The organism is Streptomyces hilarionis (assembly GCF_024539675.1).
Lineage (GTDB): Bacteria > Actinomycetota > Actinomycetes > Streptomycetales > Streptomycetaceae > Streptomyces > Streptomyces hilarionis.
Genome location: NZ_JAHHIT010000056.1, coordinates 1 through 57,345, shown reverse-complemented (window position 1 = coordinate 57,345; position 57,345 = coordinate 1). Strand labels below are relative to the sequence as shown.

Below are 57,345 nucleotides of genomic sequence, written 5' to 3'. Positions count from 1 at the left end.
ATGTCGTCCAGGAGGAACGCCATCTCCACCTGGGCGGTGTAGAAGAGGATGGCGCCGAAGAGGGTCAGCGCGCAGGTGCCGGCCAGCGGACGCCAGGGGAAGGGCCGCTCAGCCATCGGTTCCGCGGCGGTGGGGGAAGGCTCGTTCGCGCGGTCGGCCGGTCGGGGCTGGGGCAGGAAGGCGGCCATGGCGGGGGCGAGCAGCAAGCTCACGGCGTAGACCCAGAACGGTGCGCGCCAGCCGGCCGATCCTGCCGCGCCGCCCAGCACGAAGAAGGCCGTCGCGGAGATCGAGGCACACATCGTCTGCATCGCGAGGTAGCGGTCGCGTTGCCGGCCGGAGTAGTAGTCGCCGATCAGCGTGGTGCTGCAGGTCATGATGGCGGCTTCGACGACGCCGACGAGGGCGCGGCTGGCGACGATGGCGCCGAGGGAGTCCAGCCACAGGGGGGCGGTGCCCAGGCTCGCGTACAGCGCGGTCGAGACGACGAGCAGGCGTTTGCGTCCGAGCCGGTCGACGAGGACGCCGGCGAAGGGGGCCAGCAGCGCCAGGGAGAGGGCGGGGATCGTCAGGGCCATGGGGACGAGCACGTCGACGCCCGGCACGTGGGCGAAGTGGTCGTGCATCTTCGGCAGGACGGGGGCGATGAGGACGGCGCCCAGGATGGGCAGACAGGCGCCGGCCATCAGCAGCGTGAGGCGAAGCCGGTGGCCGGGACCGGAGACGGTCTGCTCGGGTCGGTCGTCTGCGACCGCTTCGGACGGCGGGAAAGGGAGCGGGGGCACGGATGCAGGCATGCGGGAACTCCACGTGGCGGGTCGGGAGGGGGACGGGGCGGTGCGGCCGTCGTGGTCGGGCCGCCCGGTACCCGTGGCAGGTTCGGAGCGGGGCGCCGATGACTGCCGGGCGTCGCGGCGGGCCGGTTCGCCGGGCGCCTGCGGCCCCGGCGGCGGGGATGGTGTGGCTACGGCGCCGGGTGGAGACGACTATGGGCCGGCGGACAGGTCCTGCCTAGCCCTCATCCGATCGATATCCAAGATGTGGATCATCCGGGCCTTGGATGCCGGGCACCTGGAGGAGCCCGCTATCTCGGTGCGACGGTGGCGATACGGCCGGGCTCGGAAGCGGCCAGCTCCGCTCCCACGCGGGCCGCGGTCTCGCGCAGCCAGATGTGGGCCGCGTCGTGGGTGTGCACCGGGTGCCACCACAGTGCCTCCTGGAGAGGGACCGCGCCGTAGGGCGGTTCCATGAGGCGTACGGCGGCCACGCCGCGCAGCAGCTCGGCCAGGCGCTGTTGTATCAGGGCGATCCGGCGGGTGCCTGCGACCAGGAAGGGCAGCGCCTGGAAGCTGTCGACGGAGATCTCCACGCGGGGATCGACGCCGAGCATGCTCAACTGCCGGGCGGCCGGAGCGTCGTACGCGCGCTGGTAGACGACCCAGGGCAGCCGTGCCAGGTCGTCCATGGTCAGCTGGTCGCCGACCTCGTCGTTCGTCTCGGCCACCAGGAAGGCCCAGCGGTCGGTGAACAGGTCGACGGCGGGGAAACCGCTGATGACGCCGTGCGGCATCAGCAGCCCGTCGGCTGTGCTGAGCAGTGGTGCCGTGTCCTCGGTGACGTCGGTGGGTGTCCTTTGGAAGCGCAGCCGTACCCCCGGGGCCGTGGCGTGCACGGTCCGGGCGAGTTCGGCGCCGAACACGGTGAGGGCGTAGTCGGAGGTGAGCAGGGTGAACTCGTGCTCCTCGCTGCCCGGGGCGAAGTCGGCCCTGCTGCTGAAGACCCGTTCCAGCAGGTCGCAGGCGGTGGAGGTGCGGTCGAGCAGAGCGCGGCCGAGGGCGGTCAGTTCGTACTGTTTGCCGACCCGCGCGAGCAGGTCGTCGTCGAAGTGGCGGCGCAGACGGGCCAGGGCCGCGCTCATCGCCGGCTGGCTGAGCCCGACGCGCCGCCCGGCGCGGGTGACGTTGCGTTCCTCCAGCAGGGCCCGCAGGGACAGGACGAGGTTGAGATCCAGGCCGGAGAGGGACACGACGCCTCCAGAGCGAGGCCGCTTGCGGCGGCACCATTTGCACCACAGATGATCAACATCTAAAGAATCTATTTCCCAGATTACGCGGTGGGGGTCACATTGGTCGCACCGCAATCTGGAGGACATTCCCGTGAAACCCGCAGCTACTTCCGCGCCCTTCTCCGGACCCTTCGCCCTCGGCGTCCTCTCCGCCCCCGGCCAGGCGTCTTTCCCCGGTCTCGTGATACCCGGGGGGCGCGTGCTGGATCTTCCCACGGCCCTCGGAGAGCCGGCCCTGGCGACCCGGGGGATCCTTGAGCGCTGGGACGAGATGCTCCCTCGCCTGCACGAGCTCGCGGCCGACGAGACGGCCGACTGGCGCCCGTTGGAGCACCTGCGGGTGCACGCGCCGGTCGAGCCCCGCCAGGTCTTCCAGTCCGGCGCCAACTACCGGCAGCACGTGATCGACCTGGAGGTCGCCCACCGCTCCCCCGACGACCCCCGCACCATGGAGGAGGCGCGCGCCGAGATCGCCGCGGTCATGGACCGGCGGGCGGCAGAGGACCTGCCGTACGTGTTCACCGGCCTGCCGAGCGCGATCACCGGCCCCTTCGACGACATCGTACTCCCGGACTGGGCCGAACAGCCGGACTGGGAACTGGAGTTGGCGGCCGTCATCGCCAGGCCTGCCCACCGGGTGACGGTCGAGGAGGCCCTGGACTACGTCGCGGGCTACACCATCGCCAACGACCTCACCGACCGCGCCACCGTCTTCCGCCGGGACATGAAGGCCATCGGCACCGACTGGCTGCGCTGCAAGAACGCTCCCGGTTTCACTCCGCTCGGCCCGTGGATCGTGCCCGCCGAGTCGATCGCCGACCCGGGTGACCTGCGCGTCACGCTGAAGCTCAACGCCGAGACCATGCAGGACGAGTCCACCAAGGACATGCTCTTCGGCATCGCGCGGCTGGTGTCGTACATCTCCCGGACCTCCCGGCTCCTGCCCGGCGACCTGGTGCTCACCGGCAGTCCGGCCGGCAACGGCATGCACTGGGGGCGGCTGCTGCGCGACGGCGATGTCATGGAGGGCTCCATCACGGGTCTGGGCGTGCAGCGCACCCGCTGCGTCGCCGAGAGGACCGCGTCGTGACGACCCCGCTCGACCCCGCGGATGCCGAGGGCGCGATCACCGAGGCCGCCAAGCGGGTTTCCAACTGGGGGCGTTGGGGTGAGGATGACGTGCTCGGCACGCTGAACTTCCTCGGCGAGGCCAAGCGCCGCGAGGGTGCGACGCTGGTCCGCCGGGGCGTGAGCTTCTCGCTGTCGCAGCCGTTCGACATGAACGGGCCGCAGAAGGGCTGGCGCCGCCGCACCAACCCCGTGCACACCATGCTGGACACGGGAACGGACGCGGCGCTGGGCAACCAGGGCTTTCCGCACGGCATCGGCGGCGCGGACGACGTGATCGCGATGCCGCTGCAGTGCTCCACCCAGTGGGACGGGCTCGGGCACATTTTCGACCACGGCAAGGCGTGGAACGGGCGCGACGCCGCGAAGACCGTCACCTCCGAGGGTGATCTGGTCACCGGCATCGAGCACATGGCGCCGTACGTCGCCGGGCGCGGAGTCCTCCTCGACGTCGGCCGGGTGATCGGCGACGAACGCGGAGAACTGCCCGACGGTTTCGCGATCACCGAGGAACACCTGACCGCGACGGCCGAGGCGCACGGCGTGGCCGTCGGCCGTGGTGACATCGTCGTCGTCCGGACCGGGCGGCTGGCGCGCGCCCGCCGCGAGGGCTGGGGCGACTACGCGGGCGGCGACTCTCCGGGGCTGTCCTTCACCACTGCCGGCTGGCTGCACGCGAGCGAGATCGCCGCGATCGCCACCGACACCTGGGGCTTCGAGGTACGGCCGAACGAGTTCGACGGCGCCTTCCAGCCGCTGCACCAGGTCGCCATCCCCAACATGGGCCTGCTGATCGGCGAGATGTGGGACCCCGACGCTCTCGCGGCCGACTGCGCCTTGGACGGCGTGTACGAGTTCTGGCTCACCGCCGCGCCCCTGCCCATCACCGGAGCCGTCGGCTCCCCCGTCAATCCGATTGCCGTCAAGTAATGGGCAGAACAAGGGAGTTCCCCATGAGCACACCCCGCACGGTCCTCGTCATAGGCGGCGGCGCCTCCGGCAACGCCATCACCGTCCTGCTGCGGCGGGCCGGCCTCTCCGTCGATCTGATCGAGGCCAGACCTGACTGGAACGCCACCACCGGCTCCGGCATCACCCTCCAGGGCAACGCCCTGCGCGTCCTGCGCGAGCTGGGCGTGTGGGAGCAGGTGGAAGCATCGGGGTTCGCCTACGGCTCGCTGGGGGTGACCACCCCCGACGGCACCCCGTTGTTCGTCAAGGAGGACATCAAGACCGGCGGTGACGACCTGCCCGCCACCCTCGGCATGCGACGGCCGCAACTTCAGCAGATTCTCATCGACGTCGTCCGCGCGACGGGTGCCACCGTACGGCTGGGCACCACCGCCGAGACCCTGGAGCAGGACGCCGACGGTGTCTCCGTCCGGTTCAGCGACGGCACCGAGGGCCGCTACGACCTGGTGATCGCCGCCGACGGCCTGAACTCCGCAACCCGCGCCGCGATCGGCATCACCGACCGTCCCGAGCCCGTCGGCATGGCCATCTGGCGCGCCCCCGCCCCACGCCCCGAGAGCGTCACCCGCTCGGACCTCACCTTCGGCGGCCCCGCCTACATCGCGGGATACACCCCCACCGGCGAGAACACCCTCTACGCCTACGTCGTCGAGGCCAACCGGGACCGCAACTCCATCGACCCGGCCACCTACGCGGACGAGATGCGCCGGCTGGCCGAGCAGTACGGCGGTGCCTGGCCCGAGATCACCAAGCACATCACGGACCCGGCGAAGGTCAACTACACGTGGTTCGACCGGCATCTGGTCGAGGGCTCCTGGCACCGCGGCCGGGTCGTCCTCGTCGGGGACGCCGCTCACTGCTGCCCGCCCACCTTCGCTCAGGGCGCGGCGATGTCCTTGGAGGACGCCTCGGTCCTGACGGAACTGCTCACGAGCGGGCGCGCATGGGACGACGCCCTCTTCCAGGCGTACTACGACCGACGCGTCCCGCGCGTCCGGACCGTCGTCGAGGCGTCCGTCCAGCTCTGCCAGTGGCAGCTGGACCAAGTGCACGACGCGGATGTGCCCGGACTGATCGGACGCACCATGACCGCCCTCAAGGAACTGCCGTGACGGCCCACCCTCCCCGAGCCACCACCGGAAGCCGCCCCCAGCCCGGCCCCCACCCCTCCTCGGGCAAGGACGCACACGCTTCCCCGACCGTCGACGTCCACGCGCACGTGCTGATCCCCGAGGTCGATGCCCTGGTGGCCGGCCTGCCGGGCCTGGCGGAAGCCAGGGCCCTCGACGCCCGCCGCAACGGGCCCGCGGCCCTGACCGTCAGCGGCCCCATGGTCGCCGAGCGCGTCCCGAGGCTGACGGACGTCGCCGTACGACTGGCCGCGATGGACGCGCAGGGGGTGGACGTCCAGCTGGTCAGCCCGTCGCCCTCGCACTACCAATCCTGGGCGGACGAGGAGACGGCCGAGAAGGTGTACCGGCTCGCGGGCGAGGCGACGGCTGCCCACTGCGCCCAGGCGCCCGGCCGGTTGCACGGTCTGGGCCTCGCCCCCCTGCAGCACCCGAAAATGGCGGTGCGCGCGCTCGAACTCGCCATGGGCCTGGGCCTGTTGGGGGTCGAGATCTCCTCGCACGCACCGGGCCGGGAGCTGTCGGATCCGGCGTACGAACCCTTCTGGACCCAGGCCGAGGAGACAGGCGCGATCCTCTTCCTGCACCCCTTCGGCTGCACGCTCGACGAGCGCCTCGACCGGTGGTACCTGTCCAACACCGTCGGCCAGCCCACCGAGAACGCAGTCGCGCTCTCGCACCTGATCTTCTCCGGGGTGCTGGACCGGCACCCGGAGCTGAAGGTCATCGCCGCGCACGGGGGCGGCTATCTGCCCACCCACATCGGCCGCTCCGACCACGCCTGGTCGGCCCGCTCCGACGCGGGCGCGGGCTGCGCCCACCTGCCCAGCAGCTACCTCAAGCGCCTGTACTTCGACTCCCTGGTCCACGACCCGCACGTCCTGCGGGCGCTGATCGGCGCGGCCGGAGCGGACCGTGTGCTGCTCGGCTCCGACTTCCCCTTCGACATGGGCGCCGAGGACCCCGTCGGCGCACTGCGCGCAGCACGCCTGCCCGACGACGACTTCCACGCCGTACGGGGCGGCAACGCCGCCGCCCTGCTGCGGCTCACCTGACCCCCACACAGGAGGAAACCCGCCATGAGCGCACGCTTGCTCACCCATCTGCGGCACGTCGACCTCGCCGTGCCCGACTACGACAAGCAGCTCGACTTCTACGCCGGCGTCTGGGGCCTGACCAAGGTCGCCGAGGACTCCGGGATCTCCTTCCTCGCCGCCGAAGGCAGCCCCGAGCAGTACGTGGTGCGGCTGCGCAAGGCCGAGGAGAAGCGCCTCGACCTCGTCTCGTACGGCGCCGGCTCCGCCGAGGACGTGGACGCCCTCGCCGAGCGACTTCTCGCGGGCGGCGTGCAGTTGATCTCCCAGCCGGGCAAGATCGACACACCCGGGGGTGGCTACGGCTTCCGCTTCTTCGACGTCGACGGCCGCACCATCGAAGTGTCCGCCGATGTGGACGTACGGCAGCACCGCAAGATCGAGGAGAAGGAGTCGATCCCGGTCAAGCTGTCGCACGTCGTGCTGAACTCGCCGGACCTCGACAGGACCCGCGCGTGGTACGAGACCCACCTCGGCTTCCGTCACTCGGACACGCTCAGCTCGCCGCACATGGGCGAGGTCATGCACTTCATGCGGATCTCCAACCAGCACCACTCGATGGCCATCGCGAAGGGCCCGCACACCTCCCTGCACCACGTCTCCTTCGAGATGCGCGGCCTGGACGAGTACATGCGCGGCTCGGGCCGCGTGATCCGCGCCGGCGTCCGCAAGATCTGGGGCCCCGGCCGGCACCTGGCGGGCGACAACACGTTCACGTACTTCCTGGACCCGCACGGCAACACCGTCGAGTACACGACGGAACTGGAGCTGCTGGACGAGGACACCTGGCACCCCCACGTCTACGACTTCTCCCAGCCCGAGGTCACCGACCAGTGGGGCACCGCCAACCCCATGAACGAACTGGTCGCCAAGGAGTCCTTCAACGACGTCGACAGCGGCTGCTTCGTCGCCCCACCGGTGTGACCCCCCTCGAACCCCGGGGACGCGGTGGCCCTGTCACCGCCCTGACGCCCCTTGCCGCGTCCCCGGTTTCCACCGTTGTTCGAAGACCGCCGGAGCCTGGAGCCGTGCATGCGTTTCGCCACCTATGAACATCGACACCAGCGCCGGGTCGCCGTCGTGGAGGAGGACGGCCGCCTCCACCCGGTGCCCGGGGCGCGCTCGCTCACGGAGCTGATCCGCTCCGGCGACGGACTCGACGCACTCCTGCACGCCGGCGCCGCCACGCTCGACGTGCCGCCGGGCCCTCACGTCTCCGAGGTGCGGCTGCTGCCGCCGCTCGAGCCGCCCACCGTGCGGGACTTCGTCGCCTTCGAGGAGCACGTCGAAGGCGTACGGCGGTCCGTGGACGGCGGCGGCGGGGTGCCCGAAGCCTGGTACGACGCCCCCACGTTCTACTTCACCAACCCGTACGCCGTCATCGGCGCCCACGACGACGTACCGGTGCCGCCGGGCAGCGAAGTCCTCGACTTCGAGCTGGAGGTCGCCGCCGTCATCGGCCAGGAGGGGCGGGACCTGACGCCACAGCAGGCGCGGGATCACATCATCGGCTACACGGTCTTCAACGACTGGTCGGCCCGCGACCTGCAGTCCCGCGAGATGCAGGTCCGCCTCGGCCCGTGCAAGGGCAAGGACACCGCCGCCACCCTCGGCCCGTACCTGGTCACCGCCGACGAACTGGAGCCGTACCGCGACACCGACGGCTTTCTGCGTCTGGCGCTGACCGCCTCGGTGAACGGCGAGGTCGTCGGTGAAGACCTGCTGTCCAACATGAGCTGGACCTTCGAGGAGATGGTCGCCTACGCCTCGCGGGGCACCGTCGTCCGCCCCGGCGACGTGCTCGGCTCCGGCACCTGCGGCAACGGCGGCTGTCTCGCCGAGCTGTGGGGCGTGCGGGGTGAGCAGTCCCCGCCCCCGCTGAAGCCCGGCGACACCGTCACCCTCACCGTGGAGGGCATCGGCACCGTCTCCAACACGGTGGTCCCCGGCGTCGACATGGTGCCGCTGCCGCCCGCCCGCCGCCGCACCAGGGAGCGGCCGTGAACGCCCTGCACCCCAAGAGGCTCCTCGGCAAGGTCGTCGTCGTGACCGGTGCCGCGCGCGGCCAGGGCGCCGCCGAGGCCGAGGCCCTGACCCGCGAGGGCGCCCGGGTCATCGCCACCGACGTGGCCCGGGCCCCCGGCTGCCGCCGTCTCGACGTCACCGACGAGGAGCACTGGGCGGCGCTGGCCGCCGAACTGCGGGAGTCGTACGGCCAGGTGCACGGGCTGGTCAACAACGCGGGCATCACCTGGCGTGCTCGCCTCGGCGATGTGACCCCCGACGACTTCGCCCGCGTCCACGCCGTCAACGTCACCGGCCCGCTCCTTGCCATCCAGCACCTCACGTCCCTCATGCCGCCCGGCTCGTCCATCGTCAACGTCGGCTCCACCGCCGCGCTCAGTGGCCATTACCCGGTCGCCTACACAACCAGCAAATGGGCACTGCGCGGCCTGTCGAAGACCGCCGCCATGGAGCTGGGTCCGCGCGGCATCCGTGTCAACACGATCCATCCCGGCTTCATCGAGACCGAGATGACCGCCTCCGCCGCGCCCGCCTTCCGTGAGGCGAACATCCGCGAGACACCTCTCGGCCGCACCGGCACGGTGGACGAGATCGCCCCGCTCGTGGTGTTCCTCCTGTCCGACGAGTCGTCCTTCATCACCGGCGCCGAGATCCCGGTCGACGGCGGACTCACCGCGCACGGCGGCGTCAAGTCCCTCTCGGACGCTCTGGGTTCGGTTGCCATGGGTTCGGCTGCTTCGCGTTCGCAGGGGAATTGAAACGCTGGAAGGGAAGGTGGCCCTCATGTCGGGCACGGCCCGCGGTCAGGGACGCGCGGCGGCGCAGCGGTTCGCGGCCGAGTCCGCGATCGTCGTCGGCGCCGGCCTGCGGCACGAGTCCGCGCTGGTGACCCGGCGTCTCGTCGAGCAGGTGGGCGGCACGGCCGTCGCCTCCGGCCCGCTCGACGTCACCGACGAGGACGCCGTCCGTGCGTGGGTCGAGGAGCCGCGGGTCGTCTTCGGAGCATCGACATCCTCTGCGCCACCCGGCGCCGTCTGTGGTGGCGTCCAAGGGCGCGGTGATCGCGATGCCCCGGCAGCTCGCCGCCGAAGGAGCCCCGTACGGCATCCGCGCGCACTGCGTCGGCCCCGGTGATCGACGCCGAGGTCACGCGCGGCGACCAGCAGGACGACGACTCTCCCGTGCGGACCATCACCCGAAACATCCCCCTCCGCCGCGTCGGACTTCCCCAGGAGGTCGTCAGGCGGCCGTCTTCCTCGCCTCCGACGAGGCGTCCTGCACCACCGGCGCCACCCCCGTCGACGGCGGCCGGTCGTCCGTACTGCCCGGCTGAAAAGGACCACTTCCGTGAACAAGGTGAGCGCGAGCGCCGACGAGGCGGTCGCCGACATTCCCGACGGCGCGTCACTGGCCGTCGGCGGCTTCGGTCTCAGCGGCATCCCGGAAGTGGTGATCCGGGCCCTGCACGAGCAGGGCGCCACCGGCCTGCAGGTCGTGTCGAACAACTGCGGCGTGGACGGCCGCGGGCTGGGCGTGCTGCTCGCCGCCGGCCGGATCGCCCGCGTGACAGGCAGTTACGTCGGCGAGAACAAGGAGTTCGCCCGCCAGTACCTGTCGGGCGAGCTGGAGGTGGAGCTGGTGCCGCAGGGGACTCTGGCCGAGCGGCTGCGCGCCGGCGGTGCGGGCATCCCCGCCTTCTACACCCCGGCCGGTGTGGGCACCCAGGTCGCGAAGGGCGGCCTGCCGTTGAGGTATGCGGCGGACGGTTCGGTCGCCGTGGCCTCCCCGCCCAAGGAGACTCGCGGCTTCCACGGCCGACCGCACGTCCTGGAGCACGCCATCACCACCGACTTCGCCCTCGTCCGGGCCTGGCGGGGGGACCGGCACGGCAATCTGGTCTTCCGCCGCGCCGCGGCCAACTTCAACCCGCTCGCGGCGATGGCCGGCCGGATCACGATCGCCGAGGTCGAAGAGCTCGTGGAACCGGGCGAGCTGAGCCCCGACGCCGTCCACGTCCCCGGCATCTTCGTCCAGCGGATCGTGGCGCTCACCCCCGCTCAGGCCGCTGACAAACAGATCGAGAAGAGGACGGTACGAGCATGAGCACGACGACGGACACGCCCCGGGGCTGGACCCGCGACCAGATGGCCGCCCGCGCCGCCGCCGAACTCACCGACGGCTCCTACGTCAACCTGGGCATCGGTCTGCCCACCCTCATCCCGGGGCATCTCCCGCCCGGTGTGCAGGTGGTGCTGCACTCCGAGAACGGGATCTTGGGCACCGGCCCTTACCCGACCGCCGACGACGTCGACCCGGATCTCATCAACGCGGGCAAGGAGACGGTCACCGTCCTGCCCGGCGCGTCCTTCTTCGACTCGGCCCTGTCCTTCGGCATGATCCGCGGCGGTCACATCGACACCGCGGTGCTGGGCGCCATGCAGGTGTCGGTACGCGGCGACCTGGCCAACTGGGTGATCCCCGGAAAGATGGTCAAGGGCATGGGCGGAGCGATGGACCTGGTCCACGGCGCCCGCCGGGTCATCGTCCTGATGGAGCACACCGCCAAGGACGGCAGCCCGAAGATCCTGACCGAGTGCACCCTGCCGCTGACCGGCGAACGGTGCGTCCACCGCGTCATCACCGACCTCGGCGTCCTCGACGTCACACCCGACGGCCTCGCCGTCGTCGAGACCGCACCCGGCATCACCCTCGACGAGATCACCGCGAAGACGGCCGCGCCCCTGCGGACCGACGCCGTCAGCGCTGCCTGCTGAACGCCGTCGGCCACGACCCCGCTCGCAGGTTCGGGCAGCGGCCCGACACCACTGTCCGAACACCGCCGAACCCGGTATGTCTCGCGCCCCGGGGTCCTCCCCGGGCAGTCGGGGACGCAAAGGGCGCATCGTGGCCCCCGACTTGCAGGACGCCGGTCATGGGTAGCAGGGCTCGGGTTCTGGTGGGTAAACCTTGGCCGCGGCTGAGGCGGTCCTTGGGGGCGAGGTGCTCGGGGGCGGCTCACGCTATCGAACACAAAATCGAACTCGCGACAGCGCGGCGTCGATCTTGGGCATAGAATCGTAAATGTGTTCGATGACTTGCCGCCGGATCTGGAGCGCCTGCACACGCTGCGGGTGTGGCACGTCATGTGGCTGGCCCGCATCGACGCGAAGATTGAAGCCGTGCAGCAGCGCCAAACGGAGATCGAGCAAGGCCGGCAGAGGCGGCCTCCGCGGCCGGAGTGGACTGTCGAGTTCGGCATCGGCGCCGGCCGCCCGCCCGTGCAGGTCCACGCCGGCGACTGCTACGCGGCGGGCAAACGCCGTCGGCCCGTCGCCCGTGACGAGGCCCGCCGCCTCCTGGCCGACGGCCTGCGCGCCTGCACCCACTGCCGGCCCGACACCCGCCTGGACGTCATCGACTTATCCCGCGGCCCCACGCCAGCCCCCTGCACCCGTTTCCCGCCGCAAGGACACCAGTGCGGTGACCACTCCCCCGCCCCCGGTCACCGACCCTGACCCGTCGACGTTCGTCTGCCTGGGAAACCAGGTCGGCCCCTGCTCGGCATGCCAGCGCAAAACCCGGAAGTACGGCCACGGCGGCAGCCCTCTGTGCCAGTGGTGCGCCACGCCGGTCCTTCAGCAGTGGGGGCCGCACGTACGCCACCTCAGCACCCGAAACTGACCACTCAGTCCGGCCGTGCGGCGGCCCGGTGCACTCAGCCCGCCGCGATCCTCAAACGGATCCGGCCGTCGCGTCGGACAGGGCGATGCGGGCCGTGATGCGCTTGCCGACCGGCTCCTGCTCGACCAGTAGGGCCTGGCTGACGGCTTTGACGATCTCCAAACCGTGCTGGCCTATCCGGCCGGGATCGGCGGCCCGGGCGGCAGGGACGAGGGGATCGCTGTCCCACACGACGACGTCCACGAAGCGGGCGGTGATGCCCAGTTCCACCAGGACCGGACCCGGGGCGTACTTGCAGGCGTTGGTGACCAGCTCGCTGACGACCAGCTGGGTCAGATCACGCGCGCGGGCGGACACGGACACGGGGTAGTCAACTTCGGCCTGGGCGAGGAAGGCGAGGGCGCACCGGCGGGCGTCGGCGATGCAGCCCTCGTCCCCGCCGAGGGCGTAGCCGGCCCGGATCAGGTGTCCGATGGGCGCAGCACCAGCGCTGCGCGAGGCGTCGGGTCCGCTTGATGGCGCCGTCATTCTGCGTTCACGAGTACGCCCCTACCCGCCCTTTCCTCGCACATGCCCGGAGCATCCTGTTCCGCACAGCCGTCCGAGAGCATGTGCCCCGATTGGCGGGGCACAATCAATGCCGCAGGCCCTGACCTGGGCACGCCCGCGCGAACCGAGGACACCGTGACCGACATCGACACGACAGACCAGCCGGAGCAGTTCTGCGTAGAGCAGCGCCTCGTCGACGGTGTCCGCGTGGTGAGCGTCCAGGGCGAGATCGACCACGACGTCCAGGACGTCCTGACCGAGGCCCTGCTGCCCGGAGACGACGGCGCGCCGGCACGGATCGTGGCGGACCTCAGCGGCGTGACCTTCATGGACTCCACCGGCATCAACGTCTTCGTCACCGCCCACCAGGCCGTCACTGACACGGACGGCTGGGTGCGCATCGCCGGCGCGCAGGAGTCCGTCCAGCGCGTCCTCGCAATGGTGGGCGTCGACACTCTCATCCCCTGCCACCCCACGCTCGAACACGCCCTGCACCACTGACAGGAGACCGTCCATGAGGGCGGGACCGTCGAATTCACTGAGCAGGCAGACCGTCCGCGAAGGCGGTGATGGCGTCGGCGAGGGCGTGGGGGCCGGTGAGGAAGGCGTCATGGGCTTCGCCCGGGATCTCGACGAGCCGGGCGTCGGGCAGAACCTCGTGCAGGCGGCGGGAGACATCGGTCAGCCAGCGGGGGCTGAGTTCACCGATCACGAGGAGCGTGGGGACGTCGAGGTCGGCGAAACGGGTGAGGTCGTCACCGAAGCTGTCCATCGCGCGCATCTCGCGGGCCCACGTCGGAGTCATGGACGCGCGGATGGCCCAGAACGGGGTCTGACGGAACTCCTCGATGGCTTCCTCGGGGAACTTCAGGAAGTTCCGCAGCCCGAGGGTGAGGGCCTGGTCGAGGTCGCCGGCCCGGACGGCCTCCTCGAAGGGGGCGAGGGCGTCGCCGCCGACGGGGCCGCCCACCGGGATCGGGGGCTCGTAGAGGATGAGCGCCGCCGGGGGCTGGTGCAGGGCGTGGGCGAGGGTGACCAGTCCGCCGTAGGAGTGGCCGAGCAGGAGCGCGTCGGGTCCGGCGAGGTCGAGGACGGCGGCGATGTCGTCGGCCTCCCGCTGGATGGCGTGCTCGCCGTTGTCGCCACTGGCGCCGCGGCCGCGGCGGTCGATCGCGTAGGTGGTCAAGCGCGGGGCCAGCAGGTCGGCGAGGATCTGCCAGTCCTAGGCGGCGTTGAGGGCGCCCGGAGAGACGACCAGGGGGCGGCCCTGGCCGGTGATCGTGACGGCGATCTCTGTGCCGTCGGTGGACGTGACGTGGGCGTGGCGGGAAACAGGGGCCGTCATGGTTCGTCTTCCTTGTGTCGTGCTCTCGGGAAGGGGTGCGGCGCGTGCGGCCGCCCGTCCGAGCGGCCTTGCCGGCGGTACGGCGGGGCGCCGCCTCCCCTGCACGGTAACATCGAAACGATGTGCACATCGTTTCGATGTGAGAGGGTGGGGTCATGCTCGAACTCGCGATCCTCGGTTTCCTCGCCGAAGGCCCCCTGCCCGGTCACGAGCTGCGCCGCCGCATCACGGACCTGACCGGCTACAGCCGTCCCGTCAGCGACGGCACCCTCTACCCGGCGATCAACCGGCTGACGAAGACCGGTCTGATCGAACGGCACCCCGCACCCGAAGCGGGCGGCGGCCGGTACGTGCTGAACCTGACCGCGGCAGGCCGTGAGGACATGCTGCGGCGGCTGCGGGAACCGGCCGAGTACGAGATCACCGACTTCTCCCGCTGGTTCGTGATCCTGGCGTTCCTCTCACTGCTGCCCGACAGTGCCGAGCAGCACGCCGTGCTGCGCCGCCGCCTGGACTTCCTGGAGACGCCCGCCAGCTTCTTCTACGACGGCGACACACCGCTGCACGCCGAGCAGGTCAGGGACCCCTACCGGCGCGGCATGCTGCTCACCGCCCGCGCCATCAGCCGCGCCGAGCGCGCCTGGCTCCACCAGGCCCTGGACGGCGACGGCACCCGAGAGACGGAAGAGCGGCCCCGCCCCCAGATCCACGCCCGTGACCGGAAGGACTGAACATGCTTGCGTCCTGGTACGACCAGCAGGGCCCGGCCGCCGAGGTGCTCCAACTCGGTGAGCTGCCCGACCCCACACCCGGCCCCGGTGAGGTGCGGGTCCGCGTCAGCGTCTCCGGCGCCAACCCCGGCGACACCAAGAAGCGGCGTGGCTGGACCGGCTCGGCCATGCCTTATCCGCGGGTGATCCCGCACAGCGACGCCGCCGGCGTCATCGACGCCTCCGGCGACGGCGTCGACCCGCGCCGCGTCGGGCAGCGTGTGTGGGTGTACGGCGCCCAGTCCTACCGCCCCTTCGGCACCGCCGCCCAGTACACCGTCGTCCCCGGCGAGCTCGCCGTCCCGCTGCCCGACCACCTGAGCGACGACCTCGGCGCGAGCCTGGGCATCCCCGGCATCACCGCGCACCGCACCGTCTTCGCCGACGGCCCCGTCGACGGCAGACTCGTGCTGGTCAACGGTGTCCTCGGCGGAGTGGGCTCGCTGGCCGCCCAGCTCGCCCGCTGGGGCGGGGCCACGGTCATCGGCACCGTCCGACGCGGCGCCGACCTGGACAGGATCGATCCCGCGGTCGTCTCCCACGCCGTCGCCCTCGACTCAGGCGACCCGGCCGCCGCGATCCGAGCCCACGCACCCGACGGCGTGGACCGGATCATCGAAGTCGCCCTGTCCGACAACGCTGACCTGGACGACGCCGTGGCCGCCAACGGCGCCGTCATCGCCGCGTACGCCACCCGCTCCGACCGCACCGAAATCCCGTTCTGGAGCATGCTGTTCAACAACGTCACCCTGCGGCTGCTCGGCAGCGACGACTTCCCCGCAGAGGCCAAACGCCAGGCCGCCCGCGACCTCACCGCCGCGGCCGCCGTCGGCGCCCTCACCGTCGATGTCGGCGCCCGCTTCCCGCTCACGGACATCGCCCAAGCCCACGACCGCATCGATGCCGGCTACCGCGGCCGCGTCCTGATCGACATCCCCCAGTAGCGGAGAAGTTCTGGACCAATCTCCGCGCGGTTGAGCACGAAGGTGCTGTGGACAGGGTGGAGGTCACCGAGACCTACCCCGTCGAAGAAGTCGGCTCCACCCACTCCTTGTTCAGCGAGCGGATGGAGCGGTCGTCGCGTCCCGGGGAGTCGGCCTGGACGGCGGAGATCTCCACCCGCTCCCGGGCCCGACGGTGATCGGCCGCGGACGCGGGCAGCGCCGCCACCGAGACGAGGGCGCCGGCGGCGAGCGCTGCGGCGGCCAGACAGCGGGCGGTGACAGAAGCAGAAGCGGCCAAGAAGTCCCCCAGCCGGTGCGGGCACCCTCCCCTGCGCCCTGGAACTACGCGCGCCGCGGCCGACCTGACCGACCCGGTCTGGGCGGACTGCCCGGACGCGGTGCTCGTCGCCTGGGACCAGGCCCGCCGCACCGCCCGCGGACTTCGGGTGCAACCAGAACAACTGTGCCACCGAGTCGATTTGTGCCTGCGGCAGGTACAGCACGAGCCCATGCGTCCCCGTTTCCCGCCGGGCCTCGCGCACCAGCAGCCGATATGGATCGCGGCCGGGATCGGCATCACGCCCGTACTCAGCTGGATCCGTGCCCTCTCACCCGGTGACCCGCACCCTCGCGTCTCATCCCTTGCCCGACCACGCCCCCGTCGCCGCGGTCTCCTCGGCGTAGGCGGCGAAGCGTTTCGGGGGACGGCCGGTGAGGCGGTGGACGGTGTCCGTGGGGTGGGCGTCGCCGAGGGCGGCCAGGGCGGTGAAGGCGCTGATCTCGCGCTCGACGTCCTCGGCGGGGCGGCCCTCGGCGAGTCCGGTGGCGCGGTAGGTCTCCTTGTCACCGTGGAAGTCGACGGAGAGGCCGGCGGCGCGCCCGATCAGTGTCAGCGCGTCGGTGAAGGAGAGCGCCTCGGGGCCGGTCACCTCGTAGGTGCGGCCGGAGTGGCCGTCCTCGGTGAGGGCGGCCACGACGACGGCGGCGATGTCGTCCGCGTCGACGAACGTCTGGCGGCACTCCCCGAGCGGCAGGGCGAGCGTGCCGTCGAGGACGGCCTTGCGGAAGATGCCTTCGTCGAAGTTCTGGTCGAACCAATCGGCCCGGACGATCGTCCAGTCCGCCCCGGAGTCGCGGACCAGGCGCTCGGCGGCCATCAGCCGTTCGTCACCCATCTCCTCGATGGCGCGGCTGGACAGCAGGACCAGTCGGCGTACGCCCGTCGCGAGCGCGCGGTGGACGAAGTCCGGTGCCAGCGGCAATGCGTGCGGCAGCATCAGGTAGACGCGTTCGACGCCGGTGAGCGCCGGCTCCCAGGTGGTGTCGTCGTGCCAGTCGAAGGAGACGGCGGAGCCGCGGGAGGCGGCCCGGACCGGGTGGTGGGCGTCGCGCAGGCGGGCGGCGACGCGGCGGCCGGTGGTGCCGCGGGCGCCGAGGACGAGCACGGGCGCCGGACGGACGTGGGGGGTGTGATCGTTCATGCCCGGCGCAACGAGGCGGCCCCCGACAGGACACCCGGCGACGGTCTCACCGCACCTGGTCGGACTCCATGGCCGCGGCGACCTTCTCGCAGAGTTCCGCGAACAGGGCGCTCTCGCCCTCGGTCAGGACCGAGGCGGCGAGCCGTCCGACGTCGTGGTGGCCGCGGGCGATCCGGGCGAGGAACAGATGCCCCTCCGGGGTGAGGGAGGTGCTCAGTTCGCGGCGGTCCTCTCCGGCGGCCACCTGCTCCACCAGGTTCAGGTCCTTGAGGACGCGCAGGGCCTTCGACGTGGTCTGCCGGGAGACCTCCAGCACGTCGCTCAGCTCGGAGGGCCGCATGGAGCCGCGCGCACGCAGGAGTTCGAGGACGTCGTACTGGTGCCAGTTGACGCCCTCGGGGTTGACGCGGGAGCGGCGGGCGACCAGCAGGCACTGAAGGTGGGTCAGGGCTGCCTGTAGAACGGTCGGTTCCGCATGATGGGTGGGGGTCGAGCCGTCTAGTGGAGTCATGAGTGCTTCCGGTACGGGGGTGACCGGTGGGGGGATTCCACTTTACCAAGGGTGTGCCGCCGGGGCCGCCATCGGCCGAAAAATGATTTCCCTGAGGACACCATCGGGGGGCGTGAGCCCGCGAAGCCGGGGTACGGGAGTGCGAGGGCCGGTCGCGGACGCGTACCGGTCGACCGCACCGAACGGGCGCACCGGATATGCCGGGCCGACACGGAGGCGGGGCGGAGCTTCACGCCCCATTCCATGGGCCGGTGCGTGCGCTTAACGCACGGGGATACCCGCACAACCAGCGGATCAGCACACACGTTTGACATCGACGCGAAACCGTGATTAGCATCGATTTCCAGACGGAAACCATATTTTCACCTTTAGCCGCTGACTACGCACGAGCCCGACTCAGGTTCTCCACGACATGCGCTGCGGGCGCACGGGAACCCCGGGAGCCCTTCCTCCGGACGAACCCCCGAGGAGATCAGCGATCATGGAAAAGAATTACCCGTCATTATCGACGGAAGAGTCGACGGAAAAGCTGGAAGCCGCATTACGGGCGGGAAGTCCACCGACCCAGGACCCCCCTCTCGTCCTGACGACCCTCTTCGCACGGACGGTCCGCCTGCACGGCGGGGCCGTCGCCCTCGCGGACGGCGCGGAACGCGTCACGTACGACCGGCTCAACCGGCGGGCCAACCGCATGGCCCGGCACCTCCAGGCTCGCGGCGTCGGTAGAGGCGACCGCGTCGGAGTGCACATGCACCGCTCTCCCGACCTCTACGCGGTCCTCCTCGCGGTCCTCAAGGCCGGAGGCTGCGTGGTCCCGCTCGACCCCGCCCATCCCACGCAGTACCTCGCCCGTATCCTCCGCGAGGCCCGCCCGTCGCCGGTGATCTGCGACGACCCCGACGACCTGCCCCCCGAGGCCCGCGCCGGCGCGCTCTCCCGGGACGACCTGGTCCGAGGCAGCGAGGGACTCCCCGACGGCGACACCGATCCCGGCACCGGCCCCGAGGACACCGCGTTCCTCATGTACACCTCCGGCTCCACCGGCCGGCCCAAGGGCGTACGGATCGCGCACCGCGGACTGGCCCGGCTCGGCCCCCACAGCGGCCCCCTCGACATCGGCCCCCCGGACGGCCTGACCCAGTCGGCCGCGTTCTCGTTCGCCGCCTCGACGATCGAGATCTGGCTCGCCTTCCTGCACGGCGCCACCCTGCTGCCGATGCCCCCGGGGCTCCCCTCGCTGCCGGTGCTGCGCGAGGCCGTCGAGGAGCGCGGCGCGACCGTGCTCAGCCTCCCCTGCGGCCTGTTCAACGCTCTGGTCGACCAGGAGCCGGAGTGTCTGCGCCCGGTGCGGATCGTGCTGCTCAGCGGCGACTTCCCCTCCCCCGGCCACCTGCGCCGCGCCCTCGCGCACACCGACGCGGTCGTCTACAACGGCTACGGGTGCACGGAGAACTCCTCGATCACCGCCCTGCACCCGCTGACCTCGCCCGACGACGTGGACGGGGCGGGCGTCGTCCCGATCGGCCGCCCGCTGCCGACGGTCACCCTGGAGGTCTACGACCCGTCGATGCGCCCCTGTGACGCCGACGAGGTGGGCGAACTCTGCGTGGGCGGCACCGGCGTCGCCCTCGGCTACGCCGACCAGCCGGAGCTGACCGCCGAGAAGTTCACCCGCAACCCGGACGGCGACGGACTGCTCTACCGCACAGGCGACCTCGCGCGGCGGAACGACAACGGCGACATCGTGCTGGTGGGGCGGTCCGACGGCATGGTGAAGATCCGCGGGTTCCGGGTGGAGACCAGCGCCGTGACGCTGGCCGTGCGCGCCCTCGACGGGGTCGCGGACGCCGCCGTCAAGGCCTTCGAGGACGAGGACACCCACGAGAAGCGACTCGTCGCCTTCTACACCACCGGCGACGGCTGCCCGGCCGACCCCTCGGACCTGGTCCGGCGGCTCTCCGCGGACCTGCCCTCGCACATGGTCCCCTCCGTGTTCCGGCACCTGGAGAAAATGCCGACGAACGTGAACGGGAAGATCGACCGCACCGCGCTCACCGTGGAATCCCGGAAGAACCAGAAAATCCGGAACAACAGGAACGAGAAATCCGAGAAAGGCGAGAAGACCATGCAGAACCCCCTCGAAGCTGTCGTCCTCCAGTCCTGGATCGAGATCTCCGGAATGGACGACTTCTCGACCACCGACTCCTTCCTGGGACACGGCGGCAATTCCCTCCACTTCGTGCAGCTGGCCTCCCGTCTCCAGAAGATATTCGGGATCGAGATCACCACCGAGACGGTCTTCCGGCACGGCACGGTCGAGCAGCTGGCGCGCTTCATCGAGGAGTCCCGCGACCAGGCGGCCACCACCTCGTCGTCGCACGGCTGACGGAGACCCGACAGCGCCCGGCACGCGCGCCGCGCCGGTCGCCCGACGTCTCCGGAGGGGGCGGACCGTGAACAACCCTTTGACATCGGCTGTTCTGGACCTGGCCAGGAGAACACTCCGTTCCCCCGGTCTCAGGCCCGACGAGGCCTTCTCCGACCACTGCGACGACCCCGCGCTGCTGGAGCAGCTGGGCGCGGTGCTGCGGGCCGTCTTCGCCGTCGACCCGCCGGCCGGGGAACAGCTGGGCGCGCAGAGCGCGGCTGCCGTGGCCGAGCGGCTCGCGCGGGGCCGCGCCGGCTCCGGCGGACAGGAGCTGACGGCCGGGTCCGCGCCGCGCGACGGCGCCACGACGCAGGCCTCGTTCGGCCAGAGCGGCATCTGGCTCATCGACCAGTACCTGCCGACCCCGCAGGCCTACAACGGCCCGTTCCTGACGCGGCTGCCGTTCCGGCTCGACGGGGAACGGCTGCGGCGGGCCGTCGCCGGGGTGCTGCGGCGCCAGGAAGTCCTGCGCACCACCTACGCCTTGCGTGACGCCCGGCTCCTCCAGGTCGTCTCCGACGACGACACGGCCTTCCACTACGGCGTCGAGCAGTACGGCGACGACAAGGAACTCGACGCGCTCGCCCGGCGGGTGGCCAACACCCGCCTCGACCTGGAGCACGGGCCCGTGGTCTCGGTGACTTGTGCGCTCGGTCCGGGTGCGGAGAGCGCGATCGTCTGCAACATCCACCACATCGCGTCCGATGCCGCCTCGGCCGGGATCTTCCTGCGCGAACTCCTCGACGCCTACGACCGCACCGGGCGGGGCCTGCCGGTGGAGGCCGTGCCGGGACGCCCGCAGTACGCCGACTTCGCGGAGTGGCACCGCAGGCACCTCACGCCCGAGCGGACCACCCGGCTGCTCGACGAGTGGGCCGACCGGCTCGCCGGGGACCTGCCCGTGCTGGCCCTGCCCTCCGACCGGCCCCGGCCCGCCGCGCAGGAACACCGGGGCGCCACCCTCCCGTTACGCGTCCCGGCCGGGGTGACCGAGAAGCTGGAACGGCTGGCGAAGCAGGAGGGTGTCACGCTGTTCATGGCGCTCCTCGCGGTGTACGGCACGTTCCTCGCCAAGCTGAGCCGCCAGGAGCGGGTGCTGATCGGCTCGCCCGTCTCCCTGCGGGACGACCCGCAGACCAAGGACCTCGTCGGCTACTTCGTCAACATGGTCGTGCTGCGCCAGGACGTGACGGGCGCGATGACCGTGCGCGAGGTGCTGGGTCGGGCGCGCGAGGAGGTGGCCGGCGCACTGCGGCTGAAGTGGGCCCCCTTCGACAAGGTCGTGGAGCGGCTGCGGCCCGACCGCACCGGCGCTCACACGCCGGTCGTGCAGACGATGCTCGTCCTGACCGATCCCGGCTCCGCCCAAGTCACCTACGAAGCAACGCCCTTGACCATCCGGCGTGACATGGCGCACGGCGCGAAGTACGACCTGTCGGTGGTGTTCGCCCGGGAGGCGGACGGGCTGCTCGGCAGCCTGGAGTACGACGCGCACCTCTTCGACGAGGCGACGGCGCGGAGCATGGGCGAACGGCTGGGCCGGCTGCTGACCCGGTTCGCCGAGGCGGCTCCGGACACCCCGGTCCGCGATCTCGGACTGCTTGCCGCCGACGAGGAGCGGGAGGTGCTGGCCCACGACGACCGTGTGGACCGCTCGGCGCCTGCGGTGCCGGTGGCCGCACTGTTCGAGCGGCAGGCGGCGGCGACCCCGGACGCCGTGGCCGTGACGGACGGCGCCCACGGGTGGACGTACCGCGAACTGGACGAGCGGGCCGGACGGCTCGCGCGGGTCCTGCGCGAGGAGGGCGCGGCGGCGGGCCGCCGGGTCGCGATCGCCCTGCCCCGTTCGGTCGAGATGGTCGCGGGACTGCTCGCCGTCGTGAAGTCAGGGGCGTCCTACGTGCCGCTGGACCCGTCGCACCCGCCGGAGCGGGTGGCGTACGTCCTGGACGACACCGAGGCCCTCCTCGTCCTCACCGACAGCGCCACGGCCGACCGACTTCCGCCTGGCACACAGCTGTTGGAGATCGACCGGGAGGCGGACCGGATCGCCGCCGCCGACCCCGCGCCACTCGGCCCGACCCGGACGCCCGACGACGAGATCTACGTCATCCACACCTCCGGGTCGACCGGCGCCCCCAAGGGCGTCGTCATCCGGGACCGCACCGTCGGCAACCTGGTCGCCGCCCAGCACCGGATCAGTCCCTGCGGGGCGACGGGCACCACCCTCCAGTACATGACGCTCTCCTTCGACGTCTCCGTCATGGAGATCCTGGGGACGCTCTGCGTCGGCGGAACACTCGCCCTGATCCCCGGTGAACTCCACAAGGACCTGCACCGGCTGGCCGCGTTCGTCGCCGAGCACGACGTCACCCGCCTGTACCTGCCGTACATCGCGCTCCAGCGGTTCGCGGCGCTCGCCGTCGCGGAGGACCTGCGCTGCGACGCGCTGCGCGAGGTGACCTCGGTCGGCGAGGCGCTGGTCGTCTCCCCGCAGATCCGGGAGTTCTTCGCCCGGCACCCCCGCGCCCGGCTGCTCAACATGTACGGCCCGTCCGAGACCCACCTCGCCACCTGGCACGAGCTGTCGGGCGACCCCGCCGACTGGCCCGAGGCCCCGCCGATCGGGCGGGCGGTCGACGGGATGCGGCTGCGCGTCCTCGGCCCGGACCGCGAACTCCTCCCGCCGGGCGTCACGGGCGAGCTGTACATCGGCGGCCCGTACCTGTCGCCCGGCTACCGGGGCCGGCCCGAGGAGACGGCACGGCGCTTCCTGCCCGACCCGTACGGCGGCGAGGGCGAGGTGATCTACCGTACGGGCGACCTCGTCCGGTGGAACGCCCGCGGCGACCTGGAGTACCTGGGCCGCGCCGACGACCAGATCAAGATTCGCGGCTACCGCGTGGAACCCAGCGAGGTCGAGGCCGCCCTCGACGCCCTCGACGGAGTGCGGGACTCGGCGGTGGTCGCGGTCGAGTTCGGGCCGGGCGACCGGCGGCTGGTGGCCGCCGTCACGGGCGAGGGCGCCGACGACACCGCACGGCTGCGGGCCGCGCTCGCCGAGCGGCTGCCGGAGTACCTGGTGCCCGCGCACCTGGTCCGGCTGGACCGGCTGCCGACCACGCCCAGCGGGAAGATCGACCGGGGCGGGCTGGCCGGACGGCTGGCCGCAGAGGTGCGCGACCGGGGCGCCGACCAGGACGCCAGGGCGGCACAACCGCCGCGGACCGGGACCGAGCGCGCGATCGCCGAGGCCTGGGCGGACATCCTGGGCGGCGGTGTCCCCGGACGCGACGGCGACTTCTTCACCCTCGGCGGCAACAGCATCATCGCCACCGAACTCGTCTACCGGCTGCGGACGTCGTTCGAGGTCGACATCCCGCTGCGGACCCTGTTCGACAACCCGACGGTCGCCGGGATGGCCGCGCGGATCGACGAGCGGCGGGCGGGCGACACCACCGCCTTCACGGAGCCCACGGCCGACCTGCGCGCCGACGTGACCCTGCCGGACACCGTCCACCCCGGCGACCGGACACCGGTCGCGCCGGACGCCGCGACCCGGTTCCTGCTGACCGGCGCGACCGGCTTCCTCGGCTGCTGGCTGCTGCGGGAGCTGGCGAGCTTCCCCGGGCACACCGTGACCTGTCTGGTGCGCGCCGAGGACGCGGACGCCGCCCTGGCCCGGCTGCACGCCACGGCCGACCGGTACGGCATCACCGATGGCATCGACTGGGAACGGGTGCGCGCCGTCCCCGGCGACCTGGCCCGGCCCCGGATGGGCCTGTCCGACGCGGACCACGACGAGCTGGCCGGATCGGTCGAGGCGGTCCACCACGCGGCGGCGCACATCAACTTCGTGCTGCCGTACGCCTCGGTGAAGCCGGCCAACGTCGACGGCCTGCGCTCCGTACTGGAGTTCGCCGCCACGGGACGGCTCAAGCACGTGCACCACATGTCGACCGTCGCCGTGTTCGCCCCCGGCCGCGAGGGCGGGACGATCACCGAGGAAGCGGTGCCCGACAGGTGTGAGGGCCTCGGCATCGGCTACACGCAGAGCAAGTGGGTCGCCGAGGGCATCGCCCGCCTGGCGCGGGAGCGCGGGATGCCGGTGACCGTCTATCGCATCGGCCGGATCTCCGGCGACAGCGTCACCGGCGCCTGCCAGGCCGACGACTTCCTGTGGCGGCAGATCAAGAGCTTCATCGAACTCGGCTCGGCCCCGCCCGCCGAGGAACTCACCACCGACCTGCTGCCGGTGGACTTCGTCGGCCGGGCCGTCGCCGCCCTCTCCCGCGAGCCGTCCGCCGACGGCGCCACGTACCACCTGTTCCACCCGCGCGGCTCCGACTTCACCCCCGTGCACGCCGCCGTCCGCGACTGCGGGCACCCGCTGGACACGGTGCCCGCCGAGGAGTGGCTGACGCGCCTGGAGGAGTCGGCCCGCCGGCCCGGGGGCAACGCCCTCGCCGCGGCCGTCCCGCTGTTCCGGGAGGGCGCGCTCGAACTGGGCGAGAACACCTACGGCAACGAGCGGACGACCCGGCTCCTCGACCGCCTCGGGCTGCACTGGCCCGACATCGACCGCCGGTCCCTCGCCCGCATGATCCGCTGGTTCGAAGCGGCCGGTGAGCTGGACGACCGTGCCCTTGCGCGGCAGGGCGCGTAGACCGGGCCGCCCAGCGGCTCCCCCCACCCAGACATCCGCAGGCGGTCACTCCCCTGGCCGCTCAGAACGAAGGCCGACAGCATGTCTCGATACCCCTTTCCGGGCGCCGGACACGACCCGTTGATCGCCTCGATGGTGGCCGCTCTCCCCGCCCGCCAGCAGCCTCAATGGCCCGATCCCTCCCGCCTGGCCCCCGTGCACGACCGGCTGGCCCGCGAGTCGCCGCTGGTGTCGTACGCGAGCGTCCGCGAGCTGCGCGGGCTCCTCGCGCGGGCCGCCGAGGGCGAGTTCTGCCTCATCCAGGCCGGCGACTGCGTGGAGTTGACCACCGAGTGCGCACCCTGCGACGTCGAACGCAAGGTGGAGATGCTCGACGTCCTCGGCGACGTCATGCGCACCGGCTCCGGTCTGCCCGTCGTGCGCGTCGGGCGGATGGCCGGGCAGTTCGCCAAGCCCCGCTCCGACGACTGGGAGACCGTCCCCGGCGGACGGCTCCCGGTGTTCCGGGGCCCGGTCGTCAACGCGCCGGAGGCCTGCGAGGAGGCCCGCACACCCGACCCGTCCCGCGTCATCACCGGACTGGAGGCCGCCCGCTGCGCCGTCACCGCGCTCGACCGGCTGGGCCGCGGCGAGGGCGCCGCTCCCGAGGACCGGGTGTGGACCAGCCACGAGGCGCTCCTGCTCGACTACGAACTCCCCCAAGTACGGCGGCACACGGACGGCGGCAGCTATCTGGCGTCCACGCACTGGCCCTGGATCGGCGAGCGCACCCGTCAGGCCGACTTCGCACACGTGCGTCTGATGACCGAACTGGACAACCCGGTGGCGTGCAAAGTCGGGCCCGAGGCGACCGTCGACGAGGTGCTGGACCTGTGCGCGGCGCTCGACCCGCACCGGACCCCGGGCCGGCTCACCCTCATCGCCCGGTTCGGCGCGGACCGGGTCGCCGGACTGGCCCCGCTGGTACGGGCGGTGCGGCAGGCCGGGCACCCGGTGCTGTGGATGTGCGACCCGATGCACGGCAACACCGTGAAGACGCCCGACGGGCTCAAGACGCGACGCCTCGACACGATCATGTCCGAGATCCGGCAGTGCGTGGACGTCCTGGCGGAGAACGGGGAGCGGTGCGCGGGGCTGCACCTGGAGGCCTCGCCCGATGACATCTGCGAGTGCGAGGGCGCGGGTCGCGTCCCCGTCCGCGGGCCGGGCTACCGCAGCCTGTGCGACCCCCGGCTCAGCCTCGTCCAGGCCGTCGCCGCCGTCGCACACTGCCGGCTGCCCGTGGGGGCGGCCGTATGACCGCGCCCCCCGCCACCACCGCCGCTCCGGCGCAGGCCCACGACGCGCTGCTGCCGCCGCCGGGCCACCCCTTCGCGGTGCTGCACCGCTCCGGCGCCGGCCGCACGGCGCCGGTGGAGATCCTCAGCGGCCCGGTACGGCGCGAGGACGACCTGGACGCCCTCGGCCTGGACCGGCCCGGCGGGGCGACGCGGTCCACGGACGGCGGCGCGGACGCCCCGGACACCCTCGTCCTCGCCCCCTACCGGCAGATCCGCGAGCGCGGCTTCGCGCACCCCGACGACGGCGAGCCGCTGCTCGCCATGGAGGTGCGCGAGCACCGGAGGGTCCCCCTCGACCGGCTGCTGGCCTGCCTGCCGGACCGGGCGCCGCGGGTGGAGGACACCCGCTTCGACATCGACGACGACGGCTACGCGGCGGCCGTGGACGCCATCGTCCACCGCGAGATCCACCGCGGCGAGGGCTCCAACTTCGTGCTGGCCCGCAGCCTGCACGGCCGCATCCGCGCCTTCGACCGCACGGCCGCCCTCGCCGTGCTGCGGGGGCTGATCACGGCCGAGACCGGCGCCTACTGGACGTTCCTGATCTTCACCGGCGACCGGTACCTGATCGGCTCGACCCCGGAGCAGCAGGTGCGGGTGCGGGGCGACCTGGTCGAGATGAACCCGATCAGCGGGACCTACCGCTACCCGCGGACCGGCGCCGACCTGCCGGGGCTGCTGCGCTTCCTGCGCGACCCCAAGGAGACCGACGAGCTGTACATGGTCGTCGACGAGGAACTGAAGATGATGGCGGCCCTGTGCGGCGACGAGGTCCGGGTCAGCGGGCCGTCCCTGAAGTGGATGTCCCGGCTCGCGCACACCGAGTACTACCTCTCCGGCCGTTCGGACCGCCCGCTCACCGAGATCCTCCGCACCACGATGCCCGCGCCGACCGTGACGGGCAGCCCGGTGGAGAACGCCTGCCGGGTGATCGAGCGGTACGAGCCGCGCGGCCGGGGCTACTACAGCGGGGTCATCGCCCTGCTGGGCCGCGAGGGCGGGCAGCGGCGGCTGGACGCGGCGCTGATGCTGCGCATGGCGGACCTCGGGGCGGACGGCACCGTACGGCTGACGGCGGGCGCCACCGTCGTACGGGAGTCGGTGCCGGCGCACGAGACGGCGGAGACCACCGCCAAGCTGTCGGGTCTGCTGGACGCGCTGTCCGGTCGGCGGTCGGCGAAGGCGCCGGTGCCGGCGTCCGCCGCGGGGCTGGCCGAGGCCGGTCCGGTGCGCGGCGCGCTGGCCGCCCGCAACGACGGGCTGGCGGCGTTCTGGCTGCGCGGGACCGGCGACGTCAGAGCCGCCCGGGCCGTGGCGGGCGCCGAGGTCACGATCGTCGACGCCGAGGACGGGTTCACGTCGATGCTCGCCTACCAACTGCGGTCGCTGGGCTGCTCGGTGCGGGTGGTGCCCTGGCACCGGACGGCGGGCGGGGTCGCCGGGTCGCCGGGCGTGGTCCTGCTCGGACCGGGGCCCGGCGATCCGCGGGACACGGCCGATCCCCGGGTGCGGGTGCTGCGGGCCACGGCCCGCGAACGGCTCACGGCCGGGCTGCCGTTGGCGGCGATCTGCCTGGGACACCAGGTGGTGTGCACGCTGCTGGGGCTGCGGGTGGCCCGGCTGCCCGACCCGGCGCAGGGCAGACGGCTGCGGGTCCCGCTGTGGGGCAGGCCGCGCCGGGCCGGCTTCTACAACAGCTACGCCGCGCGGGCCGACGGCGACCGGCTGCACCCGCCGCTGGGCGGCGGGCCGGTGCAGGTGCAGCGCGCCGGCGACGAGGTCATCGCGCTGCGCGGCCCGGCCCTGTCCACCATCCAGTTCCACGCGGAGTCGTTCCTGACCGAGGACGGCCCCGGCATCCTGGCCGACCTGCTGACCGACGCTCTGGCGCCGGCCGCGGCACCCCGGCCGGGCGTCCACGACAGCGACGGGGCCGGTGTCCACGTCACCCGGCTCCGGGAGTCCAGGGGGACCCATGAGCATGCCTGAGCGAGGGGGCGTGGACACCGCGCCCCGGCCGATCGACCCGCGCGCCCTGCGCAGTTGCATGGGCCAGTTCGCGACGGGGGTCACGGTGATCACCTGCCGCCGCGGCGACCTCGTGCACGGCACCACGGTCAACGCGTTCACCTCAGTGTCGCTGGACCCGCCGCTGGCCCTGGTGGCGCTGGACCGGCGCAGCCGGGCGGGCGCGCTGCTGCGGCAGGACGGCGACTACGTCGTCAACATCCTCGACGCCTCGCAGCGCGATCTGGCGATGCACTTCGCCGGTCGGCCCATGGCGGAGCCCGTGCCGTGGGTGGACGAGGACGGGCCGCACCCGCGGCTGGCGGGCACGGTGGCCCATCTGGTCTGCCGGCCCTGGCAGATCCACGACGGCGGCGACCACACGCTGCACATCGGGAGCGTCGAGGAGTTCGAGAGCCGTCCGGGACGGCCGCTGCTGTTCCACGGCGGCGCCTTCCCGGCGCTGGCGCCGGACGACTCCGCCGTCGCCTGGTCGCTGTGCCTGGACGGCATGGACCCGGTGACGCACCTCCCGGTACCCGAAGAGCCCGACAGGACAGACAGGACAGGGGACTGACGTACATGACGGACACGAGGCACAGCACGGGCGCGGCGGAAACCCCCGCCACCGGGGCCACCGGCGCCGCGGGCGCCACCGGTGACGCGGCGCCGCGCCGCACGACCCGCCCGATGACCGGCGACGAGTACCTGGAGAGCATCCGCGACGGCCGGGAGATCTGGGCGTACGGGGAGCGGGTCGACGACGTCACCAAGCACCCGGCGTTCCGCAACACGGCGCGGATGACGGCGCGGCTGTACGACGCGCTGCACGACCCGGAGCACCACGACACGCTGACCACGCCGACGGACACCGGCAGCGACGGCTACACGCACAAGTTCTACCGGGTGCCGCGCAGTGTGGAGGACCTGGTCGGCGACCGGGACGCGATCGCCCGCTGGGCCCGGATGACGTACGGCTGGATGGGCCGCAGCCCCGACTACAAGGCGAGCTTCCTCGTCACGCTGGGAGCGGACCCGGACTACTACGGGGAGTTCGCGGACAACGCCCGTCGCTGGTACGCGGAGGCGCAGGAGCGGGTGCTGTTCTGGAACCACGCGGTGATCAACCCGCCCGTGGACCGCAACCGGGCGCCGGACGAGGTCGGCGACGTGTTCGTGCACGTCGAGAAGGAGTGCGACGACGGCCTGGTGGTCAGCGGCGCGAAGGTGGTGGCGACGGGGTCGGCGCTGACCCACTTCAACTTCGTCGCGCACTACGGACTGCCGGTCAAGAAGAAGGAGTTCGCGCTCGTCGCGACGCTGCCGATGGACGCGCCGGGGGTGAAGCTGATCTGCCGCCAGTCGTACGAGCTGGCCGCGAACCGGATGGGCAGCCCCTTCGACTACCCGCTGTCGAGCCGCCTCGACGAGAACGACACCGTCTTCATCCTGGACAAGGTGAAGATCCCCTGGGAGAACGTCTTCATCTACGGCGACACCGCGAAGGCCGGGACCTTCCTGAACACGTCCGGGTTCACGCACCGGCTCACCTTCCACGGCGTGACCCGGCTCGCGGTGAAGCTGGACTTCCTCGCCGGCCTGCTCCTCAAGGGGCTGGACGTGACCGGCACGAAGGATTTCCGGGGCATTCAGACCAGGGTGGGCGAGGTGCTCGCCTGGCGGAACATGTTCTGGGGTCTCAGCGACGCGATGGCGCACAATCCGAACGCATGGCACGACGGCGGACTGCTGCCGAACCTGGATTACGGCATGGCATACCGCTGGTTCATGACGATCGGCTATCCGCGGGTCCGCGAGATCATCCTTCAGGACCTCAGCAGCGGCCTCATCTACCTGAATTCCCACGCCAAGGATTTCCAGAACCCCGAACTGCGGCCGCATCTCGACCGCTACATGCGCGGGTCGAACGGATACGACTCGGTGGAGCGGGTCAAGCTGATGAAGCTGATCTGGGACTCGGTGGGCACGGAGTTCGGCGGCCGGCACGAACTGTACGAGCGCAACTACTCGGGCAACCACGAGAACGTCCGTATCGAACTGCTGATGGCGCAGACCGCGTCCGGCCTGGTCGACGGCTACCGGGGCTTCGCCGAGGAGTGCATGTCCGAGTACGACCTGGACGGCTGGACGGCGCCGGACCTCATCGGGCCCGACCAGGCATGAGCGGCGGGCCGGCACGACGACGGGGGCGGCGGACGGCCGGTGTCCGGTCCGCCGCCGCCCCCGGGGGGCCGCCCTCCCGCCGGGCGTCAGCGCGGGGCGGGCGCCTCGGGCCGGCCGTCCGGGTCGGGCAGGATCACGGCCAGGGTGAAGCCGTCGTAGCCCTTGGCGCCCACCGTCTGGATCGTGGTGGCGCTGACCCTGGGCTCCGCGGCGACCTTCTCGTGGAAGCGCCGCATCCCGCGCACGCCGCCGTCGGGGTCGTCCGCGTCGGCGACGGCGCCGCCGAGCACCACGTTGTCGACGACGATGACGCCGCCGGGCCGGGACAGTTCGAGCGCCCAGTCGAAGTACTCCGGGGTGTCGGGCTTGTTGGCGTCGATGAAGACCAGGTCGAACGGCTGCTCCCCGGTCTTCGCGAGGTCGGGCAGGATGTCGAGCGCCCGGCCCACCCGCTGGTCGACGCGGTCGGCGACACCGGCCCGCGCCAGATGGCCGGCGGCGGTCTCGGCGAACGAGCGCTCCCACTCGATGGTGACCAGCCGTCCGCCGGGCGGCAGGGCGCGGGCGAGCCAGATGGAGCTGTACCCGCCGAAGGTGCCTATCTCCAGAATGCGCTCGGCGCGCTGGACGAGGGCCAGCAGGTGCAGCAGCTTTCCCTGGGAGCGGGAGACCCCGATATCGGGGAGGTCGAATCCGATGTGTGCCTGGGCGGCGGCGGCCAGGGCGGGGTCCTCGTCACCGAGAACCGTGTCGAAGTAGCCGTCCACCGCGCTCCACTGATGCTGTGTCATGACTCCAGTGTTCCCCGTGAGGAGGAAATTCGGCACCCCGAAGGAAGGAATTCCAGAAAAACGGCGGATTCATGTCGTCCACTTATCCCCGTCGGTTAGTGGAGCGGATTCCCGGGAATTCGCCTGCCTGAACGAGAAAAAGAACGCCTCTCGTTTCCCCCCACCGACCCACCCCTCGATCTCTCCTGGCACGACTTCAATGAGAGGAGCGCAGTATCTTGCAGCGAACCGGGAACACGACAGAGCGACCGCCGAACCCCCGCCTCGGCCCTGATCCCACCCCCGATCTCCATCTCGTACCGGAGCTGCACCACGTGGGCGTGCAGACGGACGACCTCGACAACTGCGCCGCCTGGTACGAGGAGTTCTTCGGCTGCCGGACCAACTGGACGCTGGACGCCTTCTCCGACCTGACGCTGAGCCGCCTGCCCGGCATCACCCGGCTGACCGAGGTGATGGTGGCCGGACTGCGCTTCCACCTCTTCGAGCGCACCGGGCACGACGGCGCCGTCCCCGGTGCCAACACCCGCCAGTTCCAGCACGTCTGCCTCGCCACCGGCTCCCCCGAGGAGCTGCGGGCCTGGCGCGAGCGCTGGTTCCGGCTGTACGAGTCCGGCCGGTTCACGTTCGCCGGTGACGAGGAGCCCACCGACATCGTCATCGACGACGACGGCGTCCAGAGCTGCTATGTCCTGGACGTCAACGGCCTGGAGTTCGAGTTCACCTACGTACCGCCAGGAGGAGACCGATGAGCATGCGCGCCCCCCGCACCGTGACCGAACTGCCGGTGCCCGACGGCTGGGACTTCGGGGACTTCCCCTACGGCCTGGAACCGCTGACGCTGCCCGAGCCGCCGACGCCGGGAACGGAGACCGCGATCTCGGACGTGCTGCCCGCCGACACCTCCCGCGTGCGGAGCGCCGCACCGTGCCCGCGCACGGGGCCGGCGCTCGCCGCCGAGGAGATCTCCCACCAGCTGTTCTGGTTCCGCTGGATCACGGGACACCAAGCCACTTTCGCCATATGGCAGTTGACCGCGCACGCCCTGCACCAGGCCCGCTCCCGTTCCGACCCCGCGCCGTCCCTTCGGGCGATGACGGACCTCACCGACGCCTACACCGCGATGCTGCTGTACACCAGTTCCTGCCCCACCGACGTCTACGGCACGGTGATCCGGCCGAGCATGTACCTCCAGCACCGCAGCTTCAGCGGCACCTGGGCCCCGGACTTCGTGCCCGTGCGCTCGCTGCTGCGGGGCAAGAAGACCGAGTGGGAGGGGACGCCGGAGGCCGAGCGGCTGAAGAAGGCGGTGCAGATGTACCACAGGGTGCACGCGGGGGTGGCGGCCAAGCTGGTGCCGGGCGGCCGTTCGCTGCTCCAGGAGTCGGCCGCGGAGGTCGCACCGACCCGCCCCGAGACCCAGGCGCTCATCTACGACCACTACTTCCTGACCCTGCGGGCCCCGGTCGACGCGACGGAGCTGGTCGGCCAGTTGCGAAGCCGGCTTCGGGCCATCACGCAGGACGTGGCGACCAACGGCCTCTATCCCGGCCTCAGTCCGCAGGAGGACGCCGCCTTCCCCGAGGAACTGCGCGGCGACGAGGTACGCCAGGGCTACGAGGAGGGCTTCGCGTCGGTCCTGGGCCGGATCGACGCCGCCGCCGGGCAGCTCAGGCCGCGGGTGCTGCACCACAGCGCCCCCTGACGCGACACCGTCCGGCACGACGAGGCCGGACGACGTCCGGCACGACGGAGCACGACGGAGCACGCCGGCATCCGGTACGACGAAGGAGGAGTACGCGTGCGGCACGGAGTGGTGATCCTCCCCGAGCGGCGCTGGTCGCGGGCGCGCGAGCAGTGGGTCCTGGCCGAGCGCCTGGGCTTCGACCACGCCTGGACCTACGACCAACTGATGTGGCGGTGGCTGCGGGACGAGCCCTGGTTCGCCTGTGTCCCCACCCTCGCCGCCGCCGCGGCCGTCACCTCGCGGATCACGCTGGGCACGATGGTCGCCACGCCCACCTACCGCCACCCGGTGACGCTGGCCAAGGAGGTGATGTCGCTGGAGGACGTCGCCGGAGGCCGCTTCGTCTGCGGACTGGGCGCGGGGGCGGGCGGCCTGGACGACCGGGTGGTGGACCCCACCGAGCGGACCCCGCGCGAGCGCGCCGACCGGTTCGCCGAGTTCGTCGAGGCGCTGGACCTCCTGCTCACCGAGCGGAGCGCCTCGTACGCGGGCGAGCACTACGCCTTCGACGACGTGCCGGTGAACCCCGGCTGCCTGACACGGCCCCGCGTGCCGTTCGCCGTCGCCGCGACCGGGCCGCGCGGGATGCGGCTCGCGGCGCGGCGGGCGGACACCTGGGTGACGGCCGGTCCGCCCGGCCGCTTCGACGCCCTGCCCTACGAGAAGGCGCTGCCCGACATCGCCCGGCAACTGGACGAGCTCGACGCCGCGTGCGAGGCGACCGGCCGCGACCCGGCCACGCTGGACCGGCTGCTGCTGACCGGCGCCCTGGTCGGCGGGGTGCTCGAATCCGTCGAGTCGTACCGGGACGCGGTGGGCCGCTTCGGCGAGCTGGGCGTCACCGACCTGGTCGTGCACTGGCCGCGCGCGTCGTTCCCGTACGAGGGCGACCCGCGTGTGCTGGAGGCCGTCGCGCAGGAGGTGCTGCTCCCCGGACGGGAGGCGGCTGCGCGGACCGGGCCCGTGTCACCCCGGCCGGGCGGCGCCCCCAGTGGCGAAGGAGAGCGACGTTGATCGCGTACGAGATCGTCGACATGTTCACGGACACCCCGTACGGCGGCTGCGCCCTCGGCGTCGTCCCCGACGCGGCGGCGCTCTCCACGGCGGACATGCTGGCCGTCGCGCGCGAGACCGCCCTGACGGAGACGGCGTTCGTGGTGCCGCCGGCCCTGCCGGGGTCGACGTACGGAGTGCGGGTGATGACCCCGGACGGGGAGTCGCCGTACGGCGGGCACAGCGCGGTGGGCACCGCGAGCGCGCTCGTGCGCGCCGGGCGGCTCGCGGCCGGGAAGGCGGTGCAGGAGTGCGGCGGCAGGCAGCTCGCCGTGACCGCCGGGGCCGACGGCTCCACCCTGTCCGTCGCGGGCGAGCCGCTGCTGCGGCCCGAGTGGGACCCCGGCCCGCTGCTCACGGCGTGCGGCCTGACGGACACCGATCTGACGGGCACTCCGCGTCTGACCGGCTTCGGACCGGCGTTCCACGTCCTGCCGGTGGGCGCGAAGGCCCTCGCGCGCGCCGCGGCCGACCTGGCCGACCCGGTCTGGGCGGACTGCCCGGACGCGGTGCTCGTCGCCTGGGACCCGGCCGGCCGCACCGCCCGCGTCCGTGTGTTCGCGCCCGGTTACGGCATGCCCGAGGACCCGGCCTGCGCCTCCGCCGCGCTGGGGCTCGGCGCCTGGCTCGCCGAGGAGAAGGCGCTCCCCGGCGTCGACGGCCGCCACACCTACCAGGTCCGTCAGGGCGAGGGCCTCGGCCGTCCGGCCACCCTCTCCTGCACCGTCGACCTCACCGGGGGCCGGGCCACCGCCGCCACGGTCCACGGCCGGGTCACCGTCACCGCCTCCGGCCGGATGACACCCCCCGGACGCCCCTGACCCCCCGCTCCGCCCCGCGGTCCGACCGTACGACCAGAAAGGATCCTCCCAGGTGCTCTTCCGACCGGAACTGCACGGCACCCGCGGTGCCGTCGCCTCCACCCACTGGCTGGCCTCCCAGACGGGCATGTCCATGCTGGACCGCGGCGGCAACGCCTTCGACGCCGCGACCGCCGCCGCCTTCGTCATCCAGGTGGTGGAACCGCATCTCAACGGGCCGGGCGGTGACGTCCCGATCCTCGCCCACCGCTCGGGGACCGGCTCGGTCGACGTCGTCTGCGGGCAGGGCCCGATGCCGGCCGCGGCGACGCCGGAGGCCTTCACCGAGCGGGGCCTGGCCGTCGTCCCCGGTTCCGGACTGCTGCCCGCCGTCGTCCCCGGCGCCTTCGGCGCCTGGCTCCGCCTGCTCAAGGAGTACGGCACGCTGCCCCTGGAGGACGTGCTGGAACCGGCCATCGGCTACGCCGAGCACGGCTACCCGGTGCTGCCCAAGTGCGCCGCCATGATCGGCGCGCTCACGGAGCTGTTCCGCGACACCTGGACGGAGTCGGGCCGCACCTACCTGCGCAACGGGGTCGCCCCGCGCGCCGGGGAGCGGGTCACCAACCCGGCGCTGGCGCGCACCTACCGGCGGCTGGTCGCCGAGGCGAGGGCGTCCGGCCGGGACCGCGAGGGACAGATCGACGCGGCGACGGAGGCGTTCTACACCGGCTTCGTCGCGGAGGCCGTCGACACCTATCTCGCCAAGGCCGAGGAGATGGACTCCACCGGCCGCCGCAACAGCGGCCTGCTCACCGGCGCGGACCTGGCGGCGTGGCGACCGCGTGTGGAGCGTCCTCTGAGCCTCGACCACCGGGACCTCACCGTGCACAAGGCGGGCCCCTGGTCGCAGGGTCCCGTCTTCCTCCAGCAGCTCGCCCTGCTGGCCGACGCCGACCTCGCCGCGACCGGCCCGGAGAGCTCGGAGTACGTCCACACGGTGGTCGAGGCCGCCAAGCTCGCCTTCGCCGACCGGGAGGCCTGGTACGGCGACCCGGACCACGCGGACGTCCCCGTCGCCGCCCTGCTGGACCCGGCCTACACCGCCACGCGGCGGGCGCTGCTCGGCGCGGAAGCCTCCTACGAGCTGCGGCCCGGGCGGCCCGGCGGGCGCGAGCCGCTGCTGCCGCCGCTGCACGACGAGAGCGTCGCGCCCGCCGACCCGGCCTGGCTGGGCGAGCTGGAGCAGGGCATCCCGGCGATCATGAAGCTGACCGCGGCGACCGGCGACACCTGCTGCGTCAGCGTCACCGACGCGGCGGGCAACATGGTGGTGGCGACGCCCAGCGGCGGCTGGCTGAAGAGTTCCCCGGTGGTGCCGGGGCTGGGCTTCCCGCTGGGTACCCGGGGACAGATGGCGACCCTCACCCCCGGCCACCCCAACACGGTGGCGCCCGGCAAGCGTCCGCGGACCACGCTGAGCCCGACCTTGGTCCTGCGGGACGGCCGGCCGTACCTGGCGTTCGGGACGCCGGGCGGCGACCAGCAGGACCAGTGGACGCTCAGCTTCTTCCTGCACCACACCGAGCACGGGAAGGGCCCGCAGGCGGCGATCGAGGCGCGCACCTTCCACACCGACCACGTGCCCACCTCCTTCGCCCCGCGCCGGTTCCGGCCGGGCACCGTCGTCCTGGAGGGCGGCTGGCCCGCGGCGGAGGTCGAGGCGCTCCGGCGGCGCGGGCACCAGGTGGACCTGGCGCCCGACTACTCGCTCAGCAAGGTGTGCGCCACCGGGCTGACCGCCGACGGGCTGGTTCTCGGCGCGGCGAGTCCACGCGGCGAGCAGGCGTACGCGGTCGCGGGGTAGGAGAGGAGGACAGGATATGGTTTCCTCCAGGAAACCACCCTCCTAGCGCGGAAGGTGCTGACATGGCCGCTCACCGGAAGAACCACCGTGGGGACTTCATCGTGCTGGGCGAGGCCCGGCAGAACAATCTCAAGGGCGTCGACCTGCGCATCCCCAAGGGGAAGCTGACCGTCTTCACCGGGGTCTCCGGGTCGGGGAAGTCCTCGGTGGTCTTCGACACGCTGGCGATCGAGTCGCAGCGCCAGCTCAACGAGACCCTGCCGGCCTTCGTCCGCCACCGGATGCCCAAGTACGAACGGCCCGACGCGGGGGTGATGGAGAACCTCTCCACGGCGATCGTCGTCGACCAGCGGCAGGTCGGCGGCAACGCCCGCTCCACGGTCGGCACGATGACCGAGATCCTGCCCATGCTGCGGGTGCTGTTCTCCCGTGCGGGCACGCCCAGCGCGGGCCCCTCCCACATGTACTCGCCGAACGACCCGCGCGGCATGTGCGAGGAGTGCCAGGGCCTCGGCACGACGGTCCGCCTGGAGCTCGACAAGCTGCTCGACGAGGACAAGAGCCTCAACGAGGGGGCCATCCGCTTCCCGTCCTTCGCGGTCGGCACCTTCCAGTGGCAGCTGTACGGCGAGTCCGGGCTCTTCGACCCCGACCAGCGGTTACGCGACTTCTCCGCCGAGGACCGCGAACTGCTGCTGCACGGAAAGGGGTTCACCGTCGACCGGGCGGGCCGCAACGGCGTGTACAAGAACGAGTACGAGGGTGTCGTCGAACGCTTCACCCGCCGGTACATCACCCCCGGCCTCGACAACGCCAAGACCAAGGAGCGCGCGGAGATCGAGCGGGTGGTGACCCAGGGCCCCTGCCCCGTCTGCCACGGCGGGCGGCTCAACGAGGCCGCCCTCGCCTCCCGCATCGACGGCGACAACATCGCGGACTTCTCGGCCATGGAGATCACCGACCTCATCGAGCGGCTGGCCCGGATCGACGCGCCCGCCGTCAAGCCGGTGGTGGCGGGCGCGCGGGCCGCGCTGGAGCGCATCCAGGCGGTCGGACTCGGCTATCTGAGCCTCGGACGGCAGACCAGGACCCTGTCCGGTGGCGAGGCCCAGCGGCTCAAGATGGTGCGCCACCTGGGCAGCAGCCTGACCGGGCTGACGTACATCTTCGACGAGCCCAGCGTCGGCCTGCACCCGCGGGACGTGCGACGGATGAACGACATCCTGCTCGCCCTGCGCGACAAGGGGAACACCGTGCTGGTCGTCGAGCACGACCGGGACGTCATCGCGATCGCCGACCACGTGGTCGACATGGGCCCGGGGGCCGGCCGCGACGGCGGCGAGGTGACCTTCGAGGGCACCCCGGCGGCGCTGCGCCGCTCCGCCACGGTCACCGGCAAGCAGCTGCGGAGCGTGACCGGGCTCAAGGAGGAGGTCCGCTCCCCCACCGGCGAACTGACCGTGCGGGCGGCGAAGCTGCACAACCTGCAAGACGTCACGGTCGGCTTCCCCACCGGGGTGCTCACCGCGGTGACCGGCGTCGCCGGCTCCGGCAAGAGCACCCTCGTGTCGAAGGTGTTCACCGCCCAGCATCCCGACGCCGTCGTCATCGACCAGTCCTCGGTGGGGATCTCCGCGCGGTCCAACCCGGCGACGTACACCGACATCATGGACAGTCTGCGGCAGCGGTTCGCGCGCGCCTCGGGCGAGAAACCGGGACTGTTCAGCTTCAACTCGGAGGGCGCCTGCCCGCAGTGCGGCGGCAAGGGCGTCATCGAGACCGACCTGGCCTTCATGGACCCGGTCACCACGGTGTGCGAGGCGTGCGACGGCCGCCGGTTCAACGACGAGGCGCTGCGGCACACCGTGGGCGGCCGGACGGTCGTCGACGTCCTGGCCATGACCGCCGAGGAGGCGTCGGACTTCTTCGACGACGCGCCCGTACGCCGCAAGCTGGCCCTGCTCACCGAGGTCGGGCTGGGCTACCTCACCCTGGGCCAGCCCCTGTCCACGCTCTCCGGAGGCGAGCGGCAGCGACTCAAGCTGGCGCACCGTCTGAAGGAGACCGGCACCGTCTACGTCTTCGACGAGCCGACCACCGGTCTGCACATGAGCGACACGCGCCGGCTGCTGGACCTGTTCGACCGCCTCGTGGACGGCGGCAACACGGTGCTGGTGATCGAGCACGACCTCGACGTCGTCAAGCACGCCGACTGGGTCGTGGACCTCGGCCCGGAGGCGGGCAGCCAGGGCGGCCGGGTGGTGTTCGAGGGCACCCCCGCCGAGCTGGCCCGGGCGAAGGACTCGCACACCGGCCGCAGCCTCGCGGCGGACCTGCGCACCGCCCATGAGCACAACTCGTCCTGAGACACGGTCCCAGGACGCAGCCCACGAGACAGCCCGAGGGCGCGACCCCGGGACACGGCCCCGGCACACCGTCGGGACCGTGTCCCGGGGCGCTGTCCCGGTCAGAACCCAAGGAGTCGGAGATGCCCCTCATCCGCGTCACCTTGCTGGAGGGCCGCTCGCCGCAGGAGGTGGCCGCCCTCGGAGCGGCGCTCACCGCGGCGGCGCACGAGACCCTCGGCACCCCGGTGGAGTCCGTCCGGGTGATCGTGGAGGAGACGCCGCCGGAGCGCTGGTTCGTCGGCGGCCGGTCGGTGGCCGAGCGGCGTGCCTCCCCCTCGTGACCCGCCCCGTCACCGCCGCGGGCCGCCCCGGAGCCACCGGGGCGGCCCGCACGGCCGGGAGCGCCGGTTCAGCGCACGGCGGCCCCGCGCGGGCCGCGGTCGGCGCGCGCGAAGCGCTCCCGGACCCGCTCGACGCGGTCCGGGGACCAGGACGCGAGGTCGTCGCGGGTGAGGCGGCCGCTGCGGGTGATCAGATGGGCGTTGAACGCCTCCGGTTCGAGGTCGGCGTACTGGTCCAGTTCCTCGAACCACTCCTGGCTGGTGCGCGCGGTGCGCTGCATGGCCGCGACCTCCGGCAGGCGTTCGGCCTCGTAGGCGGCGAGCGCCTCCGGCACCGACCCATGGTCGTCCAGGGCCAGGGCGAGCGCGAGGGCGTCTTCCATGGCGAGCCGGGTGCCCGAGCCGACGGAGAAGTGGGTGGTGTGCGCGCTGTCGCCGAGGAGGGCGACGCGGCCGTGGCTCCAGCGCCGGTTGCGGACGGAGACGAAGCGGCCCCAGCGCGACCGGTTGGTGCGCAGGCCGTGGCCGTCCAGGACGTCGGCGAAGAGGTCCGCGAGCCGGTCCGTGTCGCTCCTGCCGGAGGCGTCCGGCTCACCGGCGTCGCCCTCGCTGAAGCCGGCCGCCTCCCACACGCGGTCGTCGACCTCGGCGATGAAGGTACTGAGGCCGGGAGCGTAGGGGTAGGCGTGCGCGTGCAGGGTGCCGTGGTCGGTCTCGGCGACGGCGAAGGTCAGGGCGGTGAAGGCCCGCTCGGTGCCGAGCCACAGATAGCGCGAGCCGCGCCGGGTCGTCTCGGTGCCGAACTCCTCCCGACGGGCTTCGCGGGATGCGGAGTTGACGCCGTCGGCGGCCACCACCAGGTCGTACGTGCGGGCCAACTCGTCCGCGCCGGGGGCGCGGGTGCCGTGGCGGACGGTGACGCCGAGGTCGGCGCACCGGGCGCGCAGCAGGGCGAGCAGGGCGCGGCGGCCGATCGCCGAGAAGCGGTAACCGCCGTTGCGCGAGGTGCGGCCCCGGTGGTGGACGTCGATCCTCGACCAGTGGGCGCACTCGGCGCCGAGCGCGGCGAACAGCGGGGGGTCGGCCGCCTCGATGCCGCCGAGCGCCCCCTCGGAGAAGACCACGCCGAACCCGAAGGTCACGTCGGGGGCGTTCACCTCCCAGACGTCGATCTCGCTTCCGGGGCGCAGCCGTTTGACGAGCGCGGCCGTGTAGAGGCCGCCGGGCCCGGCTCCGATGATCGCGATTCGCATGACACCTCACGGGGACTCGGTCGAGTGACGGGGTGGCGCGCGCGGGGGACGGCAAGTGGCCCCTCCAACGGACTACGTATTGCCCGTGAGAGCGAAAGTATTGTCCGCAGGGAAACCAATCGCCTCGGGCGGTCCGCCGCCGCGCGGCCGATCGGGAGGGGGCGCGGCCGATGAGGCCGACGACGGACGCCAAGGTGCTGGAGCGGCTGTACGGGGCGGACGTGCCGCCCTTCGCGCTGCTGCGCAGACAACGGCCCGGCGCGCCCGGACCAGCACCGGTGGAGCTGCTGTTCGGGGATGTGGACACCGGGAAGTCGTCAGGGCCTTGGGGGTCTTCGGGGTCCGTGGATGGCGCGGAGACCGTCGGGTCGCTGGACTGGGCCGGTCCGCCCGGTGCCGCGCCGGGGCCGGGCCTCCTGGCCCTGCTGCCCTTCCGGCACCTGGCCGCACACGGCCTGCCCTGCCATGACGACGGCACGCCGGTGCGGGTCCTGCGGGTGCGCGAGCACCACGTCCTGCCGGCGGACGCGTTCACCGACCCTCGCCTTCCCGGCGCGGGGCCGCTGGAGTGGCGGGACGCGGGGTTCACGACGACCGACACCCAGTACGAGGACCTGGTGCGAGGGTTCGTCGCCTCAGACGCGGCCCGCGGCGGGCTGAACGTCCTGCTGCGCCGCGACTGGACCGCGCGGCTGCCGGACTTCCGGCCCGCGGTGGCGGTGGACCTGTTCCGGCGGTTGCTGACCGCCGAGTCGGGCGCGTACTGGACCTTCGTCGTGCACACCGGGGGCGCGCGGCCGCTCACCCTGGTGGGGGCCACGCCGCAGGGGCACGTGGGCGTCGAGGGCGGCCGGGTGGTGATGAACCCGCTGTGCGGCACATACCGGCTCCCGCCGCAGGGACCGGACGCCGGAGATTTGCTCGCCTTCCTCGCCGACCGCAAGGAGTCGGAGGAACTGGCGACCACGGTGGACGCCGAACTGGCGTTGCTGTGCGGGCTGTCGGGGCCGGGCGTGCGGGTGGAGGGGCCGTTCCTGCGCCGGATGGCGCATCTGCTGCACACGCAGTGCCGCATCAGCGGACCCGCGGCAGCCGGGGCCCGGGAGACCCTCGCACGCGCCCTGTTCGCGTCGACGGTCGTGGGCAGCCCGTACGCCGACGCCTGCCGGGCGATCCACCGCCACGAGACGACGGGGCGCGGCTACTACGGCGGCGCCCTCGCGCTGATCGGCCGCGACGCCGCGGGGGCGGAGGAACTGGACTCGGCGGCGGTGATCCGGACCCTGGTCGTGGACCACCGGGGTGAAGCGCGGCTGTCGGTGGGGGCGACCGTGGGCGGCCGGTCCTCGCCGGAGGCGGAGTCGGCCGAGACCCGCACCAAGGCGCGGACCGTGCTGACCGCCCTCACCGCGCAGCCGCCCGCCGCCGCGCCACCGCCCGCCGCCGCGCAGGAGCCCGCGTCCGCGCCCCGCGCCTGTGGCGTGCCGGTCTTCGACGCGGCCGTACGGGACGCGCTGGACCGGCGCCACGCGGCGCTGTCGTCGTTCTGGACGGAGGGCACCGCCGCCCCGCCAGTGGGCGCAGCCCCGGTGCTGGTGCTGGACCCGGGCGGCGACCCGGTCGCCGAACTGGCGGCCCTGTTGCACCTGGTCACCGCCGTGCAGGGTCCCGCCGTGGTGGTCCGGTACGACGCCCCCGGCGCCGCCGACACCCTGGTCCGACACGCGGGGCCCGTGCTGCTGGCGTCCGGGCCGGGCCGCCCGGACGACCCCCGGTGCGTACGGATGGCGTCGCTGCGCCGGACGGCCGCGTCCCTGGTACGGGAACGGCCGCCCGGCGGGCCCCCGGTGGCCGGGGTGGGCCTCGGCTTCCAGTTGCTGGCGCTGGCCGCCCTGCCGGAGGCCCGGGTCGTGCCCAGGAGCGGCGGCACAGGACTGGCGCGGGAGGTCGAGGTCTTCGGCAGGCCGGTCACCGCCGCGTTCCGCAACGCCCACGCGATCGTGTCCGGTCCGGACGGGCACGAGGTGGTCGCGCTCGGCGAACAGGCCGTGCGGGGCGTGCAGTTCCGCCCGGAGTCGGTGCTGACGACCGACGGGGCCGGGGTACTGCGCCGACTCCTCGGCTGACTCCCCCGGCCCGTCGTCGTCCGGTGCCGTCGTCCCCCGGCCCCCGTCGGCGGGGTTCAGGACGCGTCGGCCGCCGCGCCGAGCTCCACGAGGGTGCGGGCCGCGGACTCCAGGGCGAAGGTCATCGAGCCTCCGTTGGGCTCGAACCCGGCGTGGTCACCGGCGAAGTGGATCCGCCCCTCGGGCCTGCGGATCACCGGCATCAGGGCGCTGTGCCCGCGCTCGGGAAGGATGTACGCCCCTTCCGCGTACGGGCGTTGGTCCCAGCAGACGGACGTGCTGGTCTCGTAGTGCTCGCGGGCGCCCGGGAGCATCCGTTCGACCTCGTCGAGCACGAAGTCCAGGCGCTCCTCCTCGGTCATGACCGACACCGCCCGCGCCCGCCACCCCGTCATCAGACACTCCAGGATCTTGCGCGGGCCCGGGAGTCGGGGAGTGGCGTCGCGTATCCACCGGATGGGCAGGTCGGTGGAGAAGCTGGCGTTGCGCTGCGGCCAGAACTGCCGGCGCATCTGGAGGTAGACGCGGACGACGGACGAGTACTTCACCCGGCGCATCACATCGTGCTTGGCGTCGGTCAGGCCCGCCTCGGTGAAGTCGATGTGCCGGATCGCGCTGAACGGGACGGTGACGACGACGCGTTCCGCCTCCAGGGTCTGCATGCGACCGTGGGCGAGGACGGTGACCCGGGCCCGCTCCGCGTCCTGTTCGACGCGGACCACCGGACGGCGGTAGTGGATACGGCTCTTGAGACGCTCGGCGAACGCCTGCGGGAAGCGGTCGGTGCCGTGCTTGACCTTCGCCCAGCGGGGATCGGCGTTGCCGAGCGAGTGCGGGCTCGCCTCGTGGCGCAGCCAGGACAGCGCGGACGCCGTCTTCAGGTCGCCGCCGCGCATCTCCAGGAACAGGGGTTCCATGAGGTCGATGGCCGCCTGGGAGGCGCCCCGTTCGGTGAGGACCTCGTGCACGGACAGGTGGTCGTAGGGGGCGAGGCGCTGGGTGAGCGCCCAGTCGGGGGCGTTCAGGTCGGGCTGGAGGCTGTCGGCGACCGCCGAGACGTACCGCTCGATCATCCCGCCGACACCGAGATCCTTCTCGTGCGGGTGCAGGTCGAGCCCGGCCTCGGCGACCGACTCCGGGTCGGGGGTGAAGAAACGGCCGCGCGCGAAGTAGGAGAACGTGGTGTCGAAGAGGTCGGCCGTCTCCGTCTCGACGCCGAGTTCACGCAGGTAGTGCATGGCGTAGTGGCAGTGCGGGGTGAGCGTCATCGCGCCGGCCTCGGCGTGCAGGCCGTCGGCGAACGGCTCCCTTAAGGTGTACGCGCGCCCGCCGGGCCGGTCGGACGCCTCCAGGACGGTCACCTCGCAGTCCCTGGCGGCGAGTTCGTGGGCGACGGCCAGTCCGGCGAGTCCGGCTCCGACGACGATGACGGATCGCGGGGGCCGCAGCCCCGGCAGTCCGCTGTCGAAGGCACGTCGTACCTCGGTCTGAGTGGCTTCCCGCATGGAGTACTCCGTTTCCGTGGTTCGGTGGCTCGACGGCTTGCGTGGTGCGGTGGTTCAGCGGCCCGGTGGCCGCACACCCGCGTCTGCGCCGCTCTCTGCTCGTCTACCACCTGCCACCGCGGCCATGTTCCGGCCGGCCCGCCTTCGCGGGAGTCCGGCCGGGCGGCGCCGCCCGGCCGGCGTCATCGTCGCGCGCGCCGTCCTCGACGGCGGCCTCGGCGCCGGACTCCGCCCATGCCTTGCAGTCGTTGCGGTTCCCGGCGAGCGGAGCGGAAGGCTCCACGGCCGGCCCCTACGGATTCCGTCCGCATCTGCGCGACGCAGCACCGTCACCAGCTTCCCGAAAGCACGCGGGCTCAGCCCGGAGAACGGGGCTGTCCAGCAAGGCTCCGACGCTGTGACCACAGCAGTCACCGCGTGATCATTCCTCTACTTCAGGTTCCCCCTGCTCGAACGCGATGCGGCAGCGTTCCACCTGGTCGGCCACCTGCTCCATGAACCAGCGCATGACCTCGTAGGGGACAACACGCTCGTCCGGGCTGTAGACGCGAACTGTCGGTTGCAGACCCGGGTCCTCGTCCGGAACAAGCGCTACCAGGAAGGCAGCGCCGGGCAAGTGGGTCACCGCGGCGTCGGAGTTCTCGGTACCCGTGACCGGCGCAGGCACAGCCTCGCTCAGCTCCACGGCCCAGGCATCGTCAGGCAATGCGTAGTGGAACAGGACGGCGTAGTGACGACCTGCATGTTCTCGCAGCTCCCATGGCATGTCAGCAGGCTGCCACACCGGCCTTGCCGGAGGCTCGCGGGTATCCGCGCGCTCACCTGGGCATAACCCAGCCAGCGTTTACGGGACAGCCCTTGGCGCGGCTGTCCTCACCGGGATGTCAGAGTGGCGGATCGGCAAGCTTGCGGGGTGGCGCGTCGAACCTGGGGCCGGACGGCTCCGCAGAACTGGACGGGTCGATCTTGTCGCGGCTTCTTCTCGGTAGATGCACGAATACGCGCGGGCTGGGTCCGGTCGGCTTGCATGTCATGTACCACGATCTGGACTCGTGACGGCCCAACGTGCCTTTATGGGAGCTCACTGCTCACGTTGTCCTCGAACAGTTCTCGGGCACGACGCACCAGTGCCTCCCGCACATCGTCCGGCGCCAGGACCCGGAGTGGTGTGCCCAGTGTGAGGAGGTACTTGGCGAGCCCGTCCGCGTGGGGACCGCCGATGTCGACGATCGTGGCGTCGGGGCCGTCTTGGCGGTGGCTGCCGACCGTCGCCGGGATCAGCCTCAGGGCCTGGTTCATGGGCAGCGGGAGGCGGATCGTCACGTAGAGCGGGTAAGAGCCGCTCGCGATGGAGCGGGAGACCAGTAGCGCCGGGTCGGGCGAGTCGACGAGTTCCACCGCCTGCCCGGTCGGCCGTATGTGCCCGACCCTGTCGGCCCGGAACGTCCGCCACTCGCCCCGCTTCACGTCCCGGGCGACGAAGTACCAGCGGCGTCCCGTGTGCACCAGGCGGTATGGATCGACGTCCCGGACCGTGGCCCTGCCTTCCCGGTCGCGGTAGGACAGACGGGCGCGCTCGCCCCGGCGGCAGGCGGTCGCCAGGTCCAGCAGCGTGCCGGGGGCGATCTGCGGTTCGTCGGGGCGGGGTGTGTGCACGAATGCTGCATCCATGTCGCCCAGTCGGTCCGCGATCGGCGGCGGCAGGACTTGGCGCAATTTCAGCAGGGCCGACAGCGCGGCCTGGTCGCTGCCCATGACGCCGCTGAGCGCTGCCTCCCGCAGCCCGACAGCCACGGCGAGGGCCTCTTCGTCGTCGAGGACGAGTGGAGGTATCCGGGTGCCGCCGCCGAGGCGGTAGCCGCCCCACGGCCCGGGGTCGGATTCGATTCCATAGCCGAGTTCCCGGAGTCTGACGATGTCCCGCCGCACCGTGCGCGCGGTGACCTCCATCCGCTCGGCGAGCTCGCCGCAGGTCCACGACGGGCGTGCGGACAGCAGCGAGACCAGTCGCAGCAGGCGGGCGGATGTGCTGATCACATCGTGAAGTGTCTCGCATGACCAGGACCGAATCTGTCCTGGTCCCGTCATAGCGTCTTTCCCATGAGCACTGGAAGCACTTCCACTCCCGCGATCCGCTATGCGGCCGTCACGTTCGACTGCCCGGAACCCGCCGTACTGGCCCGTTTCTATGGCACTGCCCTCGGCCTGCCCGTCGTCTACTCCACGGACGACTTCGTCCTGCTCGGCCAGGAGGGCTCGGCCGGACTGGGGTTCAACCGGTTGGCCGACTACCGGCGTCCCACCTGGCCGGACCCCTCCCAGGAGAAGCGGGCCCATATCGAATTGGGCGTCGACGACTTGGACTCCGCGCAGGCTCATCTGCTGGCCCTGGGCGCTGTCGAGCCCCCGACCCAGCCCCAGCCCGATCGGTGGAGGGTCCTGCTGGACCCCGCCGGCCACCCGTTCTGCATCACCACCCTGGTCTGAACATGATCGGCAGACTGATGACCATGACCGCGCACCCAGGCAGGGGTGGCGAACTCGCCGCCGTCCTGCTGAGAGTCGCGGACAGGCTTGGCGGCTTCCCGGGTTGCGAGATCTACTTGATCAGCCAGGACAGGGCAGACCCGGACACGGTGCACGTCACCGAGGTCTGGCAGGACGACGCCAGCGCGCAAGCCGCGCTCACTGCTCCGCCACTCGCCGAGGGTCCGGCTCCCGCCGACGTCCTCGCCCTGCTGTCGGCCCCACCGCACCGCACGGACCTCACCGTTCTGGGAGGAGTGGGCCTCCCTGCCGGCGGCCGGCTCTGACAAACGGGCCTGCGCAGGAATCCCGGCCGCAGGTCCTCGCCGACCGGTATCGCCCTGTCACTCGCCGGGGCGGTACTGGTCGCCATCAGCATCCGCGCCATGCGAATGACACCGGGTCGGCCCGCGTCTCCACGCGGCCGGCCCCAGGTCGTTCAGCGGTCGCCCCACGCCGAGCGGCGCTTCCTCGCGGGCGCGCCTTCTTCGCCGTAGTCGTCAAGTCGCCCCCTTCTGCGTTTGGCAGCGTTCGACGCGGCGGCGCCCTTCGACGGACGACGGTGCGTTGCGGTGAGTCGCGCGGCTCACCGCACTTGCGGGGAGGCCGCCAGGCCCGTGGTGGCCTCTTTCGCCCGTGATACGTGGGCGATGAGGAGGACCAGCACGCCACAGGTGGCGACCAGGACCCAGCCCGGGCGGGACGCATGGGCGAGCCCCGTCGGGCTGGTGGCCGTGACCAGGCCGCCGGCGAGAGCGATGCCGAGGGCGGAGCCGAGTTGCCGTGCGGTGGAGGTGATCGCCCCGGCCACACCGGCACGGGCGGGTGGCAGTCCATTGACCGCGGTGTTGGTGATCGGGGCGTTGGCGAAGCCGAACCCGACGCCGATGAGCGAGTACGCGGCCAGCAGCAGCGGCACGCTCGTGTGTGGAGTGAGCCGGACCAGGCAGAGCCCGCCGGCTGTGATGAATCCACCGGCGAGGAGCAGAGGCAGCCGCGGTCCCGTGCGGCTGACCATGCGGCCGGACCAGGGCGCGCAGACAGTCGCTCCGACGGCCAGGGGCAAGGTCGCCACTCCGGCGGCCAGCGGCGTCCATCCCCGGGTGTGTTGCAGGTAGAGGGTGTTCAGCAGCAGTGTCATGGTCAGAGCGACGAAGACCGCCACCGCGCCCAGGACGGCACCGCTGAAGACCGGGCTCCTGAAGATCCGCGGATCTATCAGCGGCTCACGTCGGCGGGACTCGACCCACACGAACCCGGCTGTCGCCCCAACAGCCCCTGCGTATCCCGCCAGCGCCGAAGGCGATGTCCAGCCGATGCGAGGCCCTTCGATCAGGACGCCGACCACGACCGCGAGAACCACGGTCAGCAGGACCTGTCCGGGCAGGTCGAGGCGCCGGGCCCGCGGTGCCCGGGACTCCGGCACGAACCTCGCACTGAGCAGCAGAGCGGCCGCGATGACCGGTGCGTTGATCCAGAACAGCGCCCGCCAGCCGAGCCCCGCGAGCAGCGCACCGCCCGTGATGGGACCAGCGGCCATACTCAGCCCGAACACTGACGCCCAGATACCGATCGCCTGCGCCCGTTCCTTCGGGTCAGGCATCGCGTTCACCACGATCGCCAGCGCCACGGGGCTGAGCATCGAGGCACCGATGCCCTGCAGAGCGCGGGCCGCGATGAGTACGCCCGCCGACGGGGCGAGCGCACAGACCAAAGAGGCCGCGCCGAACGCGGCGAGCCCGCACTGGAACACCCGGCGCCGTCCGAAGCGATCCGCCAGTGCGCCGGAGGAGATCAGGAGACTGGCCAGGACGAGGGTGTAGGCGTCCACGATCCATTCGAGACCGCGCGTGTCGACATCCAGACCGCGCCCGATGACCGGCAGGCCCACGTTGACGATGGTGGTGTCCAGGCCCACCAGGAACATGCTCAGGCAGCAGACGGCCAGTACCGTCCAGCGTCTGCGCGCACTCAGCATGGATTGAACAGGGGGTGTGGTCGCGGTCACGGTCTACCTCTGATGTCCGGGAACAGTGCCCGGCAAGGCTCAGCCCGAACGGCAGCCGCAGCCCAGGAATTTTGCGAACACTGCAAAAATCGCCTCATGAATACAGGAGCCAGGGATGCGGAGCTGGAACAGATCCTCGATGGCATCGGGCCCCGGCTGCGCATCCTGCGCCAGGAACGGGGACTCACGCTCGAGGCACTCGCGGCCACGACCGGGATCTCGGTCAGCACCCTGTCCCGGGTGGAATCGGGCAAACGGCGCCCGACTCTGGACCTGCTCATCCCGCTGGCACGGGCCCACCACGTCGCACTGGACCAACTGGTGGCGGCGCCCGCCAGCGGTGACCCTCGGGTGCACCTCCGGCCCGTGCACAAGGAGCGCGGCAGCGTACTCGTACCCCTGACGCAGTACCCGGGCCGCGTGCAGGTCTTCAAGCAGGTACTGACCCCACGCCAGCCGGAACTGGTCACCCACGAGGGCTACGAATGGCTTTATGTCCTCGCCGGTCGGCTACGCCTCATCCTCGGAGCGCAGGACTTCACGCTGCGGCCCGGCGAAGTGGCCGAGTTCGACACCACCGAACCCCACTGGTTCGGCCCCGCGGACACGAGCACCGTGGAGATCCTGCACCTGTTCGGTCCACGGGGAGACCAAGCCGTCGTCCGCACCAGGCCGTCCCCAACCGATCTCGTCCCGCCGACCGCCCCAAACCCACCGTCAACAACGTCATGACCCGCAACGGCCAACCGACAAATCCGCTGTGTCGGTCACGTACTGGGTACCGAGGCCGGCGCACTCGAGAGGCGCTGCCTTGTCGGGGACGGGCGGACTTCTTTCGCACCCACCAGCTCTTGGGGGTTCAGTGAGCAACGAGCAGCACGGCCAGCAGCAGCCGGTCCAGGCGCAGAGCGCGCGGGCGGACATACGCCGGGAGTTCGCGAAGAAGAGCGCCCTGGCCGCGATCGGGGGCTGCGCGACGCGGCTTCGGGCTTCGCCCGGGTGGCGACGCAGACGATCGTCGACTTGGCCTCGGCGGCGATGCGTGACCTGTGAAGCGTCATCCAGGCTGGACCCGGCGCGACCCGCCCGCTGAGGGTCCAGACCGGCCGGGCCGATCTAGTTGAACCGGTGGATCACATCTCGGGCGGTGTCGTCGTCGGCCCTGTACCAGCTGGGCGGTCACCGGCACCCGGTTACCGTCGGCCGTGACTGCCTTCTTCAGCGTGCCACGTACCGCGGTCGCCACCCCGGTGACCTTCGCCTCGGTCAGCCGCTCCCGCTCAACGTCTCGGGCTTTGCCCGTCCGGCTGGTGGTGCACGAGCTCGCGCAGCGTCGCGAGTGCGGCCTGCACGAGCGCGACCGACTCGGGTGACTGCGCGCGACAGCATCGGCGTTTCGGCCAACCTCCGTGCTTCAGAGACCCGTTACGGCAGAAGGGTCCGTTCACTCACCACACGTCGACGCGCCCTGCGTTTCGGGAATCCGGAGCGACCGAAATACACCAGTTCGATATCCCGGTGTGGTCGTTAAGCCTCACGACCACACCGGACAGCCGTCAGGGGGACCACGTTGACCACGGCCGCCACGAACGCACAACAGCCCACCGAGCCCCCTCCCCCGCCGCCCGCGGAGATCAGGTACAGCGGGCAGTACTCCGTCAATCCGCTCGCCGAGGTCTCCTTCCGGCGGATGTGCGCGCAGATCCCGGCCGTCCTGTACCGGATCGCGCGGCTGTCGTGGCGGACCGACCGGCGAGCCGTGCAGCTCCTGCTCGGCTGCCAGGTGGTCACGGGCGTCTCTGCCGCGGTACTGCTGGCCGCCACGGCCCGGGCCATGGGACCGGTCCTCGGGGACGGAGCCGCCGGCGAACGGCTGCGCGGCGCCTTGCCGGCGCTGCTGGTGGTGGCACTCGCTGCCGCGCTGGGGCGCGCGGCGGGCGCGGTCGCAGCGTACGCCGAGCGGCGGATCACTCCACGGCTGACCACGGAGACGGACACCGCGCTGGTCGAGGCGGTGTGCCGGGTGGAGGCCTCGGCCTACGCGGAGGACGGCTTCTCGGACCGGCATGAGGCAGCAGAGATGGGAGTGATCCGCACCCACGTCATGGTGACCGACGCGCAGCGGTTCCTGTCCGCGCTGATCCGCATGGTCACCGCCGGTGGCGTGCTGTCGGTGCTGAACCTGTGGATGCTGCCACCGCTCCTGCTCGCAGTGCTGCCGGCCGGTGTCGGCGCCGTGCTGACCGCGCGGGTCGACTACGAGATTCACTACGCCAACATCGCCGACCGCAACGTGCGCGGCATGATGCGCTGGTGGGCGACCGAGTCGAAGTACGGCGACGAGGTCCGCGCCAACTCGATGAGCGACTACCTCGTCTACTGGTACCGGGCCCTTTCCGACCGGTGCGACCGGCGCACCCTGGCCGCCGCGCCGCGGACCCTGCGGATCGCCCTGCTCTCGGCGCTGGCCGGCGGTGTCTTCCTCGTCGCGACCTGGGGCGCGCTGGCGTGGCTGGCGCTCTCCGGCCGGGTCGAGCTGGCGGTCGCGGCGACGGCGGTCATCGCCGTGCAGACCACGCTCGCTGCGCTGTCCCAGGTGGTCGTCAACGGCGCCGCAGTCTTCCATACCAGCCTGTATCTGAGCGATATGCAGGCCTTCCTCGATGATGCCGCCGCCCGCGCCCCAAAGCGCGGCCCCCGCGCGCACGTTGCGCCGACCGAGGAGATCCGGCTCCAGGAGGTCGTCTACCAGTACCCGGGGAAGGACAAGCCCGCCGTGGACGGTGTCTCGCTCGTTCTGCGGCGCGGGCAGATCCTCGCGATCGTCGGGGCGAACGGGTCGGGGAAGTCCACGCTCACCCGGCTGCTGACCGGGATCTACCTGCCCGACAAGGGCGAGGTCACGTGGAACGGCGCCGACCTCGCCGAGGTGGACCCCGCCACGGTGTGGGCGACCACCGGCCTGGTGCCGCAGATCTTCGCCCAGTGGCCGCTGCGGGTCCGCGAGAACGTCACCCTCGGTCAGCCCCGCACCCACGACGACGCCCCCGTGTGGGAGGCCGTCGACGCGGTCGGCCTGCGCGAAGCCGTCGAGGACCTGCCCGCCGGTCTCGACACCCTCCTGGCCCGCGACGTCTTCGGCGGATCGGAACTCTCCGGCGGGCAGTGGCAGCGCATCGCCTGTTCAAGGGCCCTCTACAGGCGACCGGGGCTGCTGATCCTCGACGAGCCCACCTCCCAGATGGACCCCCGCGGCGAGCACCAGATCTTCGAGCAGATCAAGGCCATCGCCGCCGACCGCATCACGATCATGGTGACCCACCGCCTGGAGAACACCAGGATCGCTGACCACATCATCGTGATGGAGCAGGGCCGGATCACCGAACAGGGCCGCTACGACGATCTCGTCCACGCCGGCGGAACCTTCGCCGAACTCCTGGAACTCTCCCAGGACCGCTGAGCCATGACGCCCCGTCACGCCCGTCCCCTATCGCTGACGCTCAAGCGGCCTCTGACCCCGTGCCCGGCTCAACAAGAGCCCGAGCCGGTTCCGCGTGACACACCCGGGTGCCGTCGGCGCGGAGATCATCGCCGTCACCGTCACCGGCTCCCACCCGACCGCCTGATGTCAGGCACCGGCGGGGCCGACGGTGCGTGGCTTCCGTCGACGGTTCCGCTCCCGTCAGCCGCACCTCGCTCCAGTCCGACCTCGCCAACGCGCAGGCTCGCAGCACCCGGCTCGTGGGCCGCATCCAACAGCTGGAGAAGCGCCTGTCCGTCGCGCTCGGGGAACAAGGCTGGCGAGAGTGCGGCCCGGGTGCCCCCGCCGATGCCGAGGAACACCAGCGGATGATCACCCGTCTGGAACAGCAGACAGTGGTGAATGTTGAGCCCCCTGGTCATCCTGCGCAGCTCGACTACGGCGCGCAGCCGCGCAGGACGGACGTGATCAGATCGTCCAAGCCGTGCCCATCCGCTTCCGGCGGCAGGACGCCGCTCACCGTCAGGCTGGCGTAGCCGTGCAGCGCCGCGAAGACCGGCAGGGCAATCCGTTCGAGTGGCCCCTCGCGCACTTCACCCCGGCGCTGTCCGTCGCCGATCAGTTCCAGGAGTTGATCGGACCATCGGTGGGCGGTCGCCCCGAGTGCCTCCGACGCCTGCGGACTGTGCTTGACCGAGAACATCAGGTCGAGTAGTGCGGCGTTGGCCACGGCGAACCCCACGTAGGCGCGGGCCGCGGAATCCAGCCGGTCGGCGAACGCCTCACCCACGCCTTCCTGTGAGGCTGCGATGGCCTCGGCGAGCCGCTCGAACCCGGTCAGCGCCAGGGCGTCCAGCAGTGCCTGTTTGGACTTGAAGTGGCGACTCGGCGCGGCGGGGCTCACCCCGATCTCGCGGGCGAGTTCGCGCAGGGACAGCGCGGACGCCCCCCTCTCGCGCAGTGTCTTCTCGGCTCGCGCGAGCAGCGCGGCGGGGAGGTCTCCGTGGTGGTAGGGGCGGTTCGTCATGCCCTCAGCCTAGCCGGGTGTAGGCGACGCACACTTTGTTAATCTTGCCTACATTGTGATCGGTGCTTACATTGGGGTCATGGCAAAGAACACGCACACCCAGCCCTGGAACACCACCGACATCCCCGACCAGAGCGGCCGCACCGTCGTCGTCACCGGCGCCAACAGCGGCCTCGGCCTCACCACCGCCACGGCTCTGGCCGCCGCAGGCGCCCACGTCGTCCTCGCCGTACGGGACACCGAGCGCGGCGAAGCCGCGGCCGCGACGGTGAACGGCAGCGTGGAGGTTCGCCGCCTCGACCTGGCCGACCTCGCCTCCGTGCGCGGGTTCGCCGCCGACTGGCACGGCGACCTGGACCTGCTCATCAACAACGCCGGCATCATGAACGTCCCCGAGGGCCGCACCAAGGACGGATTCGAGACCCAGTTCGGCACCAACCACCTGGGCCACTTCGCGCTGACCAACCTGCTGCTGCCGCACATCACCGACCGCGTGGTGACGCTGACGTCCCTCGCCCACAAGTTCCCAGGGACCCCGCGCATCCGATTCGACAACCTCGACATGACCGGCGAGTACGGCGCGGTCCCCGCCTACAGCCAGTCCAAGCTCGCCAACCTGCTCTTCACCCTGGAACTCCAGCGTCGGCTCACCGAGGCGGGCTCGCCCGTACGTGCCCTCGCCGCCCACCCCGGCTGGGCCGCCACCAACCTTCAGGGGCACGACGCCAGCCTGTTGCGGCGCGTCTTCATGCGCCTGGGCAACCGGCTGATCGCCCAGGACAGCCGGGCGGGCGCACTTCCCACCCTGTACGCCGCCGTCCAAGACCTCCCCGGCGCGAGCCTCGCCGGCCCGGGCGGCATGTTCGAGACCCGCGGCGCCCCGACCCTGGTCGGCCGCTCCCCGGCGGCGGCGGACCCGGAAGCCGCCCGACGCCTGTGGACCGCCTCCGAAGAGCTGACCGGCGTCACCTTCCCGGAGCCGACCGCGGCAGTTCAATCCTGAACCCGTGGCCGGCCCCTCCGGTCGGCACGCTGTGACGGGATATGTCGGTTTCAGAGCCGGCATGACCAGTCAAAGGTGGGCTCAGGTGAAACACGCGATGGTGACGTAGGCGGCGGCAGGCGAGGCGCGGAAGGCGTAGGAGGCGGCGACCTCCTCGACGCCGGCCCGGCGGCCGAGTGGCCCCACAACCGTCTTCCGCGCGCTGGATGCGCTGACGGCCGCGGGCCTGACCCACGCGGTCCACGGTCCCGGCCCGGCGCGCCTACGGCATCACGGGAGAACCGCGCCACCACGCCGTGTGCCGCTTGTGCGGCAGCGTCGCGATCCTCGCGCGCCGGCATCTGAGCGAGCCGGCGGGCGAGATCGAGGAGCTGACGGGCCTGCGGCCCGACTGTTCCCGTCCTACTCGGCAGCCCCGTCTGTCGTCGTGGACTGGGCCAAACCTGCGGTCCACTTCTCTTCGATCCGGCCGAACTTCCACACCAGTAGGGCGATGGCCCAGGTGGCGAAGAACAGGCCGACGATGACGTAGCCGATGATGTTCAGGTCGAGTCCGGCCACCCAGCCCCAGAAGGGGCCGTGCAGGTCGGCCTTCTCGGCGATCAGACCGAGGAGCTCGACCGTGCCGATGATCAGGGCCACAGCGACGGACAGGCCCGTGATGGTGAGGTTGTAGTAGACCTTGCGGACCGGCTTGGAGAACGCCCACCCGTAGGCGAAGTTCATGAACGAGCCGTCGATCGTCTCCAACAGGGACATGCCGGCCGCGAACAGAACGGGGAGGCAGAGGATCGCATACCAAGGCAGGCCGGAGGCCGCGCCCGAGCCGGCCAGGACGAGCAGCGCGATCTCTGTGGCGGTGTCGAAGCCGAGGCCGAAGAGCAGGCCCAGGGGGTACATCTGCCACGGCTTGGTGATCGACTTCATCAGACGGCCCAGCAGGCGGTTCATGAGGCCGCGGTTGTTCAGCTGCTCCTCCAGCGCCGCCTCGTCGAAGTGACCGGAGCGCATCTGCCTGAAGACCTTCCAGATCCCCACCATGATCAGCAGATTGATGATCGCGATGACGTAGAGGAAGGTCCCGGAGACCGTTGTACCGATCCAGCCGGTGACGCTGTGCAGCTCGGAGTCGTCGTTCTCGACCGGCCCGGCCAGTTCCTTCACGCCCAGGGAAAGCAGGAAGGCCAGGGCGAAGACGATCGAGGAGTGGCCGAGGGAGAACCAGAAGCCGGCCGAGAGCGGGCGCTGGCCCTCGTTCATCAGCTTGCGGGTGGTGTTGTCGATCGCGGCGATGTGGTCGGCGTCGAATGCGTGGCGCATGCCCAGGGTGTAGGCGGTGACGCCGATGCCGATGCCGAAGGTCTTGGCGCCCAGGCTGTAGTGCTCGGGCGCGACGACCGCGACCAGGGTGAACCAGCCGATGACGTGCAGCGCCAGGATGAAGGCGGCCATGCCGCCGACACGGGCCCATTCCTCGCGGGTCATCGACGTGCGGATGCGGTGCCAGGAGAAACCGCGGCCGGCGCCTGCCGTAGCGGGGCGGCGGGAGGCGGAATCAGGAGCGGTGGTCATGAAGACGCGGGCCTTACTGCTCGGCGATCGGCCGTTTTCAGCCGCGCCTTCCAGGTTTCCTGCCCATGAGTTGCAACTACAAGACAAAGGCGGTAAAGCCCCGGTCGGCGTTCGGCCAGAGCACCCGCGGCGGTGTCCTGGTCACCGCCTCCCCCGGCACCGCTCTGCACCGCTGGCTCCGCCGGGGCCGCACCGTAGCGGCGCTGGTCCGCCCCGATGGCACCGTCCAGCGCACCGCACGCGACCCGAAGGCCCTGCGCAGGCTCCTGCCCGCACCGACCCCCCACAGGCGTACCTGAATGTGGTCTTGCGGCAGCGCAAAACGAGTCGACGGACGCCGCACGGGAGCGGATTGGACCCTGTTGCCGCAGAGAGGCGACGTGGCCGGCATCCCGGCCTGGCTCTCCTACAGCATCCGTGGGACGACCACCAGCGCGGGCCAGCCACTGACGGAGGCCTTCTCCTGGCCCGGAGCAGCGCCGCCGTCGTCGCCACGGGGGTGAACTGCGCCCCAGCCGCCGACACGGCCGCCGCCCTGGCCCTGAACACCGGGCTCCCCGGCGTCGTCTATCCGAACGGCGGCGGCACCTGGGCCCCGAGTCCCGCCGCCGGCTGGGCGCCCAGGACGAGATCACGGACCTCGTGCCCTCCTGGCTCCAGGCCGGCGCGGCGCTCATCGGCGGCTGCTGCCGGGTCGGCCCGGCCGAGATCAAGGCTCTGGCCGACAGCGTCGGCGCCGCGCCGGCAGACCGCTGAGCGGCATCCCAAGGACGACCCCGCACCCGTACACCCATGCCACCCGTACGAACCATGTGGCCATGCGCCCGTGCAGCGCCATGTGCGCCCCAGGCCCGGCCCAGCGCGCCGGACGCCACCGACCTCCGTACGTACCTCCCCCGAACACACACCGCCCGCAAGGAACGCCACCATGTCCCAGCCCGCCTCTCTCCCGATGACCGACCTCTCCGCCCCCGACCGTGAAGCGCTCCACCGGGCCGCCCGCGACGTCGGCTTCTTCCACCTGGTCGGACACGGCATCACCCCCGCCGAACAGACGCGGCTGCTCGGTACCGCCCGCGAATTCTTCACCCTGCCCGAGGCTGACCGGCACGCCCTCGACAACCTCAACTCGCCCCACTTCCACGGCTACACGCGGATCGGCAACGAGCACACCCAGGGCCGCCGCGACCGGCGCGACCAACTCGGCATCAGCAACGAGCTGCCCGATCACGTGCCGGCCCCGGGCGAGCCGCCCTGCCGGTACTGCGAGAGGTCTCGCTGGAGTGGATGGCCCGGCTCAGCGCGATCGCCCACCGGCTGTTGCACGAGTTGTCCGCGTGCACAAGGACTACGGCTTCCTGACCCTGCTCCTGACCGACGAGGTACCCGGACTCCAGGTGGAGTCCCCGGACGGGCAGGGCTTCATCGACGTGCCGTATCTGCCGGGAGCGTTCGTGAACCTGGGCTGGCTGCTGGAGGTCGCGACGAACGGCTACCTCAAGGCGACGAACCACCGCGTGGTATCTCCTCCCGGATCACGGGAGCGCTTCTCCGCACCGTTCTTCTACACCCCCCCC

At 71.8% G+C, this 57,345-nt stretch carries 51 protein-coding genes and 3 pseudogenes (1 of these 54 only partly in view); 37 read left to right on the top strand and 17 right to left on the bottom strand.

The genetic code is table 11. The features are described 5' to 3' along the window. A protein-coding gene (locus tag KMS84_RS14640; RefSeq protein WP_256916651.1) for an MFS transporter crosses the window boundary here: on the bottom strand, positions 1–797 show its 5' portion. It extends 490 nt beyond the left edge of the window; the window shows 797 of its 1,287 coding nt (coding positions 1–797); it begins with the start codon at positions 795–797; its stop codon lies beyond the left edge, outside the window. 287 nt (positions 798–1,084) lie between these two features. Continuing rightward, on the bottom strand, positions 1,085–2,026 hold the full coding sequence (locus KMS84_RS14635; RefSeq protein WP_256916650.1) for a LysR family transcriptional regulator: 942 nt from the start codon (positions 2,024–2,026) through the stop codon (positions 1,085–1,087). Between the two features lie 130 nt (positions 2,027–2,156). Between KMS84_RS14635 and KMS84_RS14630 the strand changes: the two genes are divergently transcribed. The 12 genes from KMS84_RS14630 to KMS84_RS14580 all read left to right on the top strand — a co-directional run bounded on the left by KMS84_RS14630 (position 2,157) and on the right by KMS84_RS14580 (position 11,929). Then, entirely contained in the window at positions 2,157–3,155 is a 999-nt protein-coding gene (locus KMS84_RS14630; RefSeq protein WP_256916649.1) for a fumarylacetoacetate hydrolase family protein, read from the top strand. After that, positions 3,152–4,123: a cyclase family protein gene (locus KMS84_RS14625; protein WP_256916648.1), complete on the top strand. Its 972-nt coding sequence runs from the start codon at positions 3,152–3,154 to the stop codon at positions 4,121–4,123. Before KMS84_RS14630 ends, KMS84_RS14625 begins: the two co-directional genes overlap by 4 nt. A 23-nt stretch (positions 4,124–4,146) precedes the next feature. Then, positions 4,147–5,277 carry an FAD-dependent oxidoreductase gene (locus KMS84_RS14620; protein ID WP_256916647.1) on the top strand — a complete coding sequence of 377 codons (1,131 nt, stop codon included), beginning with the start codon at positions 4,147–4,149 and terminating at the stop codon, positions 5,275–5,277. Continuing rightward, positions 5,274–6,350, top strand: coding sequence for an amidohydrolase family protein (locus tag KMS84_RS14615; RefSeq protein WP_256916646.1), 1,077 nt, complete (start codon positions 5,274–5,276; stop codon positions 6,348–6,350). The genes KMS84_RS14620 and KMS84_RS14615 overlap by 4 nt, the downstream gene beginning before the upstream one ends. Before the next feature lie 24 nt (positions 6,351–6,374). Further along, a complete protein-coding gene (locus KMS84_RS14610; protein WP_256916645.1) occupies positions 6,375–7,313 on the top strand; it encodes a VOC family protein in 939 nt (312 codons plus the stop codon). Between the two features lie 108 nt (positions 7,314–7,421). Further along, a complete protein-coding gene (locus KMS84_RS14605) occupies positions 7,422–8,393 on the top strand; it encodes a fumarylacetoacetate hydrolase family protein (RefSeq protein WP_256916644.1) in 972 nt (323 codons plus the stop codon). Then, the gene (locus KMS84_RS14600; RefSeq protein ID WP_256916643.1) at positions 8,390–9,172 is read left to right on the top strand and encodes an SDR family NAD(P)-dependent oxidoreductase; all 783 of its coding nucleotides are present in this window, start codon (positions 8,390–8,392) and stop codon (positions 9,170–9,172) included. Before KMS84_RS14605 ends, KMS84_RS14600 begins: the two co-directional genes overlap by 4 nt. A 25-nt stretch (positions 9,173–9,197) precedes the next feature. After that, a complete protein-coding gene (locus KMS84_RS14595) occupies positions 9,198–9,548 on the top strand; it encodes an SDR family oxidoreductase (RefSeq protein ID WP_256916642.1) in 351 nt (116 codons plus the stop codon). Continuing rightward, entirely contained in the window at positions 9,481–9,747 is a 267-nt protein-coding gene (locus KMS84_RS41885; RefSeq protein WP_368860708.1) for an SDR family oxidoreductase, read from the top strand. The genes KMS84_RS14595 and KMS84_RS41885 overlap by 68 nt, the downstream gene beginning before the upstream one ends. A 14-nt stretch (positions 9,748–9,761) precedes the next feature. Continuing rightward, on the top strand, positions 9,762–10,517 hold the full coding sequence (locus KMS84_RS14590; RefSeq protein ID WP_256916641.1) for a CoA transferase subunit A: 756 nt from the start codon (positions 9,762–9,764) through the stop codon (positions 10,515–10,517). Continuing rightward, the gene (locus KMS84_RS14585) at positions 10,514–11,188 is read left to right on the top strand and encodes a CoA transferase subunit B (RefSeq protein WP_256916640.1); all 675 of its coding nucleotides are present in this window, start codon (positions 10,514–10,516) and stop codon (positions 11,186–11,188) included. The genes KMS84_RS14590 and KMS84_RS14585 overlap by 4 nt, the downstream gene beginning before the upstream one ends. 309 nt (positions 11,189–11,497) lie before the next feature. Then, the gene (locus KMS84_RS14580) at positions 11,498–11,929 is read left to right on the top strand and encodes a DUF6233 domain-containing protein (protein ID WP_256916639.1); all 432 of its coding nucleotides are present in this window, start codon (positions 11,498–11,500) and stop codon (positions 11,927–11,929) included. 217 nt (positions 11,930–12,146) lie between these two features. On the opposite strand, the gene KMS84_RS14575 is transcribed toward KMS84_RS14580, so the two are convergent. Further along, a complete protein-coding gene (locus KMS84_RS14575) occupies positions 12,147–12,623 on the bottom strand; it encodes an ATP-binding protein (protein ID WP_256916638.1) in 477 nt (158 codons plus the stop codon). A 156-nt stretch (positions 12,624–12,779) separates the two neighbouring features. Between KMS84_RS14575 and KMS84_RS14570 the strand changes: the two genes are divergently transcribed. Next, entirely contained in the window at positions 12,780–13,145 is a 366-nt protein-coding gene (locus KMS84_RS14570) for an STAS domain-containing protein (RefSeq protein ID WP_256916637.1), read from the top strand. Between the two features lie 34 nt (positions 13,146–13,179). Here the strand turns inward: KMS84_RS14570 and KMS84_RS14565 are convergent, their stop codons facing one another. Both KMS84_RS14565 and KMS84_RS14560 read right to left on the bottom strand, forming a co-directional pair. Beyond that, positions 13,180–13,857, bottom strand: coding sequence for an alpha/beta fold hydrolase (locus tag KMS84_RS14565; RefSeq protein ID WP_368860707.1), 678 nt, complete (start codon positions 13,855–13,857; stop codon positions 13,180–13,182). 9 nt (positions 13,858–13,866) lie between these two features. After that, entirely contained in the window at positions 13,867–13,989 is a 123-nt protein-coding gene (locus tag KMS84_RS14560) for a hypothetical protein (RefSeq protein WP_256916635.1), read from the bottom strand. A 155-nt stretch (positions 13,990–14,144) separates the two neighbouring features. On the opposite strand from KMS84_RS14560, the gene KMS84_RS14555 reads away from it, so the two are divergent. Continuing rightward, entirely contained in the window at positions 14,145–14,720 is a 576-nt protein-coding gene (locus tag KMS84_RS14555; RefSeq protein ID WP_256916634.1) for a PadR family transcriptional regulator, read from the top strand. 2 nt (positions 14,721–14,722) lie between these two features. Then, positions 14,723–15,703, top strand: a complete 981-nt coding sequence (locus KMS84_RS14550; RefSeq protein ID WP_256916633.1) for an NADPH:quinone reductase — start codon at positions 14,723–14,725, stop codon at positions 15,701–15,703. Positions 15,704–15,785: 82 nt separating this feature from the next. On the opposite strand, the pseudogene KMS84_RS14545 reads toward KMS84_RS14550, so the two are convergent. The 3 genes and pseudogenes from KMS84_RS14545 to KMS84_RS14535 all read right to left on the bottom strand — a co-directional run. After that, positions 15,786–16,001: pseudogene (locus KMS84_RS14545) on the bottom strand (lamin tail domain-containing protein); the annotation flags it as partial. 337 nt (positions 16,002–16,338) lie between these two features. After that, positions 16,339–17,184 carry an SDR family oxidoreductase gene (locus KMS84_RS14540; RefSeq protein ID WP_256916632.1) on the bottom strand — a complete coding sequence of 282 codons (846 nt, stop codon included), beginning with the start codon at positions 17,182–17,184 and terminating at the stop codon, positions 16,339–16,341. A 46-nt stretch (positions 17,185–17,230) separates the two neighbouring features. Next, positions 17,231–17,695: a MarR family winged helix-turn-helix transcriptional regulator gene (locus tag KMS84_RS14535; protein WP_256916631.1), complete on the bottom strand. Its 465-nt coding sequence runs from the start codon at positions 17,693–17,695 to the stop codon at positions 17,231–17,233. 481 nt (positions 17,696–18,176) lie between these two features. Between KMS84_RS14535 and KMS84_RS14530 the strand changes: the two genes are divergently transcribed. The 6 genes from KMS84_RS14530 to KMS84_RS14505 all read left to right on the top strand — a co-directional run bounded on the left by KMS84_RS14530 (position 18,177) and on the right by KMS84_RS14505 (position 30,320). Further along, on the top strand, positions 18,177–20,081 hold the full coding sequence (locus tag KMS84_RS14530) for a non-ribosomal peptide synthetase (protein WP_256916630.1): 1,905 nt from the start codon (positions 18,177–18,179) through the stop codon (positions 20,079–20,081). A gap of 79 nt (positions 20,082–20,160) precedes the next feature. Continuing rightward, entirely contained in the window at positions 20,161–24,789 is a 4,629-nt protein-coding gene (locus KMS84_RS14525; RefSeq protein ID WP_256916629.1) for a non-ribosomal peptide synthetase, read from the top strand. Between the two features lie 81 nt (positions 24,790–24,870). Then, entirely contained in the window at positions 24,871–26,088 is a 1,218-nt protein-coding gene (locus KMS84_RS14520) for a 3-deoxy-7-phosphoheptulonate synthase (RefSeq protein ID WP_256916628.1), read from the top strand. After that, positions 26,085–28,118 carry an anthranilate synthase family protein gene (locus KMS84_RS14515; protein WP_256916627.1) on the top strand — a complete coding sequence of 678 codons (2,034 nt, stop codon included), beginning with the start codon at positions 26,085–26,087 and terminating at the stop codon, positions 28,116–28,118. The genes KMS84_RS14520 and KMS84_RS14515 overlap by 4 nt, the downstream gene beginning before the upstream one ends. Further along, entirely contained in the window at positions 28,105–28,713 is a 609-nt protein-coding gene (locus tag KMS84_RS14510; RefSeq protein ID WP_256916626.1) for a flavin reductase family protein, read from the top strand. The genes KMS84_RS14515 and KMS84_RS14510 overlap by 14 nt, the downstream gene beginning before the upstream one ends. A 113-nt stretch (positions 28,714–28,826) precedes the next feature. Beyond that, positions 28,827–30,320 carry a 4-hydroxyphenylacetate 3-hydroxylase family protein gene (locus tag KMS84_RS14505; RefSeq protein WP_256916666.1) on the top strand — a complete coding sequence of 498 codons (1,494 nt, stop codon included), beginning with the start codon at positions 28,827–28,829 and terminating at the stop codon, positions 30,318–30,320. 86 nt (positions 30,321–30,406) lie between these two features. Here KMS84_RS14505 and KMS84_RS14500 read toward each other — a convergent pair whose 3' ends face one another. Continuing rightward, positions 30,407–31,111: an O-methyltransferase gene (locus tag KMS84_RS14500; RefSeq protein WP_256916625.1), complete on the bottom strand. Its 705-nt coding sequence runs from the start codon at positions 31,109–31,111 to the stop codon at positions 30,407–30,409. A gap of 218 nt (positions 31,112–31,329) precedes the next feature. Between KMS84_RS14500 and KMS84_RS14495 the strand changes: the two genes are divergently transcribed. From KMS84_RS14495 to KMS84_RS14465, 7 genes are all read left to right on the top strand, one after another. After that, positions 31,330–31,863 carry a VOC family protein gene (locus KMS84_RS14495; protein ID WP_256916624.1) on the top strand — a complete coding sequence of 178 codons (534 nt, stop codon included), beginning with the start codon at positions 31,330–31,332 and terminating at the stop codon, positions 31,861–31,863. Then, complete coding sequence (locus tag KMS84_RS14490) at positions 31,860–32,816, top strand: 3-methyl-L-tyrosine peroxygenase-related protein (RefSeq protein ID WP_256916623.1); 957 nt, start codon at positions 31,860–31,862, stop codon at positions 32,814–32,816. Before KMS84_RS14495 ends, KMS84_RS14490 begins: the two co-directional genes overlap by 4 nt. A 96-nt stretch (positions 32,817–32,912) precedes the next feature. Continuing rightward, the gene (locus KMS84_RS14485) at positions 32,913–33,872 is read left to right on the top strand and encodes an LLM class flavin-dependent oxidoreductase (protein WP_256916622.1); all 960 of its coding nucleotides are present in this window, start codon (positions 32,913–32,915) and stop codon (positions 33,870–33,872) included. Continuing rightward, positions 33,869–34,732, top strand: coding sequence for a PhzF family phenazine biosynthesis protein (locus KMS84_RS14480; protein WP_256916621.1), 864 nt, complete (start codon positions 33,869–33,871; stop codon positions 34,730–34,732). Before KMS84_RS14485 ends, KMS84_RS14480 begins: the two co-directional genes overlap by 4 nt. Positions 34,733–34,784: 52 nt before the next feature. Beyond that, entirely contained in the window at positions 34,785–36,578 is a 1,794-nt protein-coding gene (locus KMS84_RS14475; RefSeq protein ID WP_256916620.1) for a gamma-glutamyltransferase family protein, read from the top strand. Between the two features lie 62 nt (positions 36,579–36,640). Next, positions 36,641–38,944 carry an ATP-binding cassette domain-containing protein gene (locus KMS84_RS14470; RefSeq protein ID WP_256916619.1) on the top strand — a complete coding sequence of 768 codons (2,304 nt, stop codon included), beginning with the start codon at positions 36,641–36,643 and terminating at the stop codon, positions 38,942–38,944. Between the two features lie 122 nt (positions 38,945–39,066). Further along, complete coding sequence (locus tag KMS84_RS14465; protein WP_256916618.1) at positions 39,067–39,267, top strand: tautomerase family protein; 201 nt, start codon at positions 39,067–39,069, stop codon at positions 39,265–39,267. A 68-nt stretch (positions 39,268–39,335) separates the two neighbouring features. On the opposite strand, the gene KMS84_RS14460 is transcribed toward KMS84_RS14465, so the two are convergent. Beyond that, complete coding sequence (locus KMS84_RS14460) at positions 39,336–40,520, bottom strand: FAD-dependent monooxygenase (RefSeq protein WP_256916617.1); 1,185 nt, start codon at positions 40,518–40,520, stop codon at positions 39,336–39,338. Between the two features lie 170 nt (positions 40,521–40,690). Between KMS84_RS14460 and KMS84_RS14455 the strand changes: the two genes are divergently transcribed. After that, complete coding sequence (locus tag KMS84_RS14455; protein ID WP_256916616.1) at positions 40,691–42,646, top strand: chorismate-binding protein; 1,956 nt, start codon at positions 40,691–40,693, stop codon at positions 42,644–42,646. A 56-nt stretch (positions 42,647–42,702) separates the two neighbouring features. Here KMS84_RS14455 and KMS84_RS14450 read toward each other — a convergent pair whose 3' ends face one another. From KMS84_RS14450 to KMS84_RS14435, 4 genes and pseudogenes are all read right to left on the bottom strand, one after another. After that, entirely contained in the window at positions 42,703–44,151 is a 1,449-nt protein-coding gene (locus KMS84_RS14450) for a flavin monoamine oxidase family protein (protein ID WP_256916615.1), read from the bottom strand. A 267-nt stretch (positions 44,152–44,418) separates the two neighbouring features. After that, a pseudogene (locus tag KMS84_RS14445) lies at positions 44,419–44,565 on the bottom strand (IS5/IS1182 family transposase); the annotation flags it as partial. A gap of 7 nt (positions 44,566–44,572) precedes the next feature. Then, positions 44,573–44,917: a hypothetical protein gene (locus KMS84_RS14440; RefSeq protein WP_256916614.1), complete on the bottom strand. Its 345-nt coding sequence runs from the start codon at positions 44,915–44,917 to the stop codon at positions 44,573–44,575. 305 nt (positions 44,918–45,222) lie between these two features. After that, positions 45,223–46,188, bottom strand: coding sequence for a helix-turn-helix transcriptional regulator (locus KMS84_RS14435; RefSeq protein WP_256916613.1), 966 nt, complete (start codon positions 46,186–46,188; stop codon positions 45,223–45,225). 63 nt (positions 46,189–46,251) lie between these two features. Between KMS84_RS14435 and KMS84_RS14430 the strand changes: the two genes are divergently transcribed. Together KMS84_RS14430 and KMS84_RS14425 are read left to right on the top strand one after the other, a co-directional pair. Further along, on the top strand, positions 46,252–46,638 hold the full coding sequence (locus KMS84_RS14430; RefSeq protein ID WP_256916612.1) for a VOC family protein: 387 nt from the start codon (positions 46,252–46,254) through the stop codon (positions 46,636–46,638). Between the two features lie 2 nt (positions 46,639–46,640). After that, positions 46,641–46,964: a putative quinol monooxygenase gene (locus tag KMS84_RS14425; protein ID WP_256916611.1), complete on the top strand. Its 324-nt coding sequence runs from the start codon at positions 46,641–46,643 to the stop codon at positions 46,962–46,964. Positions 46,965–47,263: 299 nt separating this feature from the next. On the opposite strand, the gene KMS84_RS14420 is transcribed toward KMS84_RS14425, so the two are convergent. After that, positions 47,264–48,685 (bottom strand): MFS transporter, encoded by a 1,422-nt coding sequence (locus KMS84_RS14420; RefSeq protein ID WP_256916610.1) that lies wholly within the window; start codon positions 48,683–48,685, stop codon positions 47,264–47,266. 96 nt (positions 48,686–48,781) lie between these two features. Here KMS84_RS14420 and KMS84_RS14415 point away from each other — a divergent pair, with 96 nt between their 5' ends. Then, entirely contained in the window at positions 48,782–49,417 is a 636-nt protein-coding gene (locus KMS84_RS14415; RefSeq protein WP_256916609.1) for a helix-turn-helix domain-containing protein, read from the top strand. Positions 49,418–50,255: 838 nt separating this feature from the next. Next, positions 50,256–52,145 (top strand): ATP-binding cassette domain-containing protein, encoded by a 1,890-nt coding sequence (locus tag KMS84_RS14410; protein ID WP_256916608.1) that lies wholly within the window; start codon positions 50,256–50,258, stop codon positions 52,143–52,145. Positions 52,146–52,602: 457 nt separating this feature from the next. Here KMS84_RS14410 and KMS84_RS14405 read toward each other — a convergent pair whose 3' ends face one another. Then, a complete protein-coding gene (locus KMS84_RS14405) occupies positions 52,603–53,193 on the bottom strand; it encodes a TetR/AcrR family transcriptional regulator (RefSeq protein ID WP_256916607.1) in 591 nt (196 codons plus the stop codon). Positions 53,194–53,272: 79 nt separating this feature from the next. On the opposite strand from KMS84_RS14405, the gene KMS84_RS14400 reads away from it, so the two are divergent. Then, positions 53,273–54,196, top strand: coding sequence for an oxidoreductase (locus KMS84_RS14400; protein ID WP_256916606.1), 924 nt, complete (start codon positions 53,273–53,275; stop codon positions 54,194–54,196). A gap of 402 nt (positions 54,197–54,598) precedes the next feature. Here the strand turns inward: KMS84_RS14400 and nicT are convergent, their stop codons facing one another. Further along, complete coding sequence (nicT, locus tag KMS84_RS14395; protein ID WP_438818935.1) at positions 54,599–55,768, bottom strand: Nickel transporter NicT; 1,170 nt, start codon at positions 55,766–55,768, stop codon at positions 54,599–54,601. A 65-nt stretch (positions 55,769–55,833) separates the two neighbouring features. Here nicT and KMS84_RS14390 point away from each other — a divergent pair, with 65 nt between their 5' ends. The 3 genes and pseudogenes from KMS84_RS14390 to KMS84_RS14380 form a co-directional block, all read left to right on the top strand. Then, entirely contained in the window at positions 55,834–56,067 is a 234-nt protein-coding gene (locus tag KMS84_RS14390) for a hypothetical protein (protein WP_256916604.1), read from the top strand. Between the two features lie 205 nt (positions 56,068–56,272). Continuing rightward, entirely contained in the window at positions 56,273–56,524 is a 252-nt protein-coding gene (locus tag KMS84_RS41105; RefSeq protein WP_306425460.1) for a homocysteine S-methyltransferase family protein, read from the top strand. 172 nt (positions 56,525–56,696) lie between these two features. Beyond that, positions 56,697–57,345 (top strand): annotated as a pseudogene (locus KMS84_RS14380) (2-oxoglutarate and iron-dependent oxygenase domain-containing protein); the annotation flags it as partial.

Coding starts and splice junctions, on each gene's coding strand:
- KMS84_RS14560 (WP_256916635.1), bottom strand. CDS start 13,989: ATGACGGCCCCTGTTTCCCGCCACGCCCACGTCACGTCCACCGACGGC.
- KMS84_RS14555 (WP_256916634.1), top strand. CDS start 14,145: ATGCTCGAACTCGCGATCCTCGGTTTCCTCGCCGAAGGCCCCCTGCCC.
- KMS84_RS14450 (WP_256916615.1), bottom strand. CDS start 44,151: ATGCGGGAAGCCACTCAGACCGAGGTACGACGTGCCTTCGACAGCGGA.
- KMS84_RS14405 (WP_256916607.1), bottom strand. CDS start 53,193: ATGACGAACCGCCCCTACCACCACGGAGACCTCCCCGCCGCGCTGCTC.
- KMS84_RS14530 (WP_256916630.1), top strand. CDS start 18,177: ATGGAAAAGAATTACCCGTCATTATCGACGGAAGAGTCGACGGAAAAG.
- KMS84_RS14415 (WP_256916609.1), top strand. CDS start 48,782: ATGAATACAGGAGCCAGGGATGCGGAGCTGGAACAGATCCTCGATGGC.
- KMS84_RS14520 (WP_256916628.1), top strand. CDS start 24,871: ATGTCTCGATACCCCTTTCCGGGCGCCGGACACGACCCGTTGATCGCC.
- KMS84_RS14425 (WP_256916611.1), top strand. CDS start 46,641: ATGATCGGCAGACTGATGACCATGACCGCGCACCCAGGCAGGGGTGGC.
- KMS84_RS14550 (WP_256916633.1), top strand. CDS start 14,723: ATGCTTGCGTCCTGGTACGACCAGCAGGGCCCGGCCGCCGAGGTGCTC.
- KMS84_RS14460 (WP_256916617.1), bottom strand. CDS start 40,520: ATGCGAATCGCGATCATCGGAGCCGGGCCCGGCGGCCTCTACACGGCC.
- KMS84_RS14455 (WP_256916616.1), top strand. CDS start 40,691: ATGAGGCCGACGACGGACGCCAAGGTGCTGGAGCGGCTGTACGGGGCG.
- KMS84_RS14500 (WP_256916625.1), bottom strand. CDS start 31,111: ATGACACAGCATCAGTGGAGCGCGGTGGACGGCTACTTCGACACGGTT.
- KMS84_RS14465 (WP_256916618.1), top strand. CDS start 39,067: ATGCCCCTCATCCGCGTCACCTTGCTGGAGGGCCGCTCGCCGCAGGAG.
- KMS84_RS14620 (WP_256916647.1), top strand. CDS start 4,147: ATGAGCACACCCCGCACGGTCCTCGTCATAGGCGGCGGCGCCTCCGGC.
- nicT (WP_438818935.1), bottom strand. CDS start 55,768: ATGACCACCGCTCCTGATTCCGCCTCCCGCCGCCCCGCTACGGCAGGC.
- KMS84_RS14585 (WP_256916640.1), top strand. CDS start 10,514: ATGAGCACGACGACGGACACGCCCCGGGGCTGGACCCGCGACCAGATG.
- KMS84_RS14595 (WP_256916642.1), top strand. CDS start 9,198: ATGTCGGGCACGGCCCGCGGTCAGGGACGCGCGGCGGCGCAGCGGTTC.
- KMS84_RS14430 (WP_256916612.1), top strand. CDS start 46,252: ATGAGCACTGGAAGCACTTCCACTCCCGCGATCCGCTATGCGGCCGTC.
- KMS84_RS14505 (WP_256916666.1), top strand. CDS start 28,827: ATGACCGGCGACGAGTACCTGGAGAGCATCCGCGACGGCCGGGAGATC.
- KMS84_RS14535 (WP_256916631.1), bottom strand. CDS start 17,695: ATGACTCCACTAGACGGCTCGACCCCCACCCATCATGCGGAACCGACC.
- KMS84_RS14540 (WP_256916632.1), bottom strand. CDS start 17,184: ATGAACGATCACACCCCCCACGTCCGTCCGGCGCCCGTGCTCGTCCTC.
- KMS84_RS14390 (WP_256916604.1), top strand. CDS start 55,834: ATGAGTTGCAACTACAAGACAAAGGCGGTAAAGCCCCGGTCGGCGTTC.
- KMS84_RS14490 (WP_256916623.1), top strand. CDS start 31,860: ATGAGCATGCGCGCCCCCCGCACCGTGACCGAACTGCCGGTGCCCGAC.
- KMS84_RS14470 (WP_256916619.1), top strand. CDS start 36,641: ATGGCCGCTCACCGGAAGAACCACCGTGGGGACTTCATCGTGCTGGGC.
- KMS84_RS14400 (WP_256916606.1), top strand. CDS start 53,273: ATGGCAAAGAACACGCACACCCAGCCCTGGAACACCACCGACATCCCC.
- KMS84_RS14510 (WP_256916626.1), top strand. CDS start 28,105: ATGAGCATGCCTGAGCGAGGGGGCGTGGACACCGCGCCCCGGCCGATC.
- KMS84_RS41885 (WP_368860708.1), top strand. CDS start 9,481: ATGCCCCGGCAGCTCGCCGCCGAAGGAGCCCCGTACGGCATCCGCGCG.
- KMS84_RS14610 (WP_256916645.1), top strand. CDS start 6,375: ATGAGCGCACGCTTGCTCACCCATCTGCGGCACGTCGACCTCGCCGTG.
- KMS84_RS14605 (WP_256916644.1), top strand. CDS start 7,422: ATGCGTTTCGCCACCTATGAACATCGACACCAGCGCCGGGTCGCCGTC.
- KMS84_RS14515 (WP_256916627.1), top strand. CDS start 26,085: ATGACCGCGCCCCCCGCCACCACCGCCGCTCCGGCGCAGGCCCACGAC.
- KMS84_RS14575 (WP_256916638.1), bottom strand. CDS start 12,623: ATGACGGCGCCATCAAGCGGACCCGACGCCTCGCGCAGCGCTGGTGCT.
- KMS84_RS14440 (WP_256916614.1), bottom strand. CDS start 44,917: ATGCCATGGGAGCTGCGAGAACATGCAGGTCGTCACTACGCCGTCCTG.